The sequence below is a fragment of the Candidatus Scalindua japonica genome (assembly GCF_002443295.1).
GTDB lineage: Bacteria > Planctomycetota > Brocadiia > Brocadiales > Scalinduaceae > Scalindua > Scalindua japonica.
Genome location: NZ_BAOS01000040.1, coordinates 1 through 45,954, shown reverse-complemented (window position 1 = coordinate 45,954; position 45,954 = coordinate 1). Strand labels below are relative to the sequence as shown.

Below are 45,954 nucleotides of genomic sequence, written 5' to 3'. Positions count from 1 at the left end.
TGGAACACGATAAAAGATTTTTACGAATATCAAACTAAAATAGATATTCGAGGATGTAGAGACGCCATTCTATTGGCATTTAATAGAGGGCTTATTGAAGATGGTGAAATATGGATGAGAATGATACACAGCCGGAAGATGACGACATACACTTACAATGAAGATACTGCGTCAGATATTGTGGCAAAAATCATTGGATACTATTATAAAGTATTTATAAAATTAGAGAAGAAGCTCGAAAGATTTGAAGAAATAGAGAAAAAGTAAATGTGGAATTTGATCTCTAAGAGAAAACAGTTGATCAAATAAGCAGTTCCAACCTTATCAAACATATTAAAAGGTGAGTGTTGTTCTTTTTTATTTACGTAAAAAAAGCGACGTCCAATAAACAAACCCTCATTATCACAACGCAATTATCGCAATTTTATGCTTGTCTGCCTGTTTAATCACATCTTCTTTATCAAGGACCAGAGTCTTTTCCGCTTCTATCGCTATTGTAGAGACGCCGGCTTCTTTCAAGTATTCAATAGTTTCTGTGCCAATGGTAGGTACATCAAAACGCGGATCATGCCCTTTTTTGCTTAATTTAATCACAACAACATTACCGCGGCCAAGTTTACCCCCCCGTTTAATAGTTTCATTTGTACCCTCAATCGCCTCTACTGCCAGGACTATTTTATCTTTTACCACTATACATTGACCTATCTCCATCCCCGCAACTTCCTTTGCTATCTTCCACCCGAATTCTATATCGGCTGCCTCATTTTCCGTTGGTCTTCTCTTAGTTAAACAACCTTTCTCTGCCAGAAGGTCTTTCACATAATCTAAGGAACTGATGAGTTCTATACCGTCTAATGCAAATTCATTTGCAACTGCTTCAAGGATAGAGTGGTCATGTTTACTCCTGAGTTTTTTATACCACATGTTGATTGTTCTCATATCAGGCATGAATTTCAAGTGCTTAAACCTTGAATGTATATGTGATTTTGTCAACCCCCCCGCCATAACAGCTTTCTCTATATGTTCGTTCTTAAATGTCCGTATCATTTTGCCCATCTTGGCAACACCAACCCAATATAACTTCTCAACATATTGTTCTATCTCAGGGGAAGCCTCCCCCTCAATAGCAACTGTTATGACACTTATTCCCTTCTCCTTTGCACTCTGCGCAAAGAGTATCGGAAATCTTCCATTACCTGCAATCAATCCTAATCTTTCCATTTTAAATCATTTAACTTTTTTAATCCGACCCCAACCGTTTCTCCAGTTGTTCTATCTTTTTCTGTAAATCTTTTATAGTATTTTTCATTTCCGGCAGTTTCTGTATAATGATAAAACACTTTCTCATTCTTTCAATCTCTATTGCCGGTGTTCCAAGATATGTACCGCCAGGCGGCAAGTCCTTTATAACTCCTGACCAGCCACCCACCTGTACATTGTCCCCCACCTTGATATGACCGGCAACACCCGCCCCCCCTGCCAGGATAACGTTATTACCAATCTCAACACTACCGGCAATACCTACCTGTGAGGTGATCAGTGTGTCTTCACCAATCTCAACGTTATGCGCAATCATCACCTCGCTGTCTATCTTTGTGCCTCTTTTGATCCTCGTCTCCCCCAGTACACCACGGTTGATTGTGGTATTGGCGCCGATATCAACATCATCTTCAATTACGGTAACCCCAACCTGAGGTATCTTATAGTATTTCTTCCCATCAGGAGCATATCCATAACCGCTGCAACCAATGACGGAATTACTATGAACAACAACACGCTCTCCAATCGTTGTTCCTCTGTGGAGTACGGTATTTGGATGGATTACGGTATCCTTCCCTATCTGACAATTATCCCCTACATAAACACCGGGATACAAAACTACATTATCAGCAACCTTTACATTTTCACCTATAAAAACAAACGGATAAGCAGTTACATTAGCGCCTATTTCGGCGGAATCACTTACCCTGGCAGAGTTATCCAATGACCCTGGATAAACCTTCTCCGGGCTCATCATCAGGTCAACGACCTTTGCAAACGCGAGGTAAGGATTTTTTGTAACCAACAGGTTTTTGCCTTTGGTCGTAATTCCCGGCGAAACAAGAATTGCCGATGCCGATGTCTCTTCTATTTTTTTGATATATTTTATATTAGATACAAAGGTGATATAACCTTCCCTGGCCTCATCAATCGTCATTACACCTTTTATCTTTATATTTTCATCACCAATCACCTCTCCTCCCAGGTAATCGGCAAGCTCTTTTAATGTCTTTTCCATTTATATTTACTCCAAAGTAATATTTCTACTATAAATTCTTTTTATTACAAATAAAATAAATATTAAGAGAAACCAGACGAGCACTCCTGTTACCAACTTGCTGTCACCAAACAACCATCCCAGTTTTTCCCTGACACGAACGAGGAACATCCCGTCTGCCTTCATCATAAACACCATTCCCGCATGAAGACCAATCGAGAGATACAACGATTTCGTCCTGATAAACGCGTATGAGAGCACTACACCAACCAGAAACAGACCGAGAATTGCTGGCAAATTACTAAAAAAATCAAAGAAAACCGGTTTAAAAAAAAGTGCAATGGTTGTAAAACCAACAAGCGGCTGAAAACCTGTAGACACAAAGACATCAGCTTTAAAAAAATGGAGCATCGAGTAAATCAAGCTACTTACACAAACAGCCACAGGCAACGACACACTCTCCAGAAAAGACTGCAGTACAAAACCCCTGAAAAGTATCTCCTCTATAATACCTATGAGGCAGCCTATCAATGCGTATTTAATAATGTATAATATCGTAACCCCTGCCGAATCATAATCTATATGAATAATCCACGCGCCGGTAAGAAGTCCAAGTCCATAATAGATAAGTAGAGGTACTACTGCAAGCAAGAACCCCAACCGGAACTGCCGAAGGAAACCGGGTCCGGTCTTTATCGCTGAAGAGACCAGAGCGCCAAATCTCAGCGATTTCCTGAAGACAATAAACACTATCAGGGCAACCACCATCAAAATCCGCCTCATCACCTTACCAAAATCATACACACCATCTTCAAAGTCAACAGTATCAGCCATGAACCCTGTCTTTGCTAACATAAAATCCAGAGGCACCTTCTTAATGGGTGCAAGGATGCAGCTGAAAAATAGTATAATTAAGAATAGAAATATTATTTTATTATATTGTTTCATTACGATTGAAATAGATTTACTCGTTTATTCTGATAGAAATGGAACCTAAATTTAACTTACTAGTGGGTGTATGTGAAATGATATATTGGATTTGAAATCTAACACAATACCCATAAACAGTCAAGTCAAAAGCCTTTATCTATCCATGCATACCCAGTTTAATAGATATTCCGCTAAGTCTTTCTTTAAGCAGGTGTTGGAAATTAATTGATAAAAGAGTGACAACGTATATAAGATCAAATTTATTAATACAGTAGTATGAAAATCTGGTAGGGTGAGTAACGCTTACAACAGAACTTTTTTGTATATTTGTATAATACTAATTTGATTCCTATGGATATCATTACGATATGTGGTGTTCTACAGAAACTATATGATGTCCAGGATGAGCAGTGTTTCATCCTGCATCTGCTCAATCCGTTAAATACCTCACGTTTCCTGTAATTTGAGATCGTAATTCATAAACCAGAACATCTTGCTCGCTTAAACCCTGACCATCTTGTACGCCGTCCTGAAGACCACCAAAAGCATACCTGACCCAAAACAGCCGATTGCAATCAGTGTAAGTGGTATACTCGGGTTCTTCTTCGTTGTAACAACTACAGCAGGTGTAGATTTAATGTCTTGAAATATTACGTCTACCCCCTTAACATTCTGAACATTTTGCCTGCCAATGCGGACATAGGTTTGATCGTATTTATCGTTATTACCTTTTGAGACTAACTGCAGAACAGGCAGTGGGAACTGAGGCGGCATGTAAAGATTTGCAATGAGTACATCTGTTCCGTTTATCTCTATGACGTCCTTTATGTTTAACGTCACTGTTTGTCCGTCAATATTCATTACTACCGCGTTTGGCATGTTTCCATAATTTCGTAAAAGGAACTGTTTGGTCCCGCTATCTACAAGCACAGGGTTGTTGTAGCCGAGCGTGTCATCATACTCCTCCCCGTCTTTCCTTATCTTCATCTGTGCGGTTATCTTCCTGGGCATACCGTTTGGGTAAGTAGTTGAGTCAAGCCCTGTCACCTTTAACTCATATTCACCGGCCTGGACCCATGTATTGGAAACCGTGATTGGTCTGCCAGACTCCGACCATATGCCGCCAACAAGATGCGCCACAAGCGTGACGAGGAAACCGATATGAACAATTGAGGCACCATACAAAGCAACTTTTTTGGAACGTGCCTTTACCTTTCTAAGGATAGAGTCCAGTGTACAGATGAAGATACATATCCCATACATGGCAAAGGCAACAAACATCAGGTAAAACCAGATGTGTATCGGCTTAGGTTCATTAAAGAAGAATGTGATATCTTCACCCGAAAGCCCCTCGTAGGATTCCGGGCAGTAATTCATGATAAGGCTGCCTATTATAAGGAGTCCCGTAACCGCAAATCCTACTATTATTCCCGTCTTCTGGGACCTTAAAAAATCATATACTTTTTTCATTTTATATTAAAAACTGTGTGAACTTTTAATAAGAAAACTTGTACCAACATACGTTGTCAGAAGTATAACAAATCCAACTATTGCCAGTGGTGTTTTGTACTTTCTGGATGCGGGCCAATAATCCAGATGAATGCAAGTCGCATAAAAGAACCAGATAATCACAGACCAGAGCAGCTTCGCGTCCCAAAGAAAATAGGACCCCCAGGCTACATAACCCCATAGTCCGCCGAATATCATAGATATCGAGAAGGCTATAAATCCGTATTGGAAGCCAGCATCTATTATATACTCAAACCGTCTCTTATCTTCACTTCCGGAAAAATATCTTGCCATTGCTGCAGCGAAAGCACTTGTCCATAATGCATAGCAATAGAAAGATATAGGAACGTGAAGGACATACCATATCGTCAACATAAGCGGCGGTGCATATGACACCTTCATTAAATAAGAGGAGAAGCAAACGGAAGCAACAACAAAGAAAATATATCCTACACTAAACGTTGCAATCCTGTAGACGTAACTCTCTACCCTGGAATAAAAAAGAAGCACACTGAAGCATGCAAGAGCAAACCCTGTAAATGATTCAAATTTGTTAGTCAGCGGGAAATATTCTATAGCAATACCCCTGAAGGTAATTGATGCCGTGTGCAGGACAATTCCACCCAGGAGGACATAGAACCTTATCCCTCTGCCCATGAAGCCGACTATCCAATAGGAAGTATAGATTAACAGTGAACTCCAATATAGAATAACGGATATTTTTATAGCTGACTGAGGATCCATTTTATACGTTAACTCCGTTTACAATCTTTCAAAATCCCTCTTAACTTAAAGATGGGTAGCTAATACTATTTTTGATGTAGTTGCGGGGAAATGTTCCTCTCTTTCGAGAGGATTCCAGTCTTGGACTCCTCTCGAAAGAGAGGCCCTACAATAATCAACACCAGCCTTGTAACTACAAGGCCGTGTCGAAAAGAAATAACAAAGTCCAGGCAGAAGGATCTCTATCAATCGTTTGTAAGAGTAAATTTCTTCTCTACAGACCCACCTTCTACCGAACTCATTTGCCCGTGTGGATTTGAACCACCATGAGGTGAAGCACCACCATGGGGTGAAGAAGCACCCGGCATAGGCATTCCAGCGTGAGGAGATGGATTGCCAGTACCACCGTGAGGTGAAGCGCCGCCATGAGGAGAAGTATTCGTTTTCATATTACCATGATCACCATACACCCCTCCATGTCCTCCTGGCATGCTCATGTTGCCCATGCCACTGCCATGCCCGCCACCGCCCATGCCGCCATGGCCACCACCGGATGACGTTGCCGCATAGTATGGAGTTGGCGTATATAGTACCTTAACATCTGATTTTTTGAGTAAATCCTGAATTAAATTCAATGTTTTCTCATTATGAAGTGCAATTTTTACCTTATCCTTAATATCTTCATAATTGACGTCTTTACCTGCGTCTTTACCTGTAACTTTGATAATGTGATAACCAAACTGTGTTTTTACCGGTTCACTGATACCATTTACCTCTGTCGCGTAGGCCACATCCGTAAATTCTTTTACCATGTCATCTCTCTTGATAGGACCTAAATTTCCGCCAGTCTTAGCGGAAGGGCAATCGGAGTGGGCTTTAGCAAGTTGTACAAAATCACCACCCTCATCAAGTTCTTTTTTTATCTTTTCTGCTCTCTCTTTTGCCTCTTTTAATTTTGTCTCATCGGTTACGCCTTTTGTATCTATAAGAATATGACTTGCAGTAACGATTTCCCCGTTAAAGCTGCCTATGTTCTCCGTAAAATAGGTTTTCATCTCTTCCTCTGATGTAGTCTTTTCGAGGTATTCGTCTACTCCGAATGAGATATCCAGGGCAACTCTCAACTCGTCGAGGCTTCCCCCCTGCTCTTCCAGAAGTGTTTCAAGGCTTTTGTCTTTAGTCTGAGGATTCTTTTTTATATTCTCCCTGAAATTATTAATCTCCGTTTCAATACGGTTTAGATCAACCTGGATATTTTCCTTTTTAATAAACTGCTTGAGTACTGCCTGTGTAATTAAATCATTTATAACTTTTTCTTCTACAAGATGCAGATTAGATTTACTCATTCTTGTTTTGGCTTTATCCATTATCTTGTCAAGTTCCAGACGTATAATTTTTTCGCCGTTTACTGTCGCTATTACCTCATTGGGATCTTTTTTCGTTTCTTTAGGAGTGCCATGAGCACTGAGATGACCATCATCTGAATCACTCGCATGCATTTTTCCTATTTTCAATTTGGCAAGATCATCCTGCTCCGCTTTTAATGCCTGCTGCTCAAAGTTCATGTCGCCTCCGCTTTGCGGAGCACCGACAATACCACCATGGGGGCTTGGTGTATTATCACCACAACCATTTATTAATAAACCTGCAAAACTTAAAGAAATTAACGTTATAAAAAGCCTTATTTTCATCACTTTCCCCGCTACTGATTTTAAAATTAATTATAAACTTTTGATTCTAATGCAAAGAACTTTGATTGTCAAAAGAAAAAGGTTCTCTTGTTATACGTTATAAATTAGTATAATATACCGCTCTGGAACTATAAAAAACAGTTGTTTCTCTTCTTATATATTATGGAGGATTTCAGATGAAGTTATCAGTAACATTTGGCGCAGCAGAAAAAAAATCTACAGACATAATCATAATAAGTCTCTTTGAAAATATAAAAAAAATCCCTTCCGATTTAAACGCCCTTGATAAAGCATCCGGAAAGGCAATATCAAGTTTACTGCAAAACGGTGATTTTAACGGAAAATTGAATGAAACGATACTAATCCCAACTGATAAGAAGATTGCTCCAAAAAGAGTCCTGTTAGTCGGGCTGGGAAAATCGACCGCGTTTTCACTTGACAAAGCCCGACAGGCCGCAGGCACAGCCACCAGAGTTATCCAGGAAAAGAAATATAAAAATCCTTCATTATTATTATATGGAACAGAAAATAAGGAGATCTCTCTGGAAGATGTTACTCGTTCAGTGGTAGAAGGCATCTTATTGTCACTCTATACTTTCACCATGTATAAAACATTAAAGAAGGAAGAAAAAACGGATATTACAAATTACTCTCTGATTGTTCAGAAGAAGGATGACCTGGAAAATGTTAAATCTGCAGTACAGAAAAGCCAGATAGAAGCAGAAGCCGTCTGTTTCTCACGTGATATTGTAAATATGGCGGGCAGCGACGCAACGCCAACATTCCTTGCAAATAAAGCAAAAGAGATTGCAAAGAAAACTGGAGTTAAATGTAAAGTATTGTCCATCCCGGAAATGAAAAAACTGGGTATGAACGGTATATTGAATGTATCGAGAGGAAGCTCTGAACCACCTAAATTTATCATCCTTGAATATAATTCTAAGAAAAACACTAATGATACAATAGTCCTTGTGGGTAAAGGTGTAACCTTTGACTCAGGAGGAATATCCTTAAAACCCGGGGCAGGTATGGATCTGATGAAGGCCGATATGTCGGGTGCCGCCGCTGTGCTGGGTACTTTTAAGGCTATTTCCGACCTTAAACCATCCTCCCATATTGTGGGATTGATACCATGTACAGAAAACATGCCCGGTGGCCGTGCCCTGAAACCGGGTGATATTATCAAATATATGTCAGGAAAGACGGTAGAGATATTAAACACTGATGCTGAAGGACGCCTGATTCTGGCTGATGCAATCAGTTACGCGAAAAAGTATAAGCCTGATGCCATGATAGACATTGCCACATTAACCGGCGCATGTGTCGCTGCGCTTGGCACTTTTGCATCAGGCATGCTTGGTAACAATGAAGAGCTTAAAGACCGGGTAAAACAATCCGGTGAAAACTGCCATGAAAGAGTGTGGGAATTACCGCTATGGGAAGAATATAATGATTTGATAAAAAGCAACATAGCAGATATTAAGAATACCGGAGGTAAATACGCGGGGACTATTACAGCTGCGTGTTTCTTAGCCGAATTTGTAGAAGACTTCCCATGGGTACACCTTGACATTGCAGGAACGTTTCTTGTAGAAAAGGATACTCCATACATAAGAAAAGGCGCTACCGGGGTTGGCGTGCGGTTATTGACACACTTGGTTATGAACTGGAAGAAGATGACTGATGCAAGTAAAAAGAAGTAACTCTATTAAGTCAGAACCTGTCAATCACATATCAATAAATGGTGCAAGACAACACAATCTGAAAAGCATAAACATAAACATTCCGAGAGATCAGCTTGTGGTTATAACCGGTGTAAGCGGTTCCGGGAAATCCTCCCTGGCCTTTGACACTATTTACGCGGAGGGGCAACGACGTTACATAGAAAGCCTCTCCTCATATGCCAGACAATTCCTCGACCAGATGCAGAAGCCGGACGTCGATATCATAGAAGGCCTCCCTCCCACTATCGCAATCGAGCAGAGAACAAGCCATTCAGGCCCGCGTTCTACCGTCGCCACAACAACTGATATATACGACTATCTACGCCTTCTCTTTGCGAAAGTCGGCACTCCCTATTGCCATAATTGTGGAACTGCAATTACCAGACAATCCATAGAGCAGATTATGGATAGAGTATCACGGATTCCCTATGGCACAAAGATTATGATTCTAACACCAATAATTAAGGGCAAAAAAGGTGAACACAAAGAGATTTTTCAGAAAATAAGACGTAAGGGGTTCGTACGTGCCAGAGTCGATGGGAAGGTTATTGATGCAGGCAGCGACGTCAAACTGAGCAGGTATAAATTGCATGATATTGATATCGTCGTAGACAGACTTGTAGTTAAGGATGATATTCAAAAAAGGCTCAGTGACTCAATACATACGAGTCTGGAACTGGGAGAAGGCGTCGTAATTGTTGCGCGCGAAAAGAAAGGAAAGTGGCAGGATATGGTTTTCAGTGAACGCTATTCCTGCCCGGATTGTGGGATCGGCTATGAAGAACTTGCTCCCCGAATGTTCTCCTTCAATAGCCCCTATGGTTCGTGCAGAGAGTGCGAAGGATTAGGTATGACTCTGGAGTTTGATCCGGAATTGATAATACCAAATGAGGAATTAAGTCTAAGAGAAGATGCTGTTCATGCATGGTCAAAATGGAGTCCAATTACACAGGGGCATTACAACAGTTTATTAGACATTTTTTCAGAAAAATATGGTATTGACACGGAGGTACCGATCAGGAAGATCGGGAAAAAGGCTAAAAATATTTTGTTACACGGAGAACCTCTCAATAAAAAAAACCTTAAAGCGGGGGAACGCTTTGAAGGTGTCATTCCGGTATTATGGCAGGTATATGACAAAACAAACAGTCCGGATGTTATAAAACGCCTTGAAAGATATATGGAATACACTACATGTGAAGGGTGCAAAGCAGCCAGGTTAAGACCTGAAGCGTTATCCGTAAAAGTTAATGGAAAAACAATAAATGAAATCACTTCAATGACGGTAAAAAATGCCTTTGACTTCTTTAAGGCCCTTAAATTCAAGGGAGAGAAAGAGATCATAGCAAAAGGGATTTTAAAAGAGATTATAATCAGATCAGGCTTCATGCTTGATATCGGATTATACTATTTAACACTGGACAGAAGGAGTGATACACTTTCCGGTGGAGAAGTGCAGCGGATCCAACTGGCAACACAGGTAGGGACCGGCCTGATCGGTGCGTGCTATGTATTGGATGAACCTACTATTGGATTACACCAGAGAGACAATAAAAGATTAATTGATACATTATTAAAACTGAAGGATTCCGGAAATACTGTAATAGTAGTTGAACATGATGAAGAAACTATACGTAATGCAGATTATGTAATTGATCTGGGACCTGGTGCAGGAGAACATGGAGGGGAGATAGTAGCAGAGGGCTCTGTTCAAGAAATAACCTCCAATAAAGAGTCATTAACCTCTCAATATATGAACCACAAACTTAAGGTGGAAATCCCCGGCATAAGAAAAAAAGCAGATATGAAAAACGTTATCTTGATACAAGGCGCAATGGAAAACAACCTTAAATCAATTGACGTCCAAATCCCATTAAACGTATTCTGCTGTATAACCGGCGTTTCAGGCTCGGGCAAGAGCACTCTTATCGATCAGATTTTACATAGAGCTTTAATGAAGTCGATATATGGCAGTCGTCTCAAGCCGGGGAAACATAGCAGGATAACGGGAATAGAAAAAATTGACAAAGTAATAGAGATCGACCAATCCCCGATTGGTCGCACACCGCGATCAAACCCAGCAACATACACAGACCTCTTCAACCACATAAGAAATGTTTTTGCCCAGACAAAGGAATCAAAGATAAGGGGATACAAATCCGGCCGTTACAGTTTTAACGTTAAAGAAGGCAGGTGCGGGTTGTGTGAAGGCCAGGGGACGAAGAAAATTGCCATGAACTTCCTGCCGGATATGTTTGTCCTCTGTGAACAATGCAGAGGTAAAAGATACAACCCGGAAACACTGGAAATAAGATATAAGGGCAAAACCATTGCAGACACACTCGACATGACAGTGGAAGAGGCGTATGATTTCTTCAAAAATGTCCCCCGTATTGAGCGCATATTGAGGACACTACAAAACGTTGGATTAGGATACATAACACTTGGGCAGTCAAGCACTACCATTTCCGGAGGTGAAGCGCAAAGGGTAAAACTCTCAACTGAACTTGCAAAACAGAGTACTGGAAAAACGCTATATATACTTGATGAGCCCACAACCGGACTTCATTTTGCAGATATTCGGAAACTCCTGAAGATACTCCACAAGCTGACGGATATGGGGAATACCGTAATTGTTATTGAGCACAATCTAGACGTTATCAAAACTGCAGACTATATCATCGACATGGGACCTGAGGGAGGAGAAAGAGGTGGAGAGGTGATTGCTGCAGGTCCTCCCGAAAAAATTGCCGGTACGAAGGGATCTTATACAGGGAAGTATTTAAAATCAATGATTTGAAGTGATGATACCATGGACACGTCTTTGAATATATAGTAAAATACGTTCTGCGTGTCAATTGTTTTTTAATTCGTGATAATAGGTGAAAATTAGTGTCTATTTAATAAGTAACCAGAAACTTACATATAGCATCTTGAAGCTGCTTTGCCTTCCAGGCACTACCTCTTATTTTGTTTACCAATATTGAAAATGCTATCACTTCCTCGTCTAATGTCTTAACATAGCCAGAAAGTGTACTTGTCCCATTAACATACCCTGTCTTTGCTCTTATTCTCGATTTATATGGTTTTTCTCTCAAGCGTTTTTTCAGAGTGCCATCTGTCCCCGCTATTGGAAGTGATTTCAGGAAGATTCCGGCATTTTTATGTTTGTACATATAGCGTAGTAATCTTGTGAACATTTCCGGCGTTAATTTGTTTTTTTTGGATAATCCGGAACCATCATCAAGATGATAACTCTCCTCCGGGATTCCTAATTTTGTAATGAAATCTATAATTACCTCCAACCCTCCTGAAAAAGAGCCGTCGTTATTCATGATTGCCCCAAGAGCCTTCAGTATCTGTTCCGCGTAGAATCCCTGGCTACGCTTATTGGCTACTGTAATAGATTGTCTTAAACTTGAAGTGGTAGTGAATAATTTATGGAGCCTGTTCCCGGTATTTTTATCCGACTCATTTATAACCCGTGCTTCCCCCAAAATACGGATATCTTTATTTTCTAACATCTCTTTGAATACAGTAGTCAGATACAATGGAGGATTATAAATAGCCATCCACTCTCTCCTCGGCTTACTCTTTAACCACAAAAAACCTTTGAGATAAATCTGGTTTTCAAATGGCTTCCTGTACAATGAATAAGACTGTTTTGATTTTAACGCAGTAGTTTTACATTTATTAATTATTTTTACAAAAGATGTTTCAGGCTCTGTCCGAACGGAAATAAGACCTCCTGGTTTACTGTCAGGTTCTACTATCACATCAACACAGTTATCGTTAAAAGAGAGACCGCTTACAGGCGCGCAGTACCATTTCGTAAGCTGGTCTTTAGGCCAGTTACTATGAACAAATTCTCTATCAAAGATGCTGTCATCCGCAATGATATCACCATTAATTACCTGTATTCCATGCTCCCTGATCCTGTCAGCCCAATAGGCAGGAACTGCGGTTACATTGCCATCGAAGAACCTTCCTGATATATTTGGGTCACCACTTCCTTTTATGATAATATCACCATCCAGTTTGCCATCAACGGAGATATTACCACGATAGAGTATTTCAGTTTTAAATTCATAACCCGCTCCAAGATAGACAAGGGCAGTTGCTGTCGTAAACAACTTCATATTGGAAGCAACTACAAAAAGTTCATCAGAATTGAATTCATATAGATATTTATTATTACTAATCGAAAATATGCTTATTCCCACTTGGGTATTTTTGGATTTATATTTCTGTAATATAGCATCTATATCGTCCTTAAGTTCTCTGTTTTCAGGAGTGGACCATCCACTTTCCAGACATATGGCATAAAAGAGCAGGAGGAGGACTAAGAAGAAAAAGGGGATTTTGTATGTGGTATGTTTCTTGCTCAAAAAGAGTTTCATCTTAGTCTCTTAATAAAAATATTTGAATATCGAAATCAGAAACAAATAAAAAACCTAAATGCTAAAATCTTAAATGTACAGCTTTGAACATGTTTTTTTAGAACATTTATTTCTTTAGCATTCGGATTTGTTTCGAATTTTGTGCTTCGGATTTCTGGTTTTCCCGTTTGTCTGGGTTAGGGTTTGAAAAGCGATTTATGCTACTGTACTCACTTGAGAGGCAAGTATTTTTTTTACTTTTTGGAGAAAAGAATCCCATTCAATTGGTTTTGGAATGTATGCCTGAATATCTGATTTTAAATATCGATTTAATTCGTTTAGAACTACTTCCATGAATTAAAATAGCAGGAATAAATGGGTCTACGGCACTGACCTTGGATAAGACATCAACCCAAGATATATTCTGGACCTTAAAAGCAATTATTGCAAGATCCATTCTTCTCTCTTCCTGGATTACCAATGAGACCTGAGACCTTCGTGTTCAGCGCAACTCCTGTCTCCAAACTGCATAACTCGAAAAAGCCTCTATGCCCATCTACGGTTTCCCAGGCATCCGCAATAACTAAGATCCTTGCAGAGCCCATCTTTTGTGAAAGTATCCTTAATCATTAAATAAATAATAATGTGTTACATTAACAGGTCTAATGGTGGAAGCGGCGGGAATCGAACCCGCGTCCCAAAGTATTTCAGCAAAAGCGTCTACACACATAGTCTATCTTTTGATTTCGTCGTTTTGAATGCCGACAGACAGGCCTTCAAAACAACTATCTCAAAATAAAGTTTCATTAAACCCCCTTTGAGAGAAAAGATTTAACAATCCTGCTATTTTTCGCCCATTCAACTCCGCAGGAGAGAATTGAAAAGACGCAGCTGGTTTTACGCAGCTAATGCAAGTTCTTGATGATCTGCATTTAAGTTTTTGCCAGGTTTTTTATGAGGCCTCCTGACCACCTCAGAGTGCAACTCTTGCATCCAGTTACTCGGTCGAAACCTTTCGCCCCCTTAAGTTTACATATAACTATTTATTTTTTAACGATACGACTAATCTCACGTTCAATTGTTCTTTTCTTTATGGATTCTCTTTTATCTACCAATCGTTTGCCTCGTCCAACTGCCAACTCAATCTTTACTTTTCCTTTCCTTAAATAAATTGAAAGAGGGACTAAAGAGAGTCCCTTAAGCTGTATTTTACTAACCAGTTTTTTAATCTCCTGTTTATGAAGGAGTAATTTTCTCACACGTACAGGATCATGGTTCTCCCGATTTCCCTGCTCGTATGGACTAATGTGCAAATTATGAAGAAAAACCTCATTTTCCTTTATTTGAGCGTAACTTTCACCTATACTGACATTCTTATTCCGAACAGATTTAACTTCTGTTCCTTTTAACGAAATACCCGACTCTATTTTTTCAATAATTTCATAATTAAAGCGGGCCTTCTTATTCGTAGCTACAATTTCCATAGTGACAAACAGATCTAAAGTTTCTTATATTAACAATTAAACCTTACATTTTCAAGGCTTATTACACACTTATACACTTAAATTCGAATAACTGTTCCTGTATAATCCTTCTTTGGAGAAAGATTTACAGCCATCCAATTATCACCAGGATTAAAAGTGTATGTCTATTTGGAATTACTGAACTTATTATTGCAATAAAAGATCAAATATTATGCAATACTAAAAACCCACTAATAGATGTTGGTCATAATTTGGTAATTTTGCATAGCATAAACAACCACGGTCATCAACTGATCTTGATATAAAAGGCAGAGATTATTTTCTTGTATAAGGTTGTGTGGTGAGAGACAGAGACACTAAACGTTTGATGATTATTAATAATTGTACCTTATATCCGTAGGATTATGGAGGCATAGGTATATATATAGCCAATGAATTAATATTTGCATTAATACTGTATATACCGTACTATACGGCTATTTACTAGTTATTAAATAGTTAATACTATGGCTTATACTGTAGAGCAGAAAATAAAAGGTAGGATATACCTCTACAAGGTAGAAAGTTACTGGGATAAAGCAAAAAAGCAATCACGTCAACGAAGAACCTATATCGGTCCAAAACGGAACGTAAATAAGGATAAAACCAAGCAAATCCGTTCCAGTTTGGTCTCAAAAGGACAAGGCAACGTCTTTTTGCTAAGATTTTTATCAGACAAGCTTGGATTGACGGAGATTTTAAAATCTCTCTTTCCTGATAACTATCAAGAGATATTAGCATTAGCATTTTATGAAATTATAGAAGCCTCGGCCTTGTACCTGTTTCCTTATTGGCTTGATGAGCATAATTTGCCGAGAGTTAAAAAGATGTATTCTCCTGACATATCAAAACTGTGTGATATTTTGGGAAGATCGCAATCACAAAGGGTAGAGTTTGTTCAAAAATGGATAGAACATTTAAAGCCAATCAACGGGATATTTTACGATATAACTTCTATTTCCAGCTACTCTACAAACGTTGATTTTATAGAATGGGGTTACAATCGTGATAAAGAGAATCTACCTCAATTAAATATGGGAGTAACATTTTGCCACAATCACTCTTTACCCATTTATTACAATTTATACCCTGGAAGTATTGTAGATGTTACTACCTTAAAGAACTGCGTTGAGTATTTGAAAGTATTCAAGCTAAAAGACATTTTGTTTGTGCTGGATAGAGGTTTCTTTAGTAAAGCAAATGTATTGGAAATGAATAACAGCAAAAGCAAAGTGTCCTTTGTTCAGCCACTGCCTTTTAGCTTAAAAAAAGTAAAGACTTTAATAAAAAAAAATAAACGATTATTGTCAGATCTTTCCAGTGCCTTTAAATTCAATGAAGAGATACTGCATTACCAGCAAAGACCTTTTGAATTTGATGGAAACGAATTTGACGCACATATTTTTTTCAATGAAAAATCTGAAGTAGAACAAAAACATAATTTTTTCTCAGTATTATTCGAATACGAGGAGAAGTTTAAGGATAAAAGTTTTAAAGTGCTTAAGGAATACCTGAAATATAGAAAGTTAAATATTCCAGAACAATACAGAGATTATTTTAAATGGAATAAAACGACATTGCGGATAGAAAAAAATGCAAAAAAGATAAAATCGTTTATTTATAAAATGGGAAGCTTTGTGTTAATAACAAACAAACAACAAATGGACAAAGCGGAAGTATTAAATCTTTATCGCCAAAAAGATCAGGTTGAAAAAATGTTTGATATATACAAAAATGAAATGAATGGAGATAGGTTGCGAGCACATAGTCAATATAATGTCGATGGCCGTTTATTTATAAAATTTGTTGCGTTGATTATCTATGCAGAAGCATCAAGAGTTATGAAGGAAAAGAAGTTATTTAACAAATACACAGTAAAAGAATTATTTGCTGAACTCAAAAAATTAAAAATCACTCACATAGAGAAAAACGATCCGATTCTCAGCGAATTATCCAAAAGACAAAAAATTATTTTTGATGCTTTCGGCATCCAGGAAGACACATTGCATAGTTATTAACTTTTTTCTCCAATTTAGGTTATAGGGAAGTAAGGAGGCATGGAATTATGCAAAAAATATATCTTTGTATGGAATTAAAATATGAATTAGTAACCCCAATAACGAACCAGCACTAATAGAAATAAAATTCTGGATAGAGTATGGTGGGCAAAAGATAGCAATAACTAACATAGGTGGTAATGGTAGAGTTGTGTTACCTGGCGGATTCCATAGACGTTTAAATTTTACGCAGTCAGCACCTGCACAGTTTTTCTCATCGGGTAATACATTGGAGACAAGGTTGATTAATCCGACTACTGGAAAAAGAGCGTGACAGAAATGTAACAATAGAATACCTACTTACCTGAGCAAAGCAATAAAATATTTAACTGGAATAAACTGGTATTTATCACATAAATATCTATAATATTTTCTGATAATAACTTAAGTTGTTATTCTTCAACAACATGCCGAAGTGGCGGAATTGGCAGACGCGCTAGCTTCAGGAGCTAGTGTCCGCAAGGATGTCGGGGTTCGAATCCCCGCTTCGGCATATCTTAACTCTTTTAAACACAAATCATTAACATTTCTCTTAAATAACCGAAGACTTACAACAGAATTTCTAAGAAAACACAGAACATCCTCATACCTTCAGTAAAGACGCAAAGACCATCAAGCTTTTTGAAAAAAAAATAAGTAATTGATTTAGTCTCAACCGATAATATGTTTTGCTTTATGAAACAGGACATGATATACTTAAGATAGTTGATTGACTACAAAGCTGATGAAGGTTAGTATAAAGCGCAAGTATCAGTTATTAAATTATGCATCTCTTGTTATCCGTTAATCTAAACACTCTTAAATTTTATGTAATTTTTTTCCAAGTGTAATAAACATAAATTATTGAGAAAAGGAGAGAGATATGGACGCATCCAAAAAAAGACCAACCGTAGTAATTGTATCGGCAATTTGCATTATCTTTTTTCTTTCGGCAGGGAAGGCACTTGCCAAGGACTCCGGGTTTTACTTTAAAGTTGGTTCCGGTTAGTCCTGGTCAAAGGATGCCGACTTCGAGGAAGACAATCCAAATATCAATCCATTTCTATTTATAGTATTTCCATCGCTTACAGGTGGTGACAAGCTTGACGACATTGAGAACTCACCCATTGTTACCGGTGGCTTGGGCTATCGCTTTAACAAGAGCTTTCGTACGGATTTCACAATCTCTCGCCGTTGGGATTTTGAATTAGGCGAAGCAGATGCTGCTGGGACTTTTTTCGAAGCCGATATTAAGTCAACAGCTTATATGTTTAACGGATATTATGACTTACCGGTCAAATTGGCCAGATTTCGACCATTTGTCGGTGTTGGAGTCGGCATCGCTCATAATGACCTCGATGATATTGATTGGATTTTCCCACCTTTCAGTGGCGAAATACCAGGTGGACGCGAAACAGACTTTGCCTGGCAAGTGATGGCAGGGACAACTTTCAAGGTCAATGATCGATTTGCACTAGACCTCGGCTATCGATATTATGATGCAGGAGACATTGTAAAGGATGCTGGGCTGGATGATACCGGGCTTTGGCTTACGGGACCAGCCGAAGGAGATATGCAATCCCATGAAATATTTGCAGAATTCAATATAAAGCTCGGTAGAAAATAAGGTATTTGAGAATGCAGTAGGTTTTATTCACTAATTAGGACGTTACAGACTTACTGTTTTGCATTTTCCCCGAGTTTCCTAATAAGCTTAACATTCTTCCAAAATAACGGGAATCTGTACTATTTAATATTAATATTATTAAATCAACGAAATTTAAAATACTAATAAAAAGGGTTCACCTTAAGTATATGTATGTAAACCATTTACAAACTTGGAGACAGGTGGTTCGAATCCCCACTTCGGCACATCTCTACTTACGATACACATAAGATCACTGATATATATATAATAGCGACACCTTATGTTATAGTAAAAAACTCCTCCCCTATCTGCCAACTGCCAGTATGACACCATCTTGAGTATTCGCAATATCAAGCGACTGCCAATTAGGCAGTGAGATATAATTATCTTATTTCACTCAAAAAAAATATACCATTTTTTCTTTATCCCAAATACCGTAACCCACCTATAAAATAAGCTTTAGAGATGAATAAAGTAGAAAAAATGAATAAAACAATTTAAATACCTTATCTCAGGCATTTTTTTTGCTATTAATATCCATTCCAAAACATATAAAACTATTTTATTCAGATAGAAACTATAAAAAAAAGGAGGTTTTTAGAAAATGGCTGATAAGAAAAAAATTGTTTATGACCAGGATGCGTTTGATGCTTTAAAGAGAGGCATTAATCAACTTGCGTCTGCTGTCAAAATAACTCTTGGACCAAGAGGAAGGAACGTAATACTGCAAAAAAGTTTTGGGTCACCAACAATTACTAAAGACGGCGTAACCGTTGCCAAAGAGATAGAACTGGAAGACCACATAGAAAACATCGGAGCGCAAATGGTAAAGTCTGTAGCCGCAAAGACTAGCGATGTAGCCGGTGACGGGACTACTACCGCCACAGTGCTTGCAGAGGCAATATTCCAGGAAGGTTTGAAAAATGTTGTTGCCGGCTCAGATGCAATGGCACTCAAAAGAGGTATTGAGCAAGCCGTTGATAAAGTAGTAGATACATTAAAGGCAATGAGTATTCCTGTCAAAGGCAGGAAAGAGATAGAGCAGGTAGGTACCGTATCTTCTAACCATGATACAGAAATAGGCAATATAATCGCTGATGCGATGGAAAAAGTAGGTAAGGACGGTGTTATTACAGTTGAAGAGGGGAAAAGTCTCCAGACAGAGTCAACATGGATTGAAGGTCTACAATTTGATAAAGGATACCTCTCTCCATATTTTGTAACAGATCCAGCGAAGATGCAAACTATCCTGGAAGATCCTTACATCCTCATTCATGAAAAGAAGATTTCATCAGCAAAGACAATATTGCCGGTATTGGAAAAAGTCGCACAAAGTGGCAAACCACTAATGATAATCACTGAAGACATTGAAGGAGAGGCATTAACCCTCCTTGTCGTTAACAAGCTTCGTGGAACATTAAAATGTGCTGCTGCAAAGGCACCTGGTTTTGGCGACAGAAGAAAAGCGATGCTAGAGGACATCGCAACACTTACCGGCGGACAGGCAGTTTTTGAAGATTTAGGTATAAATATTGAAAGTATCGAGCTCAAAGACCTTGGCAGGGCGAAGAAAATTGAGATTGACAAAGACAATACAACTATTATAGAGGGCGCAGGAAGCAGCAAGGCAATACAGGGAAGAATCGAACAGATACGAACAGAGATCCAGGGCACTACTTCTGATTACGATAGAGAGAAGCTGGAAGAGAGACTCGCAAAATTGACCGGCGGAGTTGCGCTGATAAACGTTGGAGCGGCAACTGAAAGTGAAATGAAAGAGAAGAAGGCAAGGGTAGAAGACGCATTGCATGCAACCAGAGCTGCCGTTGAAGAGGGTATATTACCTGGCGGTGGTGTCGCGCTTATCAGAGCAATCGCCAAGCTGAAAGCGCTGAAGCTCAAGGGAGACGAGGCAACAGGTGTTGATATTGTTCGTAGGGCTCTGACCGCACCTTTAAGTCAGATTGTAGAAAATGCAGGAGATAATGCACCAATCGTTGTAGAAAAAGTAATTAATTCCGAAGGAAACGAAGGTTATGATGCAGGCAAAGCTAAATATTGTGATATGGTCAAGCAGGGAATTGTAGATCCAACGAAAGTGGTAAGGACTGCGATCCAGAACGCTTCAAGCATAGCAACGCTTCTGCTAACCACAGACGCAATGATAGGAAAAGTACCTGAGAAAAAGAAGGCCCCGGCAATGCCGGCAGGTGGTGGTGGATATGGTGGATACGGAGATATGTATTAAAATTCCGTCCCGCAACGCAATTGATACTAAAGCTTTTTTAAAAGCCGACCTGAAAACCCAGGTCGGCTTTTTTATTGAATGGACTTAGCAAAACTGTTATATTTTGTTTATATTTGGAGCCACGACAGTGCAGTCGTTGTTATATTGGACAATATTAAGTTAGGCCGCTATTGAGACAAAAGAGTATCACTCAAACACCCCGTCCGAGATCCGGCACTGGCAGGTGATCAGGACAACATCTCACTGAACCGACGTGTTATCTACTTTATAATTTCTCATTAATTAAACAATTTAATGGCAAAGCACAGTAGTATTGAAAAACTCTTTGAAGAGTTCTTTTTTATGGCAAAAAGCCATGATTTTGCCCCATCAACTCCATGGCAACCGCCCACTGACGTATATGAGACTGAAAAAAATATTATAGTAAAAATGGCTGTTTCCGGCCTCCAGCCAGAAGATATATCAGTACTGTTTTCTGATCAGATTCTCACGGTAAACGGAAAAAGAGACAACGACACTACCCATCATAAAGTATGTTTTCATCAAGTTGAAATTAGACACGGATACTTTGAAAGAAAAATAAAAACTCCAAAACAAGTTGACGCGAACAATATTCATGCCACATATGAGAATGGATTTATTGTAATAACTATCCCAAAAGCCGAAAAAGCGTTTAATTCTACAATATCTATTAAAATCAGCTATTAAATTTGTACTCCAATGAAAGCAAAAAAGAAAAATCCTATTAAATCTGGAAAAACGGAACTTGATAAAGCAAAGATTCCCGGGCAATTTGAGCCGGAATCTTTGACGGTACCTGATGAATTGCCTGTTCTTGGACTGAAAGATGTTGTCGTTTTCCCTCAAATGGTCACTGCTCTGGGAGTATCAACAGATGAAGAACTTAAGCTGCTTGATAACGTTTTAGCGACAAACAGATTTGTCGCACTTGTTACACATAAAGAGGAAGAAAAAAATAAGTTGGTGCCATCAGATCTGTATGAATACGGAACCGCTTCTGTTGTATTGCAAATGTTAAGGATGCCCGATGATACGGCAAAGATGCTTGTACAAGGAATATCCAGAATACATATTAAAGAGTTCACATCAATAGAACCTTTCTTTAAAGCAAAAGTAGATGTATTACAGGACGTAATAGATAAAGAAGACGTTGAAACTGAAGCTCTGGCAACAAATGCCAGGAATCAGTTTTCACGCATGATATCCGTCGCTCCCAACTTACCGGAAGAATTAAAAATAGTTACAGTTAACATAGATGATCCGGGTAAACTTTCAGATTTAATATCTTCTCACTTGAATATAAGTGTTCCTGAAAAACAGCAAATACTTGAATCAACAAATGTAAAAGAACGATTACAGAAGATAAATACTTTCATTAACAATGAAATGCAGGTATTAGAACTTGCCGGTAAGATACAAACACAAGTTAAGAACGAAATGGACAAAGGACAGCGCGAGTATTATCTACGCCAACAGCTTAAAGCGATACAGGAAGAGCTTGGCGAAGGAGATGATCAGGCTGCAGAGGTAAAAGAATTGAGAAAAAAATTAAAGCAGGCAAAGTTACCGGAAGAAGCTCAAAAGGAAGCTGACCGGGAACTCTCCCGCCTTTCAAGAATGCACCCTTCATCAGCAGAATATACTGTAGCACGCACGTACCTTGACTGGTTAATAGCGCTTCCCTGGTCAACATCTACTAAAGACAACCTGAATATTCCCAGTGCTCAAAAGGTTTTAGACACAGACCATTACAACTTGAAAAAGGTCAAGGAGAGGATTCTTGAATATTTGGCTGTCAGGAAACTGAAAAAAGACATGAAAGGACCTATCCTATGCTTTGTCGGCCCACCTGGAACAGGCAAAACATCTCTTGGCAAGTCAATAGCCAGAGCAATGGGAAGAAAATTTATCAGAATGTCATTGGGAGGAATTCGTGACGAAGCTGAAATACGAGGCCATAGACGTACTTACGTAGGCGCGCTCCCGGGTAGAATCATTCAAGGACTCCGTAAGGTCTCCTCAAATAACCCTGTATACATGCTGGATGAGGTAGACAAACTGGTATCAGATTTTCATGGAGATCCTTCATCCGCATTACTAGAAGTACTCGATCCCGAGCAGAATTATTCATTTTCAGACCATTATCTTGATGTCCCATTTGATCTATCAAAAGTAATGTTTATAACAACAGCCAACATTCTAGATACTATACCACACGCACTTAGAGACAGGATGGAAGTGTTGTACCTGCCGGGATATAGTAAAGAAGAAAAACTTGAAATTGCAAAACAGTACCTGGTCCCAAAACAATTCGAAGCTCACGGATTAAAAAGCAATAATTTAAAGATTAATGATAAAACTGTCAGGATTATAATAAGTGATTATACCAGAGAGGCCGGGCTGAGAAATCTGGAACGTGAAATTGGCACAGTTTGTCGAAAAGTAGCCAAAGAAGTTGCGTCAGGTAATACAAAGACAGTTAAAGTGAACTCCAAAAACATTAGTGAGTTTCTCGGTCCCATAAAATTCTTCTCTGAAATTGCGGACAGGTCTATTGAACCAGGAGTAGCAACCGGCCTGGCATGGACCCAATCAGGAGGAGAGATACTATTTATTGAATCTACCAGGATGCCGGGAAGCGGAAAGCTAACGTTAACAGGTCAGCTTGGAGATGTCATGAAGGAATCGGCCCAGGCTGCAATGAGCTATGTCCGTGCTAAGGCGAATACCGTGAACATTATAATAGAAGATTTCTCTAAATATGACTACCATATCCATGTTCCTGCCGGGGCTATTCCCAAGGATGGACCTTCAGCAGGTGTTACCATGGCAATTTCTCTAATATCACTATTTAAAAAAGCAGCAACAAATCCTCATGTTGCAATGACAGGAGAAATAACGCTAAGAGGAAGAGTTTTATCGGTTGGCGGGGTTAAAGAAAAAGTCCTGGCGGCAAAAAGAGCAGGTATTACTACCGTTATCCTACCAAAAAGAAACGAAAAGGATTTAATAGACGTTCCTGATAAAGCAAAAGAGAAGTTATCGTTCAAATTTGTAGAAAACGTTGATCAAATATTGCCGATTGTCTTTGGAAATAAAAAACTGAGAAAGAAACAGCAAAAATTGCAACCCGGGCGTTAGAAGCCTCCCGGGAACACACCTGAAAAGACAAGAAAACCACAACACACGCGTTTACTGCGTGTTACAAAAACATCAACATACCTGAACAGTTAATAATTTCCCTGGTACAGATTTAGTCTCTCCTAAAATATCATCTGCCTTTGAAACAGTTTCAGAAAAGTACGCAAGATCATAAAAAACAAACCAGAACTACAAACGGTATCTCCTTTGTTTATAATGCATTACACAGCCACAAACTATTTTTTCTATTTTTCAGTTTCTATATAATGCGCATAATATTTTTTCTTTTTGCCTGTTTTTCAGGTAAATATATTAAAATCTATTAAATCTTAGCACATTCACCCCATACTGTAACTCTTGTAATAAAATGTCTTTGCGACTATAAATGTTGTGTTTAAATATCACAAAGGTACAATATTTTGTATGTTTCTCAAAATTCGTACTTGACTTTTCACTCATAAACAGTATATTAGCCACTCGAAAACTTAATTGCCTGTCCTGATACTGTTTTGCTCTAACAGTAAATTTCAATCTACTTTCAACCTCCATAAAAGGAGATATATTTGAAAGGATTAGTTAATCAGTAAAAGGCGTGATTTATTGTTTTAATTTTTTGTAATTTTTCATGAAGGGGAATATAGTGACAGTATTAAAGGAAAACACTGGAGTTGCCGAAAAAATCGAGAAGAGTTTAACTCTTTTTGTAGAGTCTGTAGAGATGTCTTCAGACCTTGAAATTATTGGCACAGCATTACCATCAAAAGAAGAGGTTTTTGTAATCAGAGACTACAGTAAGACCGAAGGTATTGAAGGAGCATACGTTGAGGTGTCTATCGATGAAATCGTACGAAAAGTTACAGATTCTGACAAAGCCCAAGAGTTCGTGAGCGTAATCCAGAACGACAGGGCACCTATCGTTCTAAACGGTATTACAAGAATTGTTGGTTACTATTCCAGAGTCAACAACTGGAACAAGTCAAAAGTAGGAGAGTTGAGAGATCGTGCTAATGGCAGCTACGGACTTACTGGCCAAAGCCAGCTTTTCCAGAATGACCGCCTGGATATGATTGATTCGTTATAATGAAAGGTTTTTCTCTTGTGTAGATGTTAGTTAGAATATATATCCAAACAACTTCTCCAGGAGATATGGCACAAGAAATAAATTAATACCCCACTTAAAGGCTTATAAGGTACAAACCTTATAAGCCTTTTTTTATCCGGCCATTAACAAGCACTGAAAAGTATATAAAAACAATACATTGACTGCACAATATCACTATGATATAATCAACGATTGTAATTTTTAGACAGATAAACATATTACACAGTACTCATATAGATCTCTAAGGAGAATAAATAAATGTTAACACTTGGAATAGATATAGGCTCTTTATCAACAGATGCTGTATTAGTAAATGAAAAAAAGGAAATTGTAGCCTATGAAGTCATTGCGACAGGTGCCAGCAGTAAAAAGGCGTGTGATAAAATCTTTAAACATATCTTAGATGCTACTAAGCTGGAAACAAAAGACTTAGATTATATCGTTGCTACCGGTTATGGCCGAATCAAAGTCCCTTTTGCAAACGAAGTTGTCACGGAGATCACATGTCATGCTAAAGGCGCTAATTATTTCTTCCCGGATGCCAGAACTGTAATAGACATTGGCGGACAAGACAGTAAAGCCATAAAGCTGGACGCGAAAGGTAATGTTCTTGACTTTTCCATGAACGATAAATGTGCGGCAGGCACAGGAAGATTTCTTGAGGTAATGGCAAGGACGCTGGAGATCGAACTTGATGAAATGGGAGAACTCTCTCTTACTGGAAAAGATAATGTATCTATCAGCAGTTTGTGTACAGTCTTTGCTGAATCAGAGGTAGTTTCCCTCATTGGAGCGGACCACAAGACCCCTGACATATGCAAAGCGCTGCATATCTCTATCGCCAAAAGGGTATCAGGACAGGCAAAAAGGATTGGGCTGGAAGAATCTGTTGTAATGACCGGTGGTGTTGCCAAGAATATAGGAGTTGTGCGTGAACTTGAAAAGAAGCTGCTCTGTACTATAAAAATAGCTGAAGAACCGCAGATAATTGGCGCTCTGGGTGCAGCCTTAATTGCCTTGGAAAATGCAAGCGCTGCCACAAAAGTTGAAACCACTCAAACTACCGACAACAATAAAGTTTCAATAGCCGATGTTCAATTGGACGACGGCAGGATGCCGAAGATTGGTTATTTCTGCACTTATACACCTGTCGAAATTATTAGAGCGGCAGGATACCACCCCGTAAGAATAAAAGGTATAAACGATGAAAATGGAGCGGCTGGTGAATCCCTTCTCTGCAGTAATATATGTTCGTATATAAAAACGCTTACCGATAAAAAAGTAGCGGGAAACCTGGACCATCTTGAAGGGATTGTGTTTACTAATTCCTGTGATGGCATGAGGAGACTTTACGATGCGTGGATAAGAATAGACAAAGGAGAGAAATTTAATTATTTCCTTGATATTCCAAAAAACAGTGACGAAGCATCCGTACAATATTTTGCTGGCGAAATTAAAACATTTAAAGAAAAATTGGAAAATCACTTTAAACTTAAAATACAGAATGAAGACATCAATCGAAGTATCTCTTTGTACAATGGAATGAGAGATAACGTAATGGAATTTTTACAAAAGCAATGGAACGGATACGTTGGGTATTCCGGTTATGATATCTACACCTTATTGAAGAAGGGTATAAACGCGGCACCTGAAAAATTTCAGGACTATGTATCATCTCTCACTTCCCTGATGAAAAAAATAGGTGAGATTCCTGAAAAAGACCCGGTACCAAAACTCTTCATCTGGGGAAGTATACTGGAAAATGAAGAGATAATCAAAATGATTGAAGATGCAGGCGCCAGGGTTGTATCAGAAGATCTATGTACCGGCAGCAGGTATTTTGACAAAAAAGTAGAAATAACGAATAACCCTTACAAGTCGATATCTGAAAGATATTTAAAAAGATCTCCCTGCTCAAGGATGGTTGATGTATTCGGAAGGATCAAAAGCATAGTCTCCCTTATTGAAAGAAGAGCAATAAGTGGAGCTATCTACCACTCCTTAAAATTCTGTGATCACACTTTATATGATTATCCTCTGGTCAAGGAAGAGTTTGAGAAAAAACACATTCCTCTACTCCATATTAATTGTGATAGCGCTAAAAGTGATGGCCAGACAAAAACCAGGATTGAAGCATTTATAGAGCAACTGACTGCATGATTAAAAACACCTGATAATTTTCTCAGCCACCAATACCCGACAGGAAACATTTCCGGTAATATCAAATTAATTTTGCCAGTCATTGATATAGATTTTATTGAAACCAGGCAAGCAAAAAAAGTCATGATCAATATAAAGAGCACAAAAAAGAGGTTTGCTAAAAAGCTGACACCATATTTAGTTAGAGAACTTTTCAGATTTTTGAATTTATATTCAAAAGTAACCGGCAAAGGTATAGGCAAAGACGATTTAAAGTCTTTTGATATTCTATCTAAAAGCATAGTTCAACTTTTTAATCTTGCCTACAAAAATGGTTCAATATGGACAACTCTTTTTGTACCATCAGAGATTATTTTTGCAATGAAACTGCATCCCTTCTCGTTAGAAATAGCGGCAGCACTCTGCTCAAAATTTGGACAAGGTGCTCATTCTCTCACTGAAGCTGATCTGGCCGCTATACCAACAGATGTTTGCTCTTTCCACAGAACCGCATTAGGAAATGCTTACATGGGTGTCTATCCTCGCCCCCTGTTTCTCGCAGGAACCTCAACGATATGTGACAGCAACATAAAGACAATAAAGATCTGCGAATCTATAACGGGAAAACAGAATATGATAGTAGATGTTCCTTACGAGATGAATGACAACTCCGTTAAATTTCTGACAAATCAATTAATCAGCTTAACAAAATGCCTCGAAAAAGCTACCGGAAAAAAGATGGAGAAACACGCTCTTACAGAAGCCATCGATTTGTCCAATCAAGCAAGAGAGAAAATGATTGAGTTGAACCGTATAAGACAGGACCCACTCTCCCCTCTTGCAGGCGGCGACGGCCTTGGGTTTATGGTCCCAAGCCACTACTTGGCCGGCTCACAATATTCGGTAGATTTTTACACCTCAATGGCAGATGAACTCAAAGAGATAATTGCGACAAGAAGAGAGAACGGAGAAGTGGCCGATGAAAAAGAGATCAGGTTGCTCTGGCTGGAACTAAAACCATATTTTAAAGCAGACGTCTTTGATAAAATCAAAAATGCGGGAAAAACTAAAATAGTTTTTGAGGAAATTAATCACGTCTACTGGGACAAATTAGACCCTGATAATCCTTACGAAAGCCTCGCTCGAAAGCTTATATCCAATCACAACAACGGACCATTAGATAAAAGACTACACGTAATAAAAACTTTAGCCAGAGATTACAATGTAGACGGTATAATCGCATTTTCAACCTGGGGATGCAGAAGAAACAACGCTGCAATACCTACAGTAAAAGCAGAGATGGCTAAAGAGGGCATCCCCCTTTTAAATCTTGATGGCGATTGCGTTGATGATACAAACTATATGTCCGGACAGATCGCCACAAGGACAGAGGGATTTGTTGAGATGTTAAGCGTCAGGAAGTAAACCAATAAGCTGAACTCAAATACTGTTTCCTGTTTTTTTCTAAAATATACACACATTAATACACTAGAAGTACTATGTAATCTCAACAGACTTGATCAGGCCAGTGAGAAAGAGCTTATCTGCTATGCATACGAATCAAAATTTGAAAAAAAGAAAAATGATCAAGGGATAAGCTCGGTACTTTTTGTCCAGGGAAGAGAGAACTGCTGTCAAACCCATTGCCAATTGTCTGGTATGGATTCGTCCGGGCAGACGGGAAATCCCTACAATTTTTGATCAAGAACCACTCAATCCTGGTTTAATTTTGTTTCACTATTCGCCATTAAGGATGCCGAATAGCTGTAAGAGACAGGTTTATTAGTAGGTTTTAATACCGACACTACAAGTACAACCTCTCTACAGCCCATACCTAAATTTTTCACATCAAATGCCTCTATCGGCTTACTCAATTTAACATCTTCTACCAGGGGATCGGACACGTGATCATTGTATAATTTGATAACCTTGATAAGAAAATCATCTGGAGACTCACTCTCAAAACTGATTCTCAGCTTCTTGTTTTTTACTCGCTCAATAGTGAATTTCAAATAATCTACCGCGTATCCGGCAACTTCTCCTGTTTCACTGACAGGCAGTGAAAGGAAATGTTTGACAGCAGGAGTAATGGGAAGCGAAATTGATTGGTATCTGTATTTTTTATTGTTACCAATCTTATTATGTAAATAGTTTGCAACCAGCCAATCTCCAAAAACAGTTGAAAAGTTGTCCACAATGTGCATGCTGTCCAGAGTATTCTGAAAACCCTTGATGCCACCGGCTTTCTCACGTACCAGATTGCCTAAAAACGCTATTCCAAGACGTTCATAAATATATGTTCCCCACAAAAGACATGCGCCATAATCAACCATATGATGCCTTGATATCAAGGAGCTGTTCGTATTATTTAAATATCTTATTACTTTCTTTTCGTCCGTATAATATCCACAAAGTATCATCGCCACTTCTGACAATGACTCACTAAGCCATTTGGTCTCTTTAGGGTCATACTGCCAGTGTATGAGATGTTGAAATTCATGCGCAATAACCCCGAGGTGATAATCGTCAGAAGGATCATCACTATCTAAATACAATATTTCCATGTGGTTGCTATGTTTACCTGCAATCTCATCAATGAAACGAAAATAACCATCAAAGTCATGACCTCGATACTCTCCCAACTGTGTGATGAGGAAATATATTCTGTGGTCATTGTCTACATCAGGTGGATTGCCAAAAGTTTCAGTAAGGATCTCGTAGATCCCTTTTTTACTGTTAATTGACGTTGCCGGAGTAGAGCAATCAAAAGTATGTATTATCTTTTCTATGTCCTGCTTAAAGACATTGACTTCCCATACATCGTCAGAAACAAAGACATATACATGTTTTCCAACACCTCGACACGTTGCCGACAATTCGCTATCCTCGGGCGGCATGGCAGTAAGGTCCCACCTCCAGAAAGTTTTCTTCTCTCCAACCTTGTGAACAGGGACACTCTTAAACCCATCTTGCGCAAAAAGACAATGACATGTAAAGAGAAGATAGGCAAAATATATAAAAAGTACTCTAAACTTAATATTCATGAGTTTTGTAAATTATTTCCCATGAAAGGGATAAACATATCCTGTTCTTCCTGCTTCCCGAAATCGATATTTTTTGTATTTTTTGTAAATCAGTACGTAATTATAGCCTGTAATGGTCTCTTTCTTTTCAAATACTACTTCCTTGATTATAATTGATTTGATTTAGCAAAAAGAATTATTTAACATAAGACACATTATAATCATAATAGACCAAGGATACCATGACAACTCTTATTTACGATGATGTTTATTTGAAACATGATACTGGTGCCAATCATCCTGAAAATGCGGCCAGATTAATAAATACTATTGAGTACCTCCGTTCAGCTAATATCTGGCAAACACTGGATGTTAAGAAACCAAGAGCAGCAACTAAAGAAGAAGTCTCTGCGGTTCACACAATCAGTCAAATAGAACAGATTGCTGAAACTGCCGAAACAGGTGGTGGACATTTGGACCCTGACACTTATGTCTCTCCTGATTCATATGAAGCCGCTCTATATGCATCAGGAGCACTGCTCACCGCCATTGATTTAGTAATGGACAAAAAGACAGGCAATGCTTTCTGTTTAGTTCGTCCTCCTGGACATCACGCCACACCAACAAGAAGTATGGGCTTCTGCCTATTTAATAACGTTGCAATCGCCGCAAAGTATATTCAATCAAGATACAATATCGATAGAATTGTTATAATTGATTGGGATGTGCACCATGGTAATGGAACACAGGATACCTTTTATGATGACCCCTCGGTATTGTATTTCTCCATGCACAAATACCCCTTTTACCCGGGTACAGGTGGAAAAGAAGAGACAGGAAGAGGCAGTGGCTCTGGTTTTACAATAAATGTACCTTTATCATATAACACACAACCTCAGGAATATATTAAAATTTTTAAGGATATGATGAAGAAAAGAGTTAAAAGCTTCAAACCACAATTTGTGTTGATCTCTTCCGGTTTCGATGCATATCGTTTAGACCCAATAAGTGGTCTGAGTTTAGAAGCTTCTGATTTCAATACATTAACGAAATTTACGAGAAGCATAGCCAATGATTGCTGCGAAGGGAGAGTTGTTTCCTGCCTGGAGGGTGGATATCACTTGCTGGATTTACCAAAATGCGTAGAAGAACATTTAAACGGCCTGGTATGTGATATTTAGGTAAATACTGGAAGAACTCTAAGCAGTCTATTACACAGCAGCCTTATGTTTATTAAGAAACTTGGCTAAACGAGATTTTTTCCGTGATGCTGTTTTCTTATGTATAATATTTTTGGCAGCAATTTTATCAAGCTTTTTTGCTGCCAGTGACAGATGTTTCCCCGCCTCATCAAAATCGTGGTTTTTGGTGGCAGAAACAAATTTTTTTATTTGAGTTCTTAACGCGGATTTATCACTCCTGTTTCTAATTCTGCGAACGGCATCTTGTCTTATTGTTTTCTTTGCGGATTTTCTTGTTGGCATTAAACTTTTCCTTAATATATTCTGTTGTCTATCTGATCTAACTTACTTATATTTCAAAAGATAAGTTTATGACATTGAATTGCTGCTGTCAACAAAAAAACAAATAATCCTTGCTTTTTCCGGAAATAATACTATATACTAACTTGATAATTTTCACTAATTTAAAGCTTTTAAATCTTAATAATATTATAACAAAATGGAAGTAGTTACTTACCCAAATCCAGTTTTAAAAACCAAGGCAAAGCCAATTAAAGAGATAAACAATGAGATACGTCAAATTGCAGAAGAGATGCTGGAAGCGATGTATGATGCTCGCGGAATTGGCCTTGCAGCACCACAGGTAGGGTTGTCAATTCGCTTAATGGTATTGGACGTAACAGGTGAAAAAACAGGGGAGAGGGTATTCATAAATCCGTATATCAGTGAAGAAAAAGGTGAAACATTAGAAGAAGAGGGCTGCTTGTCATTTCCTGATGTAATGGGTAAGATAATACGGTCGCAATATATTAAAGTCATTGCCTACAACCTTAAAGGGGAGAAGCTTGAAATCGAAGCGGAAGGCTTATTGGGTCGAGCATGGCAGCACGAAATCGATCACTTAAACGGTTGTCTTTTTATCGAAAAAATGACTCCTGCCAGCACAATTGCCAACCAACCGAGACTGAAAGAGCTTGAACTCTCTTATCAAAATAACAAAGCCGGAATTAGTTAGACCTTATTAAAATACAGTATGAATGTAGTTTTTATGGGTACGCCTGAATTTGCGGTTCCCAGTCTAAAATGCTTAATTGAATCAAAATATTATGTTGTTGCTGTTATAACGCAAACGGATAAGCCCAGAGGCCGAAAGGGACAACCCATCGCGCCTCCTGTTAAAAGCGTAGCTCTAGATGCGGGATTACCGGTAATACAACCTGAAAATGTAAATAGCGAGCAAGTCATAGAGCAGCTAGAGAAGCTGAATCCAGATGTTATAGTAGTTGTCGCTTTTGGACAAAAAATTTCTGACACAATACTGAGTTTACCAAAATATAAGTGTATAAACATCCACGCCTCACTACTACCTAAATATCGAGGGGCAGCACCCATTAACTGGGCGATCGTCAACGGAGAGAAAGAGACAGGGATAACCACTATCATTATGAGCAACAAAATGGATGCCGGCGATATTATCGCCAATAAATCGTTAGTAATTGGCCCTGAAGAGACTGCTGGTGAGTTAGGAAACAGATTGAGTATGCTTGGCGCAGAGACCTTATTAGATAGCTTAATGCAGATTGAAACGGGTAACGCGGAATACACCCGGCAAGACGAGCGTCACGTTTCCCTGGCACCAAAAATCAAAAAAGATGACTGTCTCATTAACTGGAACCAGCAAGAAAAACGGATACATGATTTTGTAAGGGGTATGAACCCAAAACCATCCGCTTATACCTTCTTAATGAGGAACAATTCGAAAGAGAGAATAATTATTCTCAGGACAGAGAGGGATGGCCCTTCTCAAAACGGAGCAACCATCGCACCAGGTACAATCATTGATATTTCAAGTCAAGGTATTAAGACTGCTACAAAAGACGGTAGTATATGGATAAAAGAAGTAAAGCCGGAAGGCAAACGAATGATGAGTGCTGCCGCATTTTCAAGAGGGCACGATCTTAAAGTGGATTATCTGTTTCAATAAAAATTAATAAAATCTTCGCATTAGGGAGACTTACATAAAAATGGAAGTTATAGACAAAAAATTTGTTTCGCTTAACAATATGATGACCAGGCTGAGAAAGAAAAAGTGCCCACCGGAAGGGTTACTGCTCCTTTTTCCACACTGTATACAAAATTCCACGTGTAAACAAAATATCAAACACGATATCAACGAGTGCATACGTTGCGGAAAATGCAAGGTAAAGGACCTGCTGGAATTATCAGAAGAGTACGGCATCAGCATCGCTGTTGCCAGCGGCGGAAGGGTTGCGCTAAAAAGAGTCATGGCTAAAGAAGTACAGGGGGTTGTCGCTATAGCATGCGAAAAAGAGTTACGAACAGGGTTAATGGCAGCTATGCCAAAGGCAATATATGCAATACCGAACAAGAGGCCATACGGCTACTGTGTTGATACGGATGTTTATATGGAGGATGTATTAAAGGCAATAGAGTTTTTTGTTAAAAGCTACAGAAAGACCCATGACAAACCGGCATTAAAGAAAAAAACTGTAGCGAAGAAGACACCTACAACAAAGAAAAAAACTGTAGCCAAGAAGACACCTACAGCAAAGAAAAAAACCGTAGCTAAGAAGACACCTACAACAAAGAAAAAAACTGTAGCTAAGAAGACACCTACAGCAAAGAAAAAAACTGTAGCCAAAAAGACACCTACAGCAAAGAAAAAAACCGTAGCTAAGAAGACACCTACAACAAAGAAAAAAACTGTAACCAGGAAGGCACCAAAATCTTTATAATAATTCACAGCACGTATTCCCTGGTGCCTGACAACCGATAGCAATGTTATCAAATTAATTAATCTGTATTAAATAAATCAACCAAAGAATATACAAATGATTAAAACCAGAAACGTTCAGGAGGTGTTCTAGTGGGACAAAAAGGAATGAGTGTACAACGCCATATTGTCGAACAGGAGAGAGATTTTCCTAAGGCTACGGGTAATCTTACAGGATTGCTGATGGACTTGATATATGCGGCAAAGATCATATCAAGAGAAGTTAATAAGGCAGGTCTTGTCGATGTACTCGGCCTTACCGGTACAGAAAATATACATGGTGAAGAAGTGAAAAAGCTGGATGAATACGCAAATGATCGACTATTTAAAGCCATGGACCATGGAGGACATCTCTGCATAATGGCTTCTGAGGAGAGAGATGACGTCATACATATTCCGGATAAATTTCCTAAAGGTAATTATGTACTGCTATTTGATCCGCTTGACGGCTCATCCAATATCGATGCGAATGTCAGCATTGGTACGATCTTTTCCATACATCGGAAAAAGACGGATGGTGAAAAGGGCACACTTGAAGACTGTCTACAAAAAGGATCTGATCAAGTCGCTGCCGGTTACATAATTTACGGTTCCAGCACAATGCTGGTTTTTACAACCGGACAGGGGGTAAACGGTTACACTTTAGATCCGAGTGTGGGAGAATTTATTCTATCTCATATTGACATCAAAACACCTTCAAAGGGAAAAATTTACAGTGCCAATGAGGGCAACTCCAAGTTCTGGGATGAAGGCACCAGGAAATACATAGATTATCTTAAAGAGAAAGATTCTAATTCGGGCAGACCATATTCATTGCGCTATATAGGTTCGCTTGTAGCAGATTTTCACAGAAATCTGCTCTATGGTGGTATATTCTTATACCCTGCTGATTACAAAAATCCTGACAAACCAAAAGGCAAATTACGTCTATTATATGAAGCATCACCACTGGCGTTTATCGTAGAACAAGCCGGTGGGATGGCAACTAGCGGCAAGGAAAATATAATGGATATTGTACCAACAGAACTCCACCAGAAAGTACCATTGATTATAGGCAGCAGGGAAGACGTTCTCACATATCAAAAATTCATTTCTGAAAATGCTTGAAAAACAAGAGAAACAAACTGGCAACCGAACTACTGAATTGTAAACATTAACAAGTAGTTTCGGTATAATTTTTTTTAAATCCTTTTTTACTTCCGTTAATACGGCAAAAACGAAAAGCAGTTTCACTTTAAGAAAATTTCTTTTTCTTGGCGATCTATGCGGCCCTGCGTGAGAACATATTTTTAATGGAAAACAGGAATAGTAGTTGCCAAGGGCCTTTTAAGAACAGGAACGAGCATGAAGAGAAGCTTCTTTTTTTCGAGTTCTTATTTACGCAACAGTCACTTCTTCATTCAGATAAACATCCTGAATCGCGTTTAGCAGTTCTACACCGACATCCATAGGCTTCTGAAAGGCTTTTCTCCCGCTGATCAATCCCATTCCTCCGGCACGTTTGTTGATAACCGCGGTTTTTACTGCCTGGGCAAGATCATTCTCTCCGGAAGCGCCACCTGAATTGATTAGCCCTGCTCTGCCCATATAACAGTTGATTACCTGTAATCGGGCTAAATCTATAGGGTGGTCAGATGAGAGGTCCGAATAGACTCTCTTGTGGGTCTTACCGTAGCTAGCCCCGCCTTCATTTAAGGCGTTGTAAGCTCCGTTACACTCAGGCAGTTTCTGTTTAATTATATCCGCTTCAATTGTCACACCCAGATGGTTGGCCTGCCCGGTAAGATCTGCTGCAGTGTGATAGTCGACACCACCTGTTTTGAATGCAGAGTTCCGCAGATAACACCAGAGGATTGTCGCCATTCCCATTTCATGTGCGATATTAAATGCTTCACTGACCTCCACAATCTGGCGCGTTGACTCATCGGAGCCGAAATAAATTGTAGCCCCAACTGCCACAGCACCCATATCTCTTGCCTGTTCAATAGATGCAAACATAACCTGATCGAATTTATTAGGGTATGTTAAAAGTTCGTTATGATTGAATTTAAGAATAAAAGGTATCTTGTGAGCATATTTTCTTGCTACTATACCCAGAACGCCCAGCGTAGACGCAACGGCATTACACCCTCCATCGATAGCGAGTTTTACAATATTCTCAGGATCAAAGTATATGGGGTTTGGCGCGAAAGAAGCAGCAGCAGAGTGTTCAATACCCTGGTCCACGGGCAGAATTGAAACATAACCAGTATCTGCCAGCCTTCCGTGAGAAAAAATGCTCTGTAAGCTTCTTAAGACCGGTGTCGGCCGATCTGAAAGCGCAAATATCCGGTCAACAAAATCTGATCCGGGCAGGTTTAATTGTTCACGGGAAACTTTAGCCTTATGGTTTAGTAAATTTTCTGCCTCTGCATCACCAAGAATAGTTGTTATTTTATCTAAGCTCATAACGGATAACCTTTAATATAATTTTCTGACAAAATAAAAAGTGATAATAATAAAACACTGACCTGATTTCAATATAAAAAAATCAATGATACATTTCTTCTTTTTTGTCACATATCATTTCTTTTATATTTTTCATGACAGCGGTCGCAGGTATCCTGCAATTTCTCATATTCAATATTCAACTTAACCATTTCTCTTGATTCCGCAGCCTCAACTACTGCAAGTGCCTGGTAATGAAACATAGTATCTATCATTACAAATTCCTTAGGCAGGTCCTTTTTCTCCTTACCGGTAAAGATTACAGCAGAAGCATTTTTCAAATCCATAGCACACTTTTTAATTACTTCCCAATCCTGCCTCTGCACAGAATCCAGCAAAGCGTCTTCACACTCATCCAGGTCTTGCATGTGCATCCTGAAAATAGTTCTGCTTTCATAAGATGGCGTTTCAATTTCGTTTTGAGCAGCTGTTATACGTTCATCCAACCCCCCTATCTCTTCCTGCGCAGATCTATCTGACTCGCCACAAGAGCATATTAAAAACATAATAGCTAAAACACTTAAGATGCAAAATGATTGTTTACACCGTGGTAACACTGACTTTGAAAGTCCAAACTCCCTCATAATACTTTTCCTCTGTTCAGAATTGAAATTTTTTTATATCATTTCTTTATAACAAAAAGGTTTTAATATATCCAGCCTTTTATACTTAGAACAAATCTAGCAATAATTGAGTTAAAGCATGAATCACATTGACTTAATATAGGTAATTTGATAATGTCCTGATTGGGATGGAGACGAGGAGACGCTCGATGACAAAAATAAAAATCTGTGGAATAAAAAGCTTAAATGATGCAATTTCTGCGGTCGATTACGGTGCGGACGCTATTGGTTTCGTATTTGCGAAAAGTATACGAAAGGTAAGTAAAGAAAGAGCCCGCTCTATTATACGAAAATTACCTCCATTCGTTACAACGGTTGGACTCTTCGTTAATGAAACAGCTGACAACATGGAAGCTGCCTTCAGGTTTTGCGGCCTGAACGCGATACAACTTCACGGTAATGAACCTCCTGAGACATTAAACAGATTGAAAGATATTATAACTATTAAGGCATTCAGAATTCAAAACGAAAGAGATATCACTCCGATTAAAAAGTATAAACCTAAAGCTATCCTGCTCGATGGATACTCAAAAAACCAAATGGGAGGTACAGGAATCTGTTTTGATTGGAATATTGTAGAAAAATTAAAGACTTCCATACCTATAATCGTAGCAGGAGGATTGTCACATTTAAATGTAGCAGAGGCAATAAAAATTGTACAGCCTTATGGAGTAGATGTCTCTTCCGGTGTAGAAAATATGCCAGGAAAAAAAGATAAGAAACTGATCAAGAAGTTTATAGACGCCGTGAAAGGCTAAATTTTTTTGAAGATATGTAAATTTGATAATAATTATTGCACTTTTACATCAATTTTGATAAATTGATAGTTCACTATTTTAATATTTTGATTTTTCAGTTGGTTCTTATCTTATATAGAACCATTAATACATATTATGTCAAAACCAAAAAAAAGATTTACAAGCAAACTCTGCGTTACCTGTAAAAGATGTATGATTGAGTGCGCAGTAAGACACTCACAGTCACAGGATATGGTTTTATCATCTTTTGAAGACCCTGCACCGGTTCCAAGAATTCAGATAAATTTCAGAAAAGATAAACCGCATGCAACCTATTGCCAGAATTGCAAAAAACCTAAATGCAGGGATTCATGTGAGTATGGTGCAATTACCAAATTTGAGGATGGTAATGTAATCATTGACCAGGAAAAATGTACCGGCTGTTGGGCATGCATTGACGCCTGTCCATTCGGAGCCATCACTAAAGAACCAGAGATGGCGGTAGCCTTTAACTGCGATGATTGTAAAGGGTATGATGATATGGCTTGCGTAGAGGCTTGTAAAACTGTTGCATTGCACTACGTTGAGAAAAAGGTTGCCGTTGTTGCTGAATGAGCAACTGACATCTCCAGCCTTACATATTAACTGCAAAAACAATTTATATTAAGAAAATCAATATGTAATAATTACAAACAAGCCAGCCTTGTATTAACAGTCTATTTCATAATATCTTACTCATGTTAGAAATAATTGTCAAGGCTTCTGTTTGCGGCTGATATAATTTATTATTATTGATTACGTAATGCCTTTTTGTAAAATCGACGAAAGCTATATTGTTTGCTGATATTCATTTTACCTACACAAGAACGAGTTTACATATCAGCGCAACAAAATACTTTACTAAATATATTATCATAAATAAAGTTTGTTTACTAAATTAGTTTATCTAGCACGGTGATTAGGGAGGGGACATGAAAAAAATTACGTTACAAATTAATCAGAAAGAGTATGAAGCAAGTGATGGCGAAACCATCCTTGATGTTACCAAGAAAAACAATATCCACGTTCCAACTTTGTGCCATTGGGACCTGCTGTCACCATTTGGACAATGCAGAATGTGTGTCGTTGAGGTTGACGGGAACATTGGGCCTGTGACAGCCTGTAACGCTCCCGTATGGGACGGCATGAATGTTGTAACAGAAAGCGACAATATTGCCGAACTAAGAAGAAACAACCTTAAGCTGATACTTGGTAACCACCCCAATGACTGTATGACCTGTGAAAAGACGGGTAATTGCAAACTTCAGAACTATGCCTACCAGTTTGAGGTACATGCGGAGTGGAGTCAACAGACTATTCGAAAATTCCCTGAACTTCCTAATAACGGAGTTATAGAGTGGGATAAAGATAAGTGCATTATGTGTACCAGATGCGCACGTACCTGTGGTGAACTCCAGGGATCGTATGCTCTCGGGTTTAAGGCTCACGGGTTTACGGCACTGGGCGCACCCAACGATTCAAATATATCTAAAGAGGGTGATTGTGAACTTTGCGGTCAATGTATAGATGCGTGTCCAGTTGGAGCGCTGCAGGAACTATCCGTAAAAGGCAAGGGAAGACCATGGCAATTTGAAAAAACCAGGACCACCTGTACATATTGTGGAACAGGCTGTAACTACTTTTTGAATGTAAAAGACAAAAAGGTAGTCTCTATTTCGCCATGCTTCGAAGCGCCGGTTAATGATAGAGGAAGTCTCTGTGTAAAAGGTAGATTTGGTTACGAACACATACACCATAAAGATAGAATAACCACACCGCTCATAAGAAAAAATGGCAAACTGGAAGAAGCCAGCTGGGAAGAAGCGGTTACCCTGATAGCTGAAAAGTTTACCGAGATTAAGAAAAAACATGGACCTGACAGCCTTGGATTCCTCTCATCTTCAAGGTGTACAAATGAAGAGAACTATATATTCCAGAAGCTGGGACGAATGATGGGTACGAATAATGTTGATAACTGCGCGAGGGTATGTCACAGTGCCAGTGTATCAGGATTAGCCGCATGCTACGGTAGTGGTGCCGCGACTAATTCATTTGACCAGATACGTGATACGGAACTGTTATTCGTTATAGGTGCCAATCCCTATGAAGCACATCCTATTTTAGGGCTTAAGATAAAAGATGCCTTGAAAAAGGGAACAAAACTAATTGTCGGTGACCCGAGAAAGACACAACTTGCGGAAAAGGCGGATGTATGGTTGAACCTGATACCAGGCACAAACATAGCCCTGTTAAATGGGCTCATACATGTTATCCTGAAAGAAGGGCTTGAGGACAAGGAGTTTATAAAGCAACGAACAGAAGGATTCGAAGCACTTAAAAAAGGAGTAAAAAAATACACACCGGAATACGTCTCAGGAATAACGGGTGTGGCAAAGGACAGGATTATTCAAGCGGCCAGGATGTACGCTTCAACAGACAAGGCAATGATTGTTTACAGTCTTGGAATGACGGAACATACAACTGGTACCTATAACGTAATGTCACTCGGAAACCTTGCTACCGTTACCGGCCACCTTGGCAGATCAAGCGTTGGAATAAATCCGACCCGTGGACAGAATAATGTTCAGGGCTCATGTGACATGGGAGCCCTGCCCAACAAGTATGTTGGATATCAGGACGTTGGTGATGAAAAAACACAGAAGAAATTTGAAAAGGCATGGAAAACTAAACTGAACGATAAGATAGGTTTGACGTGTACCGAGATGGACATTGCGATGAACAAAGGAAAACTGAAGGGTTACTATATCTTTGGCGAAGACCCTGCTATGACTAATGCAAATGTCAATTACGTAAAAAGCGGCCTGAAGAAACTTGACTTCCTTGTGGTACAGGATATTCTGCCTACCGAAACATCTGAATTTGCGGACGTAATTCTTCCTGGATCAAGCCATGCGGAGAAAGATGGTACCTACACCAACGGAGAAAGAAGAATTCAGCTTATTCGAAAGGCAATTGACCCATTGTGTGGAAAAGCGGACTGGGAGACCATATGCATGGTTGCCAAAGCACTTGGAATCAAGAATATGGAATATTCGTCACCGTCTGAAATATGGGATGAACTTGCAAGCGTCGCGCCTATGTTTGCGGGTGTTACTCATGAAAGGTGTAATCCGGACGGGATTCAGTGGCCGTGCCCAAGCCTGGATCACCCTGGTACGAAAATAATGTACGAAGAAAAATTCAACAGGCCGAACGGAAAGGCAAAATTCAATTTTCAGGAGCATATAGCTTCGGCTGAAGTACCTGATAATAAGTACCCATTGATCCTGTCAACCGGAAGACGAAGACAGCATTATAACAATGGCTCAATGACTCGACGAGCAAGTACAATATACGACAAGTGGCCTGAAGAAGCGTTAGAATTGAATCCGTTTGATGCCAGAAGATTTAATATAACGGATAGTGAAAAAGTGCTTGCCAGCTCAAGAAGGGGTGAGATGGAGGTCAAAGTACAGATTACCGATAGAGTACAGCCCGGCATAACTTTCCTTGCATTCCATCACAGAGACGCCCTGACAAACCTACTGACAAATGATGCGTTCGATCCGGTCTGTAAGATTCCTGAACTTAAGTCATGCGCGATCAAGATTGAAAAACTAAACGGACATAAATAATAATAACCGTTTCTGATCAAATAAAAAAACCTCATCGTTTTTATCTGTTACAAGATAGTGCGATGGGGGTTTTTTATTGCCTGAGAAGCAGTTTAGCAATCAATATAAAAAAAACACATCCACTGGGTGGTGAACAATAACACCAGGAAAATTCCTTTGAACTATAAGCACGGATGTATTTTATAACATTTTGTAAGCATGCAAGTAAAAAGTAATTTACCCATGAAACAAGCGTGTTATATTGTATTTACAGAAAATTTTTAAAATTTGTTAGATATTTAATGATTCGCAATTAAGTATAAAAGTTTATTACATCGATTTGTTCCACCGCATGGAAACTACATCCAGAAATCCTTATCTCATACCAAATAAATCTCCTTAAAAAGAAACAGCTCATAATTTTTAAATAAATTTGCTATTAAATTCCTTCATATCTTAAACAAGATTACATCAGATGATTTTACACCGATAATGACATCGTTTCCAATCCGCAGATCTAAGGATTTCAACTCTTCCGTGTCAATTAGTGTCTTAAAGAACTGATCTGCGTGCATAACGGTTACGGATGCCATGATTGAATCGTGTTCTATCCCTACCACCTTACCTGTCACCTGAACTCGTGTACTCAATCTCTTCCCTAAAAAAACTTCCTCTGGTGTCCCATATTTCACTCTCTTTCCTGATTCTAATACAATTACATTATTTGCCAGTTTATATACTTCTGTTACATCGTGAGTAACATACAGAGTCGTAACATCAAACTGTTTGATAATGTTTTTTATATCTTCCTGCAATTGAATGCGTGTCTGCCAATCCAGTGCGGAAAAAGGCTCATCAAGGAGGAGAATATCAGGTTTTCTGGCTATGGCTCTGATAAGGGAGACCCTCTGCTTCTGCCCGCCGGACAGTTGTGCGGGGTAGTATCGTTCGTAACCTGAAAGCCCTGCAGTAGAGATAAGATCTTTTATCTCCTTTCTTCTCCACTTCTCTCTCATTCCATACGCTACATTTTTTTCTACCGTCATGTGGGGAAACAGGGAGTAGTCCTGGAAAACAAAGCCGACAGAACGCTGCTGTGGGTGGAGGTCAATCCCTTTTGCCTTATCAAACCATGCTTCATTTCCATTAGAAATAAAGCCATCTTCAGCCATTTCCAATCCTGAAATCATACGTAACACACTCGATTTTCCGGCACCGGATGGACCAAACAACGCCGTTATTTTTCCACTGGGAATATCAAAAGAAACATCTAACTCAAAATTATTCCAGGTTTTTTTCAAGTGAATACTTAGCAAAATTAGTCTCCTGATAAAGTACCTGATGTTTGAAGTGAACTAAAGCGACTAAAGCTATGAAAAGGAAAAGAATCATTCATTTTTATATAATACATATTCTTTTTTTACAACTTTAGCTCACTTCAAACATCAGGTACTTTTATTTATTTTTAATTATATAGTGCGTGTAAATCTTCTATTAACAAAATATACCGCTGCAAGTATTACAAATGAAAACAGTAACAAAATTGCCGCATACATATTTGCACTTCCATAGTTCAAGGACTGCACTTCGTCATAAATAGCCACAGAAGCGACCCTGGTAATACCGGGAATGTTCCCCCCGATCATAAGTATCACTCCGAATTCTCCAAGAGTATGTGCAAACGAGAGTACACAACCGGTTATAATACCATGGCGTGATAATGGAAGAATAACTCGGAAAAAAGTGTATATGTTTGACCTGCCCAGTGACCAGGAGGCCTCCAATAGCTTTTTATCAATAGAATTAAAGGCCATTTGAATCGGCTGCACAGCAAATGGAAGGCTATAAAGAAATGACCCTAAAACAAGTCCCTCAAATGAAAAGGCAAGCGGTTTGTTAAAGAGGCTCTCATACCAACGCCCGAAAAAACTGTTTGCCCCAATGGCCATAAGCAGGTAAAACCCCAATACTGTTGGAGGGAGTACGAGAGGAAGAGCGACAATCGATTCTACTAAAAATTTGAACCGAAACCTGGAGAAAACAAGCCAGTAAGCAAAGGGTACACCCAATACAAGAAGGAACAAAGTGGTGACACTTGAAAGCTTCAAACTTAAAAGAAGTGGTGCTGCAAAATTCATTACCTGTTTTCTCCGGTACCAGGAAAGACAAAGCCGTATCGGGAAAGTATGTTACTCCCATTTTTTCCGTGGATAAAATCCAGAAATTTCCTGACACTTTTCTTCCCTTTTCCTCTCTTTAACACCACATAAACCTGCTCAATGTCGCTATGTGATTCATCAGGAATCATCCAGTATTTACCCTCGTGTAACATCTTTGATGAATTTGCCAGAGAGAGGGCAATAATCCCAGCGTCTGCTGCTCCCGTATGAATATATTGTGCCGTCTGTGATATATTTTCACCATATATCAGCTTCCTTTTTACCTCCTCCCACAGGCCGTAATAACGAAGCGATTCCTCCGCAGCAAGGCCATATGGTGCATGCCGGGGATTTGCAATAGCCAATTTCATAACCTCAGAAGATGTAACGGCATGCATCCCTGTATCAGGAGCAACTTTAGACTCTTTCGGAAACCAGAGGACAATATTACCTACGGCATAAACTTCTCGCATTTCCTTTACAGCCAGGCCCTCCTTCTCAAGCAGTTCCGGATAAGTGGCATCCGCAGAAAAAAAAATGTCAAAAGGAGCACCCTGCTTTATCTGCGCAAAAAAGTTGCCTGAGGAGCCGTATGACACCTTTGTCTGAATAGATGGATTTTCTTCCTGAAAATCATGACAGATATCATGCATGGCAAATCTCAAATTCGATGCGGAAGCTATCAGAATATTCTCACTAGCCCGAACAAAAGCAGAGAAACCAAATATCAAAATCAATATAATTATCAAACAAAATCCAGTAATTTTTTTCATACCTCAAGTTTCCTTATAGAGTATTAACTCAGTTGATTTTACAATTGCCATGATCTCATCACCCTCACTAATATCCATCTCTTTCAATGAGGTATTAGTGATAACAGCATAAAGCATCTCTTCCTGGGATTCTACAAACACCTTTGATACAACGTCTCCCTCGATGATCCGTTTTACTGTTCCACCAACCCTGTTCCTTGCACTGATCATACCGGAAAAAAATTTCGCTAGCATTACGTCAGTACCTTTTATGAGTACTGTGATAGTATCACCTTCAGAAAGCTGCATATCTTCGCAAGAGGCTTTTGTAATAACTACGCTTAACGGAATTGACTTCCATAATATCTGAACAGTAGCATGAATATGCCCTTTCTCCACCCTCGTAATCGTACCGCAGACCTTACTTGCCATTTATAATAATCATAAAACACTAAGATAAAAACACTTCGACTCCGCTCAGTGTGACATCACACTGCGTGAGTCAAATGGTAGAGCTTGTCACAAAAATGAACAGTATTTGGACCAGGATGGATTTTTTAAATAAAAACTAACTCCTGTATTTGCTTTTAAAAGACAGTTTAAATTCTTTTTCCGCAATAGAACTCACTTTGTTCATATACTTATTATATGACGAAATAAGCTCTCTGGCCTCAGGGGTCAATTTTGCCCCTCCCCCTCCCTTTCCACCAGTAGTAACATCCAATAGTCTCAAATCTAATGCCTTTTCTGTTGCCTTTATTTTTCCCCATGCAGCACGATATGACATACCCAGCTCCTTTGCTGCCGCATTTAGAGAACCTAAACGGTCTACAGCTTCCAGCAGCATCCTTCTCCCTTCAGCAAAGGCTACACAACCTCCCTCTTCCATCCATATTTTGAATTTCACTTTCATCGATCCAGTATCATTATATCTCCGTTGACATAACGGTGTCAAATTAAAACTGTATTCATGGACATTCCGGGCAATAGACTCCTCTCTACGGGGAATAGGCAAGTATTGAACAAAATCAAGTTGATATCCGGTTGGTTCAAAATTTAACATATTTATATTTAAAAAAATACAGACGACAGAAGTAGCACTTTGTATAAATAATGTGCTCCACTATAACATCATCTTGAACACGTTTCTGAGTTTCTTACGGTACCAAGACATTTTCTGATTTTGAAAAATATTTGACAATTAAAATAAAGTTTGCTAGTTTTAAGTATTATACTTTGCTACAAGTACAGCTAATTTCATGTATTTTCTTAAAACAAAACAGAATTTTAAAAAACTATCTTTACTCATCTTAGCACCTTATGTAATCCTCTGCATAACGGCAGGCGGATTCCACGCATTCGACAAGTCCGCATTTCACGGACATAACACTGAAATAAACCCAATCAGAGAATAATGCATTAAATACAGCTACGGCTCATAATAGTACCCCTTTTTTTCTGTTAACAATGATCA

The 45,954-nt window shown here is 38.9% G+C and carries 37 protein-coding genes, 1 tRNA gene and 1 other RNA gene; 21 read left to right on the top strand and 18 right to left on the bottom strand.

The window, feature by feature from the left end; translation table 11 throughout:
• Positions 1-267, top strand: a 267-nt coding sequence (locus SCALIN_RS19615; RefSeq protein ID WP_203415583.1) for a nucleotidyltransferase substrate binding protein, incomplete at its 5' end; no start/stop codon positions are given.
• Between the two features lie 135 nt (positions 268-402).
• Here SCALIN_RS19615 and SCALIN_RS19610 read toward each other — a convergent pair.
• From SCALIN_RS19610 to SCALIN_RS19585, 6 genes are all read right to left on the bottom strand, one after another.
• Positions 403-1,221: an LpxI family protein gene (locus SCALIN_RS19610; protein WP_096896140.1), complete on the bottom strand. Its 819-nt coding sequence runs from the start codon at positions 1,219-1,221 to the stop codon at positions 403-405.
• A 19-nt stretch (positions 1,222-1,240) separates the two neighbouring features.
• Entirely contained in the window at positions 1,241-2,278 is a 1,038-nt protein-coding gene (gene lpxD, locus SCALIN_RS19605) for a UDP-3-O-(3-hydroxymyristoyl)glucosamine N-acyltransferase (protein WP_096896139.1), read from the bottom strand.
• 6 nt (positions 2,279-2,284) lie between these two features.
• On the bottom strand, positions 2,285-3,112 hold the full coding sequence (locus SCALIN_RS19600; RefSeq protein WP_162532425.1) for a CPBP family intramembrane glutamic endopeptidase: 828 nt from the start codon (positions 3,110-3,112) through the stop codon (positions 2,285-2,287).
• Positions 3,113-3,688: 576 nt separating this feature from the next.
• Positions 3,689-4,564, bottom strand: coding sequence for a cytochrome c biogenesis protein ResB (locus tag SCALIN_RS19595; RefSeq protein ID WP_133112078.1), 876 nt, complete (start codon positions 4,562-4,564; stop codon positions 3,689-3,691).
• Positions 4,565-4,663: 99 nt separating this feature from the next.
• Positions 4,664-5,353 (bottom strand): cytochrome c biogenesis protein CcsA, encoded by a 690-nt coding sequence (gene ccsA, locus SCALIN_RS19590; protein WP_162532424.1) that lies wholly within the window; start codon positions 5,351-5,353, stop codon positions 4,664-4,666.
• Positions 5,354-5,664: 311 nt separating this feature from the next.
• Entirely contained in the window at positions 5,665-7,110 is a 1,446-nt protein-coding gene (locus SCALIN_RS19585; RefSeq protein WP_096896135.1) for a foldase protein PrsA, read from the bottom strand.
• Between the two features lie 176 nt (positions 7,111-7,286).
• Here SCALIN_RS19585 and SCALIN_RS19580 point away from each other — a divergent pair, with 176 nt between their 5' ends.
• Both SCALIN_RS19580 and uvrA read left to right on the top strand, forming a co-directional pair.
• Complete coding sequence (locus tag SCALIN_RS19580; protein WP_096896134.1) at positions 7,287-8,813, top strand: leucyl aminopeptidase; 1,527 nt, start codon at positions 7,287-7,289, stop codon at positions 8,811-8,813.
• Positions 8,794-11,634: an excinuclease ABC subunit UvrA gene (gene uvrA / locus SCALIN_RS19575; protein WP_096896133.1), complete on the top strand. Its 2,841-nt coding sequence runs from the start codon at positions 8,794-8,796 to the stop codon at positions 11,632-11,634. The genes SCALIN_RS19580 and uvrA overlap by 20 nt, the downstream gene beginning before the upstream one ends.
• A 100-nt stretch (positions 11,635-11,734) precedes the next feature.
• Here uvrA and dacB read toward each other — a convergent pair whose 3' ends face one another.
• From dacB to smpB, 3 genes are all read right to left on the bottom strand, one after another.
• Positions 11,735-13,234, bottom strand: coding sequence for a D-alanyl-D-alanine carboxypeptidase/D-alanyl-D-alanine endopeptidase (gene dacB, locus SCALIN_RS19570; protein WP_096896132.1), 1,500 nt, complete (start codon positions 13,232-13,234; stop codon positions 11,735-11,737).
• Between the two features lie 645 nt (positions 13,235-13,879).
• Positions 13,880-14,236, bottom strand: a transfer-messenger RNA (tmRNA) gene (ssrA, locus tag SCALIN_RS19565).
• Between the two features lie 20 nt (positions 14,237-14,256).
• Positions 14,257-14,697 (bottom strand): SsrA-binding protein SmpB, encoded by a 441-nt coding sequence (gene smpB, locus SCALIN_RS19560; RefSeq protein ID WP_096896131.1) that lies wholly within the window; start codon positions 14,695-14,697, stop codon positions 14,257-14,259.
• A 506-nt stretch (positions 14,698-15,203) separates the two neighbouring features.
• On the opposite strand from smpB, the gene SCALIN_RS19555 reads away from it, so the two are divergent.
• From SCALIN_RS19555 to SCALIN_RS19515, 10 genes are all read left to right on the top strand, one after another.
• Complete coding sequence (locus SCALIN_RS19555) at positions 15,204-16,754, top strand: IS1634 family transposase (protein ID WP_096896130.1); 1,551 nt, start codon at positions 15,204-15,206, stop codon at positions 16,752-16,754.
• A gap of 448 nt (positions 16,755-17,202) precedes the next feature.
• A tRNA-Leu gene (locus tag SCALIN_RS19550) sits at positions 17,203-17,286 on the top strand.
• A gap of 369 nt (positions 17,287-17,655) precedes the next feature.
• Complete coding sequence (locus SCALIN_RS23550; protein WP_261341055.1) at positions 17,656-17,781, top strand: hypothetical protein; 126 nt, start codon at positions 17,656-17,658, stop codon at positions 17,779-17,781.
• A 42-nt stretch (positions 17,782-17,823) separates the two neighbouring features.
• Positions 17,824-18,399, top strand: a complete 576-nt coding sequence (locus SCALIN_RS19545) for an outer membrane protein (RefSeq protein WP_096896129.1) — start codon at positions 17,824-17,826, stop codon at positions 18,397-18,399.
• Between the two features lie 625 nt (positions 18,400-19,024).
• Positions 19,025-20,668 carry a chaperonin GroEL gene (gene groL, locus SCALIN_RS19540; protein WP_096896128.1) on the top strand — a complete coding sequence of 548 codons (1,644 nt, stop codon included), beginning with the start codon at positions 19,025-19,027 and terminating at the stop codon, positions 20,666-20,668.
• 294 nt (positions 20,669-20,962) lie between these two features.
• Positions 20,963-21,376, top strand: coding sequence for an Hsp20/alpha crystallin family protein (locus tag SCALIN_RS19535; protein ID WP_096896127.1), 414 nt, complete (start codon positions 20,963-20,965; stop codon positions 21,374-21,376).
• A 12-nt stretch (positions 21,377-21,388) separates the two neighbouring features.
• The gene (gene lon / locus SCALIN_RS19530) at positions 21,389-23,830 is read left to right on the top strand and encodes an endopeptidase La (protein WP_096896126.1); all 2,442 of its coding nucleotides are present in this window, start codon (positions 21,389-21,391) and stop codon (positions 23,828-23,830) included.
• Between the two features lie 640 nt (positions 23,831-24,470).
• The gene (locus SCALIN_RS19525; protein WP_096896125.1) at positions 24,471-24,911 is read left to right on the top strand and encodes a hypothetical protein; all 441 of its coding nucleotides are present in this window, start codon (positions 24,471-24,473) and stop codon (positions 24,909-24,911) included.
• Positions 24,912-25,190: 279 nt separating this feature from the next.
• Positions 25,191-27,092, top strand: coding sequence for a 2-hydroxyacyl-CoA dehydratase (locus SCALIN_RS19520; RefSeq protein WP_096896124.1), 1,902 nt, complete (start codon positions 25,191-25,193; stop codon positions 27,090-27,092).
• A gap of 123 nt (positions 27,093-27,215) precedes the next feature.
• Positions 27,216-28,496: a 2-hydroxyacyl-CoA dehydratase subunit D gene (locus SCALIN_RS19515; RefSeq protein ID WP_133112076.1), complete on the top strand. Its 1,281-nt coding sequence runs from the start codon at positions 27,216-27,218 to the stop codon at positions 28,494-28,496.
• 287 nt (positions 28,497-28,783) lie between these two features.
• Here the strand turns inward: SCALIN_RS19515 and SCALIN_RS19510 are convergent, their stop codons facing one another.
• Positions 28,784-30,115, bottom strand: a complete 1,332-nt coding sequence (locus SCALIN_RS19510) for a hypothetical protein (RefSeq protein WP_096896122.1) — start codon at positions 30,113-30,115, stop codon at positions 28,784-28,786.
• A 221-nt stretch (positions 30,116-30,336) separates the two neighbouring features.
• Here SCALIN_RS19510 and SCALIN_RS19505 point away from each other — a divergent pair, with 221 nt between their 5' ends.
• Positions 30,337-31,275: a histone deacetylase family protein gene (locus SCALIN_RS19505; protein WP_096896121.1), complete on the top strand. Its 939-nt coding sequence runs from the start codon at positions 30,337-30,339 to the stop codon at positions 31,273-31,275.
• A gap of 30 nt (positions 31,276-31,305) precedes the next feature.
• Here the strand turns inward: SCALIN_RS19505 and rpsT are convergent, their stop codons facing one another.
• Positions 31,306-31,578, bottom strand: a complete 273-nt coding sequence (gene rpsT / locus SCALIN_RS19500; RefSeq protein ID WP_096896120.1) for a 30S ribosomal protein S20 — start codon at positions 31,576-31,578, stop codon at positions 31,306-31,308.
• Between the two features lie 196 nt (positions 31,579-31,774).
• Here rpsT and def point away from each other — a divergent pair, with 196 nt between their 5' ends.
• The 4 genes from def to fbp all read left to right on the top strand — a co-directional run bounded on the left by def (position 31,775) and on the right by fbp (position 35,176).
• Positions 31,775-32,290, top strand: a complete 516-nt coding sequence (gene def / locus SCALIN_RS19495; protein ID WP_096896119.1) for a peptide deformylase — start codon at positions 31,775-31,777, stop codon at positions 32,288-32,290.
• Between the two features lie 18 nt (positions 32,291-32,308).
• On the top strand, positions 32,309-33,259 hold the full coding sequence (fmt, locus tag SCALIN_RS19490; RefSeq protein ID WP_096896118.1) for a methionyl-tRNA formyltransferase: 951 nt from the start codon (positions 32,309-32,311) through the stop codon (positions 33,257-33,259).
• Between the two features lie 40 nt (positions 33,260-33,299).
• Positions 33,300-34,031, top strand: coding sequence for a DUF116 domain-containing protein (locus tag SCALIN_RS19485; RefSeq protein WP_096896117.1), 732 nt, complete (start codon positions 33,300-33,302; stop codon positions 34,029-34,031).
• A gap of 146 nt (positions 34,032-34,177) precedes the next feature.
• Positions 34,178-35,176: a class 1 fructose-bisphosphatase gene (gene fbp / locus SCALIN_RS19480; RefSeq protein ID WP_096896141.1), complete on the top strand. Its 999-nt coding sequence runs from the start codon at positions 34,178-34,180 to the stop codon at positions 35,174-35,176.
• A 270-nt stretch (positions 35,177-35,446) separates the two neighbouring features.
• Here the strand turns inward: fbp and SCALIN_RS19475 are convergent, their stop codons facing one another.
• Together SCALIN_RS19475 and SCALIN_RS19470 are read right to left on the bottom strand one after the other, a co-directional pair.
• A complete protein-coding gene (locus SCALIN_RS19475; RefSeq protein ID WP_096896116.1) occupies positions 35,447-36,517 on the bottom strand; it encodes a class I fructose-bisphosphate aldolase in 1,071 nt (356 codons plus the stop codon).
• 107 nt (positions 36,518-36,624) lie between these two features.
• Entirely contained in the window at positions 36,625-37,140 is a 516-nt protein-coding gene (locus SCALIN_RS19470; RefSeq protein ID WP_096896115.1) for a hypothetical protein, read from the bottom strand.
• A 188-nt stretch (positions 37,141-37,328) separates the two neighbouring features.
• Here SCALIN_RS19470 and SCALIN_RS19465 point away from each other — a divergent pair, with 188 nt between their 5' ends.
• From SCALIN_RS19465 to fdhF, 3 genes are all read left to right on the top strand, one after another.
• On the top strand, positions 37,329-37,937 hold the full coding sequence (locus SCALIN_RS19465) for a phosphoribosylanthranilate isomerase (RefSeq protein WP_096896114.1): 609 nt from the start codon (positions 37,329-37,331) through the stop codon (positions 37,935-37,937).
• Between the two features lie 192 nt (positions 37,938-38,129).
• Positions 38,130-38,531: a 4Fe-4S dicluster domain-containing protein gene (locus SCALIN_RS19460; RefSeq protein ID WP_162532422.1), complete on the top strand. Its 402-nt coding sequence runs from the start codon at positions 38,130-38,132 to the stop codon at positions 38,529-38,531.
• A gap of 356 nt (positions 38,532-38,887) precedes the next feature.
• Positions 38,888-41,590, top strand: a complete 2,703-nt coding sequence (fdhF, locus tag SCALIN_RS19455) for a formate dehydrogenase subunit alpha (RefSeq protein WP_096896112.1) — start codon at positions 38,888-38,890, stop codon at positions 41,588-41,590.
• A 428-nt stretch (positions 41,591-42,018) separates the two neighbouring features.
• Here fdhF and SCALIN_RS19450 read toward each other — a convergent pair whose 3' ends face one another.
• From SCALIN_RS19450 to SCALIN_RS19430, 5 genes are all read right to left on the bottom strand, one after another.
• Positions 42,019-42,885, bottom strand: a complete 867-nt coding sequence (locus SCALIN_RS19450) for an ATP-binding cassette domain-containing protein (RefSeq protein ID WP_162532421.1) — start codon at positions 42,883-42,885, stop codon at positions 42,019-42,021.
• A gap of 153 nt (positions 42,886-43,038) precedes the next feature.
• A complete protein-coding gene (gene modB, locus SCALIN_RS19445; RefSeq protein WP_096896110.1) occupies positions 43,039-43,707 on the bottom strand; it encodes a molybdate ABC transporter permease subunit in 669 nt (222 codons plus the stop codon).
• On the bottom strand, positions 43,707-44,501 hold the full coding sequence (gene modA, locus SCALIN_RS19440; RefSeq protein WP_096896109.1) for a molybdate ABC transporter substrate-binding protein: 795 nt from the start codon (positions 44,499-44,501) through the stop codon (positions 43,707-43,709). Before modA ends, modB begins: the two co-directional genes overlap by 1 nt.
• 3 nt (positions 44,502-44,504) lie before the next feature.
• Positions 44,505-44,912, bottom strand: coding sequence for a TOBE domain-containing protein (locus SCALIN_RS19435; protein WP_096896108.1), 408 nt, complete (start codon positions 44,910-44,912; stop codon positions 44,505-44,507).
• Positions 44,913-45,048: 136 nt separating this feature from the next.
• Positions 45,049-45,543 (bottom strand): winged helix-turn-helix domain-containing protein, encoded by a 495-nt coding sequence (locus tag SCALIN_RS19430; protein ID WP_203415582.1) that lies wholly within the window; start codon positions 45,541-45,543, stop codon positions 45,049-45,051.
• Between the last annotated feature and the right edge of the window lie 411 nt (positions 45,544-45,954).

Excerpts from the sequence above, each read along its gene's own strand:
- def (WP_096896119.1), top strand. The coding sequence starts at position 31,775 with ATGGAAGTAGTTACTTACCCAAATCCAGTTTTAAAAACCAAGGCAAAG.
- SCALIN_RS19460 (WP_162532422.1), top strand. The coding sequence starts at position 38,130 with ATGATTGAGTGCGCAGTAAGACACTCACAGTCACAGGATATGGTTTTA.
- SCALIN_RS19610 (WP_096896140.1), bottom strand. The coding sequence starts at position 1,221 with ATGGAAAGATTAGGATTGATTGCAGGTAATGGAAGATTTCCGATACTC.
- SCALIN_RS19600 (WP_162532425.1), bottom strand. The coding sequence starts at position 3,112 with ATGTTAGCAAAGACAGGGTTCATGGCTGATACTGTTGACTTTGAAGAT.
- SCALIN_RS19485 (WP_096896117.1), top strand. The coding sequence starts at position 33,300 with ATGGAAGTTATAGACAAAAAATTTGTTTCGCTTAACAATATGATGACC.
- SCALIN_RS19510 (WP_096896122.1), bottom strand. The coding sequence starts at position 30,115 with ATGAATATTAAGTTTAGAGTACTTTTTATATATTTTGCCTATCTTCTC.
- SCALIN_RS19555 (WP_096896130.1), top strand. The coding sequence starts at position 15,204 with ATGGCTTATACTGTAGAGCAGAAAATAAAAGGTAGGATATACCTCTAC.
- smpB (WP_096896131.1), bottom strand. The coding sequence starts at position 14,697 with ATGGAAATTGTAGCTACGAATAAGAAGGCCCGCTTTAATTATGAAATT.
- groL (WP_096896128.1), top strand. The coding sequence starts at position 19,025 with ATGGCTGATAAGAAAAAAATTGTTTATGACCAGGATGCGTTTGATGCT.
- rpsT (WP_096896120.1), bottom strand. The coding sequence starts at position 31,578 with ATGCCAACAAGAAAATCCGCAAAGAAAACAATAAGACAAGATGCCGTT.
- fmt (WP_096896118.1), top strand. The coding sequence starts at position 32,309 with ATGAATGTAGTTTTTATGGGTACGCCTGAATTTGCGGTTCCCAGTCTA.
- SCALIN_RS19580 (WP_096896134.1), top strand. The coding sequence starts at position 7,287 with ATGAAGTTATCAGTAACATTTGGCGCAGCAGAAAAAAAATCTACAGAC.
- fdhF (WP_096896112.1), top strand. The coding sequence starts at position 38,888 with ATGAAAAAAATTACGTTACAAATTAATCAGAAAGAGTATGAAGCAAGT.
- ccsA (WP_162532424.1), bottom strand. The coding sequence starts at position 5,353 with ATGGGCAGAGGGATAAGGTTCTATGTCCTCCTGGGTGGAATTGTCCTG.
- modA (WP_096896109.1), bottom strand. The coding sequence starts at position 44,501 with ATGAAAAAAATTACTGGATTTTGTTTGATAATTATATTGATTTTGATA.
- SCALIN_RS19465 (WP_096896114.1), top strand. The coding sequence starts at position 37,329 with ATGACAAAAATAAAAATCTGTGGAATAAAAAGCTTAAATGATGCAATT.
- SCALIN_RS19505 (WP_096896121.1), top strand. The coding sequence starts at position 30,337 with ATGACAACTCTTATTTACGATGATGTTTATTTGAAACATGATACTGGT.
- SCALIN_RS19595 (WP_133112078.1), bottom strand. The coding sequence starts at position 4,564 with ATGAATTACTGCCCGGAATCCTACGAGGGGCTTTCGGGTGAAGATATC.
- modB (WP_096896110.1), bottom strand. The coding sequence starts at position 43,707 with ATGAATTTTGCAGCACCACTTCTTTTAAGTTTGAAGCTTTCAAGTGTC.
- SCALIN_RS19535 (WP_096896127.1), top strand. The coding sequence starts at position 20,963 with ATGGCAAAGCACAGTAGTATTGAAAAACTCTTTGAAGAGTTCTTTTTT.
- SCALIN_RS19515 (WP_133112076.1), top strand. The coding sequence starts at position 27,216 with ATGATCAATATAAAGAGCACAAAAAAGAGGTTTGCTAAAAAGCTGACA.
- SCALIN_RS19520 (WP_096896124.1), top strand. The coding sequence starts at position 25,191 with ATGTTAACACTTGGAATAGATATAGGCTCTTTATCAACAGATGCTGTA.
- lon (WP_096896126.1), top strand. The coding sequence starts at position 21,389 with ATGAAAGCAAAAAAGAAAAATCCTATTAAATCTGGAAAAACGGAACTT.
- dacB (WP_096896132.1), bottom strand. The coding sequence starts at position 13,234 with ATGAAACTCTTTTTGAGCAAGAAACATACCACATACAAAATCCCCTTT.
- fbp (WP_096896141.1), top strand. The coding sequence starts at position 34,178 with ATGAGTGTACAACGCCATATTGTCGAACAGGAGAGAGATTTTCCTAAG.
- SCALIN_RS19585 (WP_096896135.1), bottom strand. The coding sequence starts at position 7,110 with ATGAAAATAAGGCTTTTTATAACGTTAATTTCTTTAAGTTTTGCAGGT.
- uvrA (WP_096896133.1), top strand. The coding sequence starts at position 8,794 with ATGCAAGTAAAAAGAAGTAACTCTATTAAGTCAGAACCTGTCAATCAC.
- SCALIN_RS19470 (WP_096896115.1), bottom strand. The coding sequence starts at position 37,140 with ATGAGGGAGTTTGGACTTTCAAAGTCAGTGTTACCACGGTGTAAACAA.
- lpxD (WP_096896139.1), bottom strand. The coding sequence starts at position 2,278 with ATGGAAAAGACATTAAAAGAGCTTGCCGATTACCTGGGAGGAGAGGTG.
- SCALIN_RS23550 (WP_261341055.1), top strand. The coding sequence starts at position 17,656 with ATGGACGCATCCAAAAAAAGACCAACCGTAGTAATTGTATCGGCAATT.
- SCALIN_RS19475 (WP_096896116.1), bottom strand. The coding sequence starts at position 36,517 with ATGAGCTTAGATAAAATAACAACTATTCTTGGTGATGCAGAGGCAGAA.
- SCALIN_RS19435 (WP_096896108.1), bottom strand. The coding sequence starts at position 44,912 with ATGGCAAGTAAGGTCTGCGGTACGATTACGAGGGTGGAGAAAGGGCAT.
- SCALIN_RS19430 (WP_203415582.1), bottom strand. The coding sequence starts at position 45,543 with ATGTTAAATTTTGAACCAACCGGATATCAACTTGATTTTGTTCAATAC.